The organism is Mesorhizobium sp. WSM4846, from assembly GCF_055811415.1.
This window is the reverse complement of record NZ_JBVVPZ010000030.1, coordinates 1-56,763: the sequence shown is the minus strand read 5'-3', so window position 1 is coordinate 56,763 and position 56,763 is coordinate 1. Positions and strand designations below refer to the sequence as shown.

Genomic DNA, 56,763 nt, shown 5'->3' with positions numbered 1-56,763 from the left:
CGACCGCTTTGACCTTGCCGCGGGTGCTGCAGAGCGCCGGATCGCTGGCGCAGAATTTGTAGAAGGCGGCCGGTGCAAAGGCGTAGCCCTGCGTGGCCATCTTCGTTGCTGTTCCAGTGGTTTGATTGCTGCAGCCGGCCAGCGAAATGGCCGCCGCGAGAAGCGCCGCTGAACGATTCACTTAGTGTCCCCTTTAGTAGGTCATCATAATGTTGAAGGGGGTTGGTAAATCAACCCTGAGAATCGCAATTGCGCAGGAACAAATTGTTTGCCATACTTAACAAAGTGTTACCGATGGTCGGCAACATTGACCCTTCGCGCAACCAAAGGGGACGGGAGCGCCTTTTTTCCCTCAAAAGGAGGAAGAAATGCACCTGTACCCTGAGGTATCGAGCACGATTCTAAGAATACTGCTCCTTTCATCCGCCGCCTTCACGGTGGCAACGATCACACCGGCAACCGCGCAGCAGAGTCCACGTCCGCGGCTTGCGGCTGCACAGTGCCAACCTCTCACTGAGGCCAATTTCGCGCTTTGCTGTATTGCAGCCAACCGCACCAGCATTCTTTCCGCCGAACAGATCGACATGTGCCCGCCGATTACCACGGCCCTTGTCGCCGCCGCCTTGAACGATGGCGGTGACGGCGATGGCGATGGTGATGGCGACGGTGATGGCGACGGCGACGGTGATGGCGACGGCGACGGTGATGGCGATGGCGACGGCGATGGCGATGGCGACGGCGATGGCGACGGCGATGGTGACGGCGACGGCGGCGGCGGCGGCGATGGCGGCGGCAGCGGCGGCAGCGGCGGCAGCGGCGGCAGCGGCGGCAGCGGCGGCAGCGGTGGCAGCGGCGGCAGCGGCGGCAGCGGCGGCAGCGGCGGTAGCGGCGGCAGCGGGGGTGGCGGCGGCGGCAGTGGCGGCAGCGGCGGTGGCGGCGGCAGCGGCGGCTAACGACCTACCAGATATTCGCTCGATAGCCGCGAAGGTGAGCGTCTAAAGACGCTCACCTTCCGTTTGGGATACTGAACTGGAGGGCCGGCGCGAGGCTGACTATCGGCCGCGAAGCTATCTTCACTCCTCCGCGCCGGGCTTCGTCGCAGACCGGCCCTTCAATTGCAGCGACAAACCAGGATCTTCACGGCTCTCTACGCTCATTTGGAGCCCGGCCCTACAGCCGAGGCCGTTGCCACCGCATAGACCCTGCCATTACAGTCGACGGTTGAAGAGCAGCCAAAAACTCGATCAATCTCGGCGAAACCATGTCCGCCCACCGGATTCGAACCTCCAAACGCCTCATGCCGAAGACGAACTTTCATCCCGCCGAACGGTCTCCCGAACTGCGGACGATCGTGTCGTTGCCGGAGGAGATGGCAAGGATCCGAGATTTGGCGGAAGCCTGGATAATCCGCAATATTGGAAAAAAGGGCCTGTTTACCTACAGTATCAATCCGTATACGGGCGAGAGATCTGAAAAAAACAATGAACTAAGACAGCTTATGTCATCGCGCACGTTGGCGGAAATGAGCGTAGGAAATCTCTCGCTTCGCCCTGTTCATCGCCGGAATTTGTCATTCATCATGAATACATGGTATCGGGAAGAGGGTGGTATCGGTTATATTGAATATGATGGCAAGTCAAAGCTCGGGGCAAATGCGATGCTGCTTCGCACATTCGCGGCAAGTCCTCATTTTGAACAGTTCCAGTCAAAGGCCAGTGCGGCCGCGGAGGGCATCCTTGCGCTCCAGAATGCAGACGGGTCCTTTCGCCCTTGGCTAAAGGAGCCGAATTATTCCTTCGACGCAAAATACCTCTTAACATTTTATTCAGGGGAAGCGCTGGTTGCTTTGCTCGAATATTATATCCGGACTGGATTAACCCGTTATTTCGACGAAGCGGCGCGCAGTGCAGAATTCTATTTAGAGGAATATGTCCGCAATATCGCAGATAATTATTACCCGGCATACGTGCCTTGGCACACCATCGCTTATCGGCATCTATATGAGTTGACGAAAGCCGATAAATTCGCCGAGGCGGTGTTTACTCTGAACGACAAATTGCTTGAACTTCAGGACCGGTCGTACAGGATTGGACGATTCTTCAATCCAGCAACCCCTCAGTACGGCCTTCCGCACGCGTCCTCGGACGGAGTTTATACCGAGGGGCTGGTTTATGCATTCGAGATGGCGCAGCGGACAGGGGATGAGGTGAGGGCAGGGCAATACCTTGACGCTATTATGCTCTCGTTGAAAAACATCGCATCCTTGCAGTATAGAGAAAAACTGGATGAATCTTCTCTTCCCTTATATGCGTACCGAGGAGCCATCAGGACCAATGCAGAGAAAAATAGGTGGGCTCGCATAGACAATGCCCAGCATACGATAGACGCTATCCAGGCCTTGGGGAATTTTCTCGGAAGCAAGCAGGCTTGTACATTCGAGCCGGGGCTTTGACTCCCGTCAAAGGATAGCCGGGAGCCCCGAACTGCTCCTGCGTTTCTTTGACGGGCAGTGCGGCCAGCATCCCAATCTGGATCTGTACCATTTCGACCTTCAACGCCACCCAAAATATTGCCCGTGGTTCTGCTTGACCGGCCCAAGCCATGATGCAAGCATGGGAAAGCGTTTTGAACACATCAGGCTCATAAATGCCGACGTTGGAATACCTGTTGACCCCATCGCCGGAAGAGCTCGCGCAAACCCATGTGCTGTTTTTGGCGCGTCATGCCCTCGACTCTAGCCCGGAGCGCAGGGCCAAGTACGGCTACCACGTCGTCTACCATGCCATCATGCTCGAAACGCTGCGCGGGCTGGGTTTCAGGGTCACGCCGGCGAGCGAGCACGAGGTGCTGTTCGGGCCTCTCGACTTCGATTTCCTCTATGCCATTCACTCGCATGCGATATTCGATGGTCACGAGCTCCTGGCGCCGGCAATCGCGGCCTATCGTGGCGTCCCCTGTCTCGGCGCATCGGCGTCAAGCCGGGCGGTCTCGGAAGACAAGGTATTGGCCAAGCAACTGGCTGCTTCGCTGGGGCTCGATGTCGCCAAGCACAGGATCATGCAGCCCGGTGAGGTCAGCAATGACAAGTTCAGCCTGCCCGGTTCGTGGATTGTCAAGCCGCGAGGGGGTATCGCTTCCGACGCAATTGTAAAGGTCGAGAATGAAGCGGATTGGCGGGATGCGCTGACAACCATCTCGGATCCGCGTCACGGCGGCCGTGAATTCATTGCAGAAGAGTTTGTCCCGGGCCTCAATCTGACGGTTCCAATTGTCGAGGGCTTCCCCCCGGGTTCATTGGCGGTCTTCGAGGAGAGCGGCCGCCCTGGCGACAATGTTCTGACCAATGAAGCAAAGCGAGGGCTCAACAGTTCCTACAAGTCCGCTCCTTACGACGGACCGGGAGCCGAGGAGGTTTCGGAGGCAACCGCGCGAATGGTGGCCGAGATGTCGCCATTCGACTATGCCCGCTTCGACTTCCGTTATGATCCCGACACGCGGCGGACCGTTTTCATCGAAGTGAACATCGCCTGCAACATGGCGCCGGCCTCGGCGGTCTATCGTTCGGCCGCCCTGCATGGGATCAAGTATGAAGAACTGGTGGGACATGTTTTGACGCACAGTCTCAGGCGTCAGAGAAAGCGGCAAAGATAACCGCAACGCTCGATAAGGCACTTCAGTGATGGTCAGCGCATGCAAATCGATATGGTCGACAAATTCGAAGCGTTGCAGCCGCTGAGAGAGAATTGGGACCGGATATATGACTCCGATCCGGAGGCGAACTTCTTCCTGTCGTGGCCATGGATGTCGAATTGGCTGCGACGCCCAAATTGGGTGATTTTGGCCGCGCGGTTTCCCGGGTCGAACGAGTATGTCGCCTTCTTCCCTTTGCAACTCGTCACCTGGCTCGATGAGCAGACGGGCTTTTATAGCAGCATAAGGATGGCCGGCTCGTATTTCGCCACCTATACGGGCTTCATCTGCGTTCCCGAATTCGAAGAGCAAGTCATTTCGTCGTTCGCCGATCGCCTGCAGGCGCTGAATTGGACAACGTTACACTGCGACGACATTTCGATATCGGCCAGGCGCCGTCAAATGCTGCTTGGAAGCTTTTCTGACAGCGATTTTGTGAAGGAAAAGATTGAACGACGTCGCCATACAACCCGAACAGGCGAAAATATAAATCATGACATCTATATGTATGTCGATTTGCCAGCCGATTGGGACGAATTCCTGGATGGCAACCTTGGCTCAAAAACCCGTCGTGATGTCCGCCATTTTCTTCGTCAGGTCGAAAATAGCGGAGAATACCGGATAAGTTTGGCAGACTTCGAGACAATCCAAAGCGACCTGGAGGTTTTCTATCAACTTTGGCTTGCGCAGTGGGAGGCCAAAAGCCGCGTCTATGCTCAGGGTGTTATTGCCAACTGCCGCCATATGTTACTTGAGTGCCACAAGGCGGGTGTGCTGTTCGCGCCGGTATTGTGGAAAGGCGATACTCCATTAGGAGTGCACATTGCGTTTATCGACAGGTCGAAGCGTTCACTCGTCTGTTTCCTCGTCAGCCGCAATCTCGCAATTCGGAAGCCTCCACCGGGCTTGGTGCTTCACGCCTACAGCATCCGTTGGGCAATTCAAAACGGCCTCAGGACTTACGATCTTGGCACTGGAGATTTTTCGTACAAGTACAGTTTCGGATCGAAGGAGCGGCTTGTAGAGGGTGTCCGGATCGACTCCACCAACAGCCGCGGAAACAGGCTGGATCGAAGAAGCCTTCCTTCAGTGATTTCGTCGGTGCGAAAGCTGCGTCAGGAGGGGAAGTTCCATCTGGCGGAGCGCGGTTGCAGGCAGGTGCTCGAGACTGAGCCGAGCAATCTGGAGGCGCGCCGGCTTCTGAACGAGCTTGTGGCGGCTAGGCGGATTGAGGAGCAATTTGCGCGTGCCTTGCAATGCCATCGGAGCAAGCAATTTTTGGATGCCCAGAGGATTTATCTGCAGGTGCTCGCAGCAAATCCCCGGCATTACGACGCTAATTGTCTGTTGGGCGTTCTATGTCTTCAGGCCGGTCGGTATCAGGCAGCGGACACCTACCTGGCTCGCGCCACCGAGATCAATCCGAAAGCCGCAGCTGCGTACAACAACAGGGGGCATGCCTTGCGCGGCCTGAAACGGTATGACGAGGCTCTCGCGTGCTACGAGAAAGCCATCGGGGTGAAACCCGATTTCGTGCAGGCAATGAACAATCGGGGGGTGACGCTGCGGGCGTTGGGGCGCATTGATGAAGCACTCGCCAGCTTTGACGAGGCGCTGACGCTCAAACCGGACTTTGCCAAGGCCTTGTCCAATCGCAACCAGTTGCGTGTGCCCCTGCCGAGCGACCGTTTGTCCATTGCCGATGATGTGGACACGTTAGAGTAAAGCGCACCGCGTTTTGCATCTGGTCAAGGACAGGAATGGCCGGGTAAACCGTCGACCTGCTAACCTTTCCACTCCATCGATAGCCCATGCGGATCGCAGACCGCGAGCGTTTTGACCCTGCGCTCGCCATTGAAGTATCTGCTGACCTTGAGAGGATTGAACGTCTCAGTGGGGTTGGGGTGTGCGACCTCGCCTTCCACGGTGACGCGCCAGACCGGCGCCGTCTTGCTCGCCTCCAACAGGATATCGTTTATGCGTCGGTGTTGATCGCCGGAAAGCTGATAGCCCATTATCGTGTGATACACGCACCGGGCTTGATAAGGCGGAATCTCCGCCAGCGCAGAGGCCAGGTTCAACACGGCGTCGCCGCCTCTGATCCGGGGCGGATGCGCGGCGGCGACCTTCAAGGCGCCATCCAGTTTTGTAAGCCGGTCAATGCGCTCGGGCCAGACAAGCGCCTTGAGCCACCGACGTTCATTTTCATCCCGAACATCGGTCGGATAAAGTTCGAGGCCGATCCTCGATGAAACGGGGGGCGGGAACATCCCCAATACAGGCACGCCAGGCCCTTCAAGGATGCAGGAAAGGACAAAATCCGCATCGGTCCACCGCTCCAGCTTCGGAGCGCCTTGCTCGTCCGTATACCGATATCCATAGCTGTCGAAGTTCAGGTTCAGGCCGGCGCTGGATCCGATCTCGACCAGGCCAAGGGGAGCGGCGGCTTCGCGCGCAACCAGATCGAATGCGGGCAGCAGCAGCGCGCTGCGGCCAGCCTCGTTGGTGTTGGTGGCGCGCTTCGCGATGATGTCGACGAGTTCGGCTTCGTGGGCACCGCAAAAAGCGGCGAAAAGTTCGAATGCGCGATCGTCGGCCGGCCGCGTTCCGCCCAGACTCGGATAATAATCCTTGAGAGGATGGTCGACGCCGCCGAGCAGGAGATACTGTACCGCGCCGAAGACAAGGTTCGCCGCCGGCTGACCCTTCCTGCGCCCCGCCGCCAGGCGCTGCAGCGCGACATTGTCCGCAATCCCAAGCGACAGCTTTTCATAGAGGGGAGAGCCGCCACGACGAGACTCGTTGGCAAAGAAGCGGTAATAGTGAGCGCTTGTTTCAAACACCACCATAGCACGTACCTAGCGGGCAATAGATGTCTTGGATGTGGATTCCACCTGTAGTTGCCTTAATGCTTTCGGCCCAGCGGGTCAAGGAACCGGGCGAACCATAGAGGTTTTCGAGCATACATTCCTGAGAGACTGGCGGATGAACGAAACCGTGGATGATACACCTTCGGGATATACTGTCATTGATGGCGCCTTTCGCGACGAATCGCGCAGCCGTTCGGTGCCCTACCGGCTTTATGCCCCCGCTCCCCTCTCTGGCGCTTCCCCGGTGATCCTTGTGTCGCATGGCATTGGCGGATCGCGCGAGGCGATGCCTTACCTCGGGCGGCGCCTGGCGCAAAGCGGCTACGTGGCGGTGCACCTGCAGCATATCGGGACGGACAGTTCGATCTGGCAACAGGCAAACTCCCTTGCGGAAGTCTACCGATTGCTTCGTGAAGCCATGTGGGACGCCAATGCTGCGCGCGCGCGATTTCAGGACGTGCCCTTTGCCCTGCGCGAGCTTGCGCGCATGAACGGCGAGGGGCGGCTCGCCGGCCGCCTGGATTTGACACGCATCGGCATGGCCGGACACTCTTATGGAGGCGTCTCGACGATGGTTGCAGCAGGGCAGAGAATGGGTCCGGGCGGGCAGTGGTCGTTCAAGGAGCCAGGAATTCGCGCTGGCTTGGTCATGAGCCCGAACATACCCATCCAGGGCGGCGACTTGGCCGCCCTTTACCGCGATATCAGTATCCCGCTGTTTCACATCACGGGGACAAAAGATGGCAATGCGGTGGCCGGCAACAAGGAATTCGATCCGATACAGCGGACCCTTCCTTACGAAGCGCTGACCATCCCTCATCAATATCTGCTCGTTCTCGACGGTGCTGGCCACAATGCGTTTTCCGGCCTGAAGCACGGACCACACGCCCACGGCCCCGAGGAAGAGACCCGCTACACGCGCGTTGTACAAGACGGAGCAGTGTCGTTTTTCGATGCCTACCTGAATGGGAAGACGGCGGCTCTGGCGGCGATTCGCCAAACGTTTCAATCCAGCCTTGAGCCGACCGACAGGTTTGAATGGAAATAGCGGGAAGTCCGCCAGTGTTCACTGACAGTTATTTGACCTGGATCCGACGTGGCAGGATGGGGGGAGCAGCCAGCTTGACTTTTATCTGGTACGCCCAAGGGGAATCGAACCCCTGTTACCGCCGTGAAAGGGCGGTGTCCTGACCGCTAGACGATGGGCGCGCTCAGATGTGAGCGCTTATAGTTGCGTTGCACCAAACCGGCAACCCGTCTGCCGCTACCTGCGACAACTTTTTTCGGTGACCGCAAAACCGCGCATTTTCGGCGATTTCCCTGGTTCGACGCGGCACCGTATGCCGTCCTGAGACGGCACACGGCGGGCGTTGCATGGACGAGAGGGAGAACCAGCCGTTACCGCCGCCGACGGCAGCGCCAGTTCCAATCGCGCTCGGGACCGACATCGATGTGGACGGATTCGGTATGGCAGTAGGTGCCGACGCCGCCGCGCCCTGGCATGCTGCGGATGTAGCTTGCCAGTTGCGCTTTCGAGACGCCTGGAACCTGGATGTCGGCGGCGGCGCAATACATGTGCAGCGAATTCTTGGCGCCGTTGGCGCGGCGGTTGCGGGCCGGATCACGATAGCCGGAGGTAACGATCATCTTCTTGCCGTAGTGGCCCTCGATCGTCTTCAGCACGCGGACCAGCGAAGGTTTCAGGCAGGCAACGTCGACATTCTCGGTCTGCTTCAAAAGACCGTTGGGCGCCAGCCGGGCAAGTCCGGGAGCGTATGCGACCTGATAGGAGCCGCCTTCATCCTCGTTCAGATCGACGTCGCTGTCGTCGTCGAGGCCGGATTTGCGCTTGATCTCGAAAAGTGCGGTCTTGCGCACGCCAGGCAGCGCGTCATCGGTGAAACGGCTGGTATCGCCGAGCGAAGCCAGTTGCACCGGCTTTTCAGCCGATTTGGCCGAGGCCAGGGTGATGGCCGGTTTTGCCTCCGCCTTAGGCTGAGCCGCCTTGGGCTGTGCGGCCCTGGGCTGCGCCGCCGGCGGCTGCTCGCCCGACCTGTTGCTGGCCTGGGGGGCAGGTGCTGCCGAGGCCGGCGTGGCGCTGAACAAAGAGGCGAAAAACCCCTTCTTCTTCGGCGCATAGGCCTGCGGCTCTGCGGCGGTCACATAGACCGGGTTGTTCATCGCCGGCGCGGCGGACTTCGGCGCGGCTGTGCCGGCATCGGCGGTTTCAGTCTTCTGCGCAGCAGCGTCGGCCTGTTCAACCGTCTGCGCCGCCTGTGGCTGCGGCGTCTGGCCCGCAGCCGTCTCTGCGCCCGCTTTAGCCGGGACGGGGAAGCCGGCATCCGATTTGGTGCCTCCCTGGAGGGCCTGCGCCCCTGGCTTGGCCGCTGGCACATGAGCGACCTGCTCGGGAAGGCTTGCGTCGCCCTTGGCGGTCATCGTCATTTGTGAAGTCGTCATCTGCGACGATGAATCAGTGGTGACCTGTTGGCTGCCGGAGGCTGTGTCCGTAGCCGAGGCATTGTAGCCGGGCATGCCGACGGACAGGGACGGGTCGCCGGCCGAGGTGCAGGACGCCAGGAGCACGGAGAAAAGCGCGGCCGCAATGGCGCGGCTTTCTCCCTTCGCGAGGCGCGATCCTGCTGATTTCAAAACCAAATTCCCCCTCGATGTCCGGTCGGTACTTCATTGGCGGCACCGAAACGTCTCGCCGCAATGAACCCTTGTTCCCGAACGGAAACGAGACCTGTGTCAAATCCGCAAGCCCCAGAGTATTTCGACGGCTAGAGAAGAATCGGGAGTGCTTAAGGGTTGACGAACCCATTTCGCCCTCTTTTACCGGCGCGTCAACTCACCACACATTACAGAAGGTTACACTCGCACCTTGACATAGGTGCCTGGCGCATCGCCCAGGGTTTTCATGTGCTTGCCGGGTTTGCGGGCCGGCACGCGGGTGTCGTCCCTGGCTTCGACCCAGCGTTGCCAGTGCGACCACCAGGAGCCGGGATGGTTGGTGGCCTTGGCGAGCCACTCGTTGAAGTCGCCGGTTGGCTTGCCGCCGGTCCAGAAGTGATATTTCTGCGCCGCCGGCGGATTGACGACGCCGGCGATGTGGCCGGAGCCGGCCAGGACGTAGTCGACCTCGCCGCCGAAATATTTCGATCCGAGGAACACCGAAAGCGCCGGCGCGATATGGTCTTCCTTGGAGGCGAGGTTGTAGACCGGGATGGTGACATCCTTCAGCGATACGACGCGGCCCGCCAGTTCCATCTCGCCTTGCGAAAGTCTGTTCTCGAGATAGCAATTGCGCAGGTAGAAGGAATGGTTGGCTGCGGCCATGCGGGTCGAATCGGCGTTCCAGTAGAGCAGGTCGAAGGGCAGGGGATCCTTGCCGCGCATGTAGTTGTTGACGACATAGGGCCAGATCAGGTCGCCCGAGCGCAGCATGTTGAAGGCGGTCGCCATCTTGGTGCCGTCGAGATAGCCTTTCTCGTTCATCGCCTTTTCGACGGCCGCGACCTGCTCCTCGTCGACGAACACTTTCAGGTCGCCGGCATGGGTGAAATCGACCTGCGTGGTGAAGAAGGTGGCCGATTTGATGCGGTGGTCGCCTTCCTGCGCCAAAAGCGCCAGGGCGGCCGCCAGAAGCGTGCCGCCGACGCAATAGCCGACGGCGTTGACGTCCTGTTCACCGGTGGCCTTTTCGATCGTGTCCAGGCCGTATTGCAGGCCCTCCCTGATATAGGCCTCCCAACTCTTGGTGCCGTGCCGCTCGTCCGGGTTGATCCAGGAGATGACGAAGACGGTGTGGCCCTGCTCGACGGCCCAGCGGATGAAGGATTTTTGCGGGTTGAGATCGAGAATGTAGAATTTGTTGATCCATGGTGGGCAGATCAGCAGCGGCCGCTTGAGCACGGTCTCGGTCGCCGGATCATATTGCAGGATCTCGGCGACGTCGCTGCGGCCCACCACCTTGCCGGGTGTCGTGGCCAGGTTCTTGCCGATCTCGAAGGACGAATAGTCGGCCTGCCTCAGTTTCAGGTCGCCCTTGCCGGCGGCGATGTCCTCGGCCAGCATCTTCATGCCGCGCACCAGGTTTTCGCCATTCGAAGCGATGGTCTCGCGAAACAGTTCCGGGTTGGTCAGGATGAAATTCGACGGCGAGATGGCGTTGGACACCTGCTTGACGTAGAAACCGGCCTTGTGGCGGGTGTGCTCGTCCAGGCCATCGGCGTGCTCGACCAGGTCGTTCGCCCAGCGCGAGGTGACGAGATAGGCCTGTTTGAGGAAATCGAAGAAAGCGTTGCGGCCCCATTCCGGGTCCTGGAAACGCTTGTCGCCGGGCTCGGGCTTGAACGCGCCTTCGGCGTCTTCGCCGCCGTCGCTGAGGCGCTGGATGGAGTTGGCCCAGACGGTCATGTAGCCGGAGAACAGCCGCGTTTGCGCCTCCAGCGCGCGCTGCGGATCGGAAAGCCAGTATTCGCTGAGCTTGGAGAAGGTTTTCACCATGTCGACGACCGGCTCGGCGACATGATCGCGCACGTCGCCTTTCTCGCGCGGCTCGGCCCATGCGGAAGCCGCCTTGCCGGCCTGCTCGATCATGCGCGCCATGTTCAAGGCGAAGCGCTCCGGATCCTTGACCAGATATTGCTCGACGGTCGAAGGCCGGTCAGCTTCCGCTTTGCCCGAATCGGGTGTTTTGGACATGGTTCGCGGGGTTCCTCCCGAAGCGTTTTCTTGACATAGTATCATGGCACATCCAACAGGGTCCAACGCGCTCTATCTTGGCTGCCCGGGAAACAATATGACGACTGATACTGGCAAAACTGTTTTTTCTGGCACTGGTCGTTTTTGCCGCACAGGCGCGGCGGTCGTCTTTTTGGCGATCGCCGGCTGTTCGAGCACCAACATCGAGGGCGCCACGCCTGTCGCGGCTACCGACGGGCCGAAGAACACCGGCGCCTATCCGAACCTGAATATCCCGCCGCAGGCGGCGGCGGAGCAATTCACCGAGGCGGAAAAGAACGCCAAGCTCGCCCAGTTGAAGGCGGAGGCACAGGCGCAGGCCTCAAAGGGCGGCGCGGTCAAGGTCGCGAACCCGGCGGCGCTGAACACATTGGCGAAGCAGCACGGCGCCGATGCGCTGAAGCAGATCGAAGCCAAATGCGATGCCGCCCTCGACCCTACCTGCAAATAGGATTATATCGCGCGACCGACAACCACCTTTGCCAAAACCACTTTGACCGTCTGGAATTGAACCCACCACTGGAAACGACATGGAAGAATTTCACAAGGTCCGCCGGCTTCCGCCCTACGTCTTCGAGCAGGTCAACCGGCTGAAGGCCAGTGCCCGATCGCGCGGCGCCGACATCATCGACCTTGGCATGGGCAATCCGGACCTGCCGACGCCCAAGGCTATCGTCGACAAATTGTGCGAGGTCGTGCGCGACCCGCGCACGCACCGCTATTCATCGTCGCGCGGCATTCCGGGCCTGCGCCGCGCCCAGGCCAATTACTATGCCCGCCGTTTCGGCGTGAAACTCGACCCGGACACGCAAGTGGTGGCGACGCTGGGCTCGAAGGAGGGCTTCGCCAATATGGCGCAGGCGATCACCGCGCCCGGCGACGTGATCCTGTGCCCAAACCCGACCTATCCGATCCACGCTTTCGGCTTCATCATGTCTGGCGGCGTCATCCGCTCGTTGCAGGTGGAACCGGACGACGGTTTCATTCCGGCGCTGGAGCGCGGCATCCGCCATTCGATCCCGAAGCCGCTGGCGTTGATCCTCAATTATCCGTCGAACCCGACGGCGCAGGTCGCCTCGCTCGATTTCTACAAGGAGGTGGTGGCCTTCGCCAAGAAGAACGACATCATCATCCTGTCTGACCTTGCCTATTCGGAAATCTATTTCGACGGCAATCCGCCGCCCTCGGTGCTGCAGGTGCCGGGCGCGATCGACGTGGCGGTCGAGTTCACCTCGATGTCGAAGACCTTTTCGATGCCCGGCTGGCGCATGGGTTTTGCCGTCGGCAACGAGCGGCTGATCTCGGCGCTGACGCGGGTGAAATCCTATCTCGACTACGGCGCCTTCACGCCGATCCAGGTGGCTGCCGCGCACGCGCTCAACGGCGACGGCGCCGATATCGCGGAAGTGCGCGACATCTACCACAAGCGTCGCGACGTCATGGTCGACGCCTTCAGCCGCGCCGGCTGGGTCGTCCCGGCGCCGGCGGCGTCGATGTTCGCCTGGGCGCCGATCCCGGAGCCGTTCAAGCATCTCGGCTCGCTCGAATTCTCCAAGCTTCTGATCGAGCACGCCGACGTGGCGGTGGCGCCGGGCGTCGGCTTCGGCGAGCATGGCGACGATCATGTACGCATCGCGCTGGTCGAGAACGAGCACCGGATCCGGCAGGCGGCGCGCAACATCAAGCGCTTCCTGGCGTCCAGCGCCAAACAGCCCAACAATGTGGTGCCGCTCGCCGCGCATCGTTGAGTTGCCTGATACCACATCGACCAAATTCTTGAAGGGCGTCGCCGGACATGGCTGAAGCGTTGCGTGTTGGAATCGCCGGTCTCGGCACTGTCGGCGCGTCGGTGGCGCGCGTTCTGCGCGACAAGGCGGCGGAACTGACTCGGCAATGCGGCCGCGAGGTCGTCGTGACGGCCGTTTCGGCCCGCGATCCCAAACGCGACCGCGGCGTCGATCTCGGCGCGGCCAAGTGGTTCGACGATCCGGTAAGAATGGCGCAGACCGCCGAGATCGATGTCTTCGTCGAACTGATCGGCGGCGACGAAGGGCCGCCGCATTCATCGGTGAAAGCGGCGCTTGAAGCCGGCCGCCACGTCGTCACCGCCAACAAGGCGCTGCTCGCCAAGCATGGCGTTGCGCTGGCCGAGATCGCCGAGAGGAAGGGCGTTCTGCTTAATTACGAGGCGGCGGTGGCGGGCGGCATTCCGGTCATCAAGACGATGCGCGAGGCGATGGCCGGCAATTCGGTGACCCGCGTCTTCGGCATCCTCAACGGCACCTGCAACTACATTCTGACCCGCATGGAAGCCGAGGGCCTGTCGTTCGACGACTGCCTGAAAGATGCGCAGCGGCTGGGCTATGCCGAGGCCGACCCGACCTTCGACATCGAGGGCCACGATACCGCGCACAAACTGTCGATCCTGACCAGCCTTGCCTTCGGCACGAGGATTGCCGCCAACGACATCTACATGGAAGGCATTTCCAACATCAGCCAGGCCGACATCCGCGCGGCCGGTGATCTCGGCTACCGGATAAAGCTGCTCGGCGTCGCCCAGCGCACGGAAAGCGGGATCGAACAGCGCGTGCACCCGACCATGGTGCCGACGGCCTCGGTCATCGCGCAGGTGCACGGCGTCACCAATGCGGTGGCCATCGAAACCGATATCCTTGGCGAGCTTTTGCTCTCCGGTCCCGGTGCCGGCGGCAACGCCACCGCATCGGCGGTGGTCGGCGACATTGCCGACATCGCCAAGAGCCGGCCCGGCTTCCAGCACGGTCCGGTCTTCGGCCTGCCGGCGAAGGAATTGCGGCCGTACAAGAAGGCGCAGATGCGCAGCCATGCGGGCGGCTATTTCATCCGGCTGACCGTGCATGACCGCATCGGCGTCTTTGCCGCCATCGCCAAGCGCATGGCCGACAACGACATTTCGCTGGAATCGATCGTGCAGCACGCCGCCGGGCCGGATACCGCCTTGCAGAAGACAGTGATCCTCGTCACCCACGAGACGACGGAAGCGGCGGTCCGCAGGGCTGTCGACGGCATCACCAGGGACGATCATCTGACCGACAAGCCGCAGGTCATCCGCATCGAGCGGGCGGAATAGGCGTATCTCTTTTCTCCTTCAATCGATTGATATCGTTGTGTTTTCAAAAAAGACCCGCTGAGGTCTTGCTGTTGTCATGGAGCTTTGACACAACCGGCGCGCCTCTGGCGGGAGGCAATGCGCCAACGAGGATTGTCCACCGATGAACGTTGCCCAGAACATCGTCGCCGGCCTTGACCGGATACTCACCATGGAACTGGTGCGTGTCACCGAACGCGCCGCCGTTGCGGCAGCCAGATTGCGCGGACGCGGCGACGAAAAGGCCGCCGACCAGGTCGCGGTCGATGCGATGCGCGAAGAGCTCAACCGCCTCGCCATCAACGGCACGGTGGTGATCGGCGAGGGCGAGCGCGACGAGGCGCCGATGCTCTATATCGGCGAACAGGTCGGTTCCGGCAAAGGCCCGGCGGTCGACATCGCTCTCGATCCGCTCGAAGGCACGACGATCTGCGCCAAGAACCTGCCCAATGCGCTGGCGGTCATCGCCATTGCGGAAAAGGGCAGCCTTCTGTTCGCGCCCGACGTCTATATGGACAAGATCGCCATTGGCCCGGGTTATGCGGATGGCGTTATCGACATCGATGCCGCGCCGGCCGAAAACATCGCCAGCCTGGCCAGGGCCAAGGGCGTGGCGGTGTCGGAGATCACCGCCTGCATCCTCGACCGGCCGCGCCATGGCGCGCTGATCGAGGCGGTGCGCGCCACGGGCGCTGCGATCCGGCTGATCGGCGATGGTGACGTCGCCGGCGTCATCCATACCACCGATCCGGACGAAACCGGCATCGACATCTATCTCGGCACCGGCGGCGCGCCGGAAGGTGTGCTGGCGGCGGCAGCGTTGCGTTGCACCGGCGGCCAGATGCAGGGAAGGCTGATCCTCGACACGCCGCAAAAGCTGGCGCGCGCGGCGAAGATGGGCATCCTCGATCCGAAGCGGGTGTACCGCGCGCAAGACATGGCGCGCGGCGACGTGCTGTTCGCGGCAACCGGCGTGACCGACGGCAACATGCTGGCCGGCGTCAAGTTCGGCCGCAATTTTATCACCACGCATACGATCGTGCTGCGCTCGTCGTCGCGCACCGTGCGCGAGATCAAGGCCAGGCACCAGGATCTGGAAAAGTTTTGATTCCCGACTCGGCTGGCCGTCGCATATTGTGAGAAATGACAATCCGCAGACGGCGCGTCGCATGACGGGCGAAAACCGTATCTTCCTCGATGTCAGGCAGTCGGCATCAGGTGTTTCCTGGGAGCACCGGTTGACCGAGCGGCAGGACATGACCGCGCTTGCCATAGCGCAAGGCTATGGCGTGCCGGACATCGTTGCGCGCGTGCTTGCCGGGCGCGGTGTTGCCGCCGAGCAGACCGAGCGGTTCCTTGATCCGACCATCCGCGACCTTTTGCCGGACCCGGCGTCGCTGACCGACATGGAAAAGGCCGCCGCCCGCATCGCCGGGGCAGTCGTTGCCAGGGAAAAGGTGGCGATCTTCGGCGACTACGATGTCGATGGCGGGGCCTCGTCGGCGCTGCTCAAGCGGTTCCTCACGCATTTCTCGGTGCCTGCGGAGATCTACATACCGGACCGTATCTTCGAAGGGTACGGCCCCAATCCGGAAGCGATGCGCGAACTCGTCTCGCGCGGCGCGACGCTGATCGTCACCGTCGACTGCGGCACCAACAGCGCCGTCTCCATCGACGCGGCGAACGCTGCCGGCGCCGATGTCGTGGTGCTCGACCATCATCAGCTCGGCGGTCCGTTGCCGGCAGCGGTTGCGGTCGTCAATCCCAATCGCGAGGACGACCTTTCGGGGCAGGGCCATCTTTGTGCCGCCGGCGTCGTCTTCCTGGCGCTGGTGCAGACGGCGGGAATCCTGCGCGGCCGGTTGCCCGATGCCGCACCGCCGGACCTGCTCGGCTTGCTCGACCTCGTTGCCCTGGCCACCGTTTGCGACGTGGTGCCGCTGACCGGCGTCAACCGCGCCTTCGTGGTCAAGGGACTGCAGATCGCACGTCAGCAGAGGAACGAAGGATTGGCGGCGTTGGCGCGGGTCTCGCGCATCGGCGAGCCGGTCAGCACCTTTCATCTGGCCTATCTGATCGGCCCGCGCATCAACGCCGGTGGGCGCATCGGCGACGCAGCACTCGGCAGCCGCCTGCTCGCCACCGACGATCCCGTCGAGGCCCGCACCATCGCCGAGACGCTGGACCGGCTCAATCAGGAGCGGCAGCAGATGGAACTGGAAATGCTGGCCGCGGCGCGCGTCGAGGCCGATGCCGAGCTTGCCGGCGGCAATGGCCCGGCCATCGTCGTCACCGCCAGCTCCAACTGGCATCCGGGCATCGTCGGCCTGCTGGCCTCGCGGCTCAAGGACCATGCGCGCCGGCCGGCTTTCGCCATCGCCTTCAACGCCAATGGTGTCGGCACCGGGTCCGGCCGTTCGGTGTCGGGCTTCGATCTTGGCCGGCTGGTGCGCGAGGCGGCCATTGCCGGGCTGATCGTCAAGGGCGGCGGCCATGGCATGGCGGCCGGCATCACGGTGGAGCGGGCGAAACTTGGCGCGCTCAGGGCCTTCTTCGAGGAACGAGCGGCGGCCGAGGTGTTCCGGCTGCAAGGCGAGGAAAGCCTGGCGATCGACGGCGCGCTGGCCGCCGAAGGCGCCACGCTTGGCCTGCTCGATGCGCTGGAGAAAGCCGGCCCGTTCGGCGCCGGGCATGTCGCACCGGTCTTCGCGCTGCCGCGCCATCGCCTTGCCGATGCGAGGCCGGTCGGCACCAATCACATCCGTGCCGAGTTGCAGTCGGAAAGTGGCGGCCGCATCCAGGCGATCGCGTTTCGCGCCGTCGACACGGCGCTCGGCGAATTCCTGTTCAAGAACAGGGGCAGGCCGGTGCATGTCGCCGGTTCGCTGTCGGGCAATCACTGGAACGGCAACCGCACGGTGCAGTTCCGCATCGTCGATGCCGCGCGCGCCTGAGGATAGCTTCCGTTTTCTGCGCGGACCTTCAGTCCGGGTCGCGCTTCAGGCCAGAACCGCCTGCAGGCGGGTCAACTCGTCGATCTGCGCCATCGTCACCTGATAGCCGATGCGGATCGCCTCGTCGGCGCGGTGGAATTCGGTCAGGCCGATATGGCTGAGTTTTGGCTGCAGCGACATATCAGGCGGGTCGCCGGCAAGTCGCGCCCGCGAAATGCGATCCTGGATGATGTTGAAGGCTTCGACCATAACGCCGGTGATGCCGAGCCGTGTCTGGTACTGGTGCCCTGTGTCGATCAGGCCGGGCCTTGGCGCGTCCTTCTGGACGACCAGTTCGCCGGCGCTGTGCTTGATGACGGCGGCGCGGCCGAACAGATCGTAGTGAAGGTTCACCGCGACCACGAGCGGCTGCTCGTAGGCGCGGCAGACCGAGACCGGGACCGGATTGACCAGCGCGCCGTCGACCAGCACGCGCCCGTTGCAACTGACCGGTTCGAATACGCCGGGCAGGGCGTAGGAGGCGCGCATGGCGGTGATCAGCGAGCCGCCCGACAGCCAGATTTCATGGCCGGTGCGGATCTCCGTGGTGACGCAGACGAAAGGTTTTGGCAGATCCTCGAAACGGACGCCGGCCATGTGCTCGCGTAGCCGTGCATCGAGCTTCATGCCGCCGAACAGGCCGCTGCCGCGCAGGTTGAGATCGAGAAGACCAAAAATGCGCCGCTTGGTCAGGCTTCTGGCGAATTCTTCCAGCTCGTCCAGCTTGCCGGCAAGATAGCAGCCGCCGACCAGCGCGCCGATCGAGGTGCCGGCGATCATCGACACTTCGATGCCGGCTTCGTCGAGCGCGCGCAGCACGCCGATATGGGCCCAGCCACGCGCGCAGCCGCCGCCCAGCGCCAGCGAAATGCCTGTTTTCCTGGCGGGGCTCTTTTCGGATGCACCGGCGGACGATGACAGGCCATTGGCCTCCCGAACGTCTGGTCTGTTATGCAATGACGCCCATTCGAGCATCACAATCTCCCTTGTCCCGCGGCTAAATTATCGGCAGGCCGTATCGAAATCATGAATATACGTGATTGCAGTTCGGCGAATGGTTCAAATAGATGGTTCATAAGGCTTTCGATACGTTTCTTGCGTATCGAACAGCGGCTTGCTGCCATCGTTGGCAAGCGTCCCCTTGCCGTCGATCAGTCCCACCGTCCGATAAAAGCAGGAACGCCGGCCGGTGTGGCAGGTTGCGTCGTGGCCCATCACTTTGACGCGCAACCATATTGCGTCCTGGTCACAATCCGTGAGCATCTCGACGATTTTCTGGATATTCCCGGACGTTTCGCCCTTCTTCCACAGAGCGCTGCGCGAGCGCGACCAGTAGTGGGCGATGCCGGTTTCCAGCGTCAGCGCCAGCGCCTCGGCGTTCATATGCGCGACCATCAGCAGCATGCCGTCTTCGGCATCGGTGACGACGACGGTGACCAGGCCGCCGGCATCGAAGCGCGGCGAAAAGACCGTGCTTTCTTCCAGTGCTTTCTTGTCTGATGGTGCTTTCGGAAATTCCACTGCCGACATAGCCGGTCCTTGTTCAGAGCCTCGCCCAGTCCGACAGGATCGGCATGGGCGAGGCTCTGTCTTGTTGTTTGGCCATGATCTGATCCGAGAATTGGTTCTCAATTCTCGCGATCATGGCTGGCGGCCGGCGCGGCTCGTTCAGCCCCTGCCGCCGCGCACCATGGTGACGAAACGGACCTGTTCCTCGGGCGTGTCCTTGAAGACGCCGGTGAAGGTCGAGGTCAGCGTCGTCGAGCCTTCCTTGCGGATGCCGCGCATGGCCATGCACATATGCTCGGCTTCGAGCATGACGGCGACGCCGAGCGGATTGAGCACGTCCTGGATGACGCCGGCGATCTGTGCGGTCATCGCTTCCTGGGTCTGCAGGCGCTGGGCGAAGATATCGACGACCCGGGCGATCTTCGACAGGCCGACAACCTTGCCATCCGGCAGATAGCCGACATGCGCCTTGCCGATGATCGGCACCATGTGGTGCTCGCAATGCGAATGGAACGTTATATCCTTGACGAGGACAAGGTCGTCATAGCCGGCGACTTCCTCGAAGGTGCGGCCGAGTTCCTCGGCCGGGCACTTGTCGTAGCCGCCGAACATTTCACGATAGGCCTTCACCACACGCTTTGGCGTATCGACAAGGCCCTCCCGGTCCGGATTGTCGCCGGTCCAGCGCAACAGCGTGCGCACCGCGGCCTCGGCTTCGGCTTCGGTCGGCCGGTCGGTGACCGGCTTTTCCATATAGGCGGACGAGGGCATGAATTTCTTGATGACGGCATCCATAAAGGCGTCTCCCGTAGTTCCCCTCTCGGGAGGAACGAGTTGAACGGACCACGACCTTTCGGGTGTTAGAAACGTGCCCTGTTTCCAGCCCGTAAGCGGCGTGAAGTGATTTGAGCAGGGACGCGGTCGTTGGTTGCCTTGTCCATACCCGAGTACCAGCATTATATATGATCGTTGCGAGCGAAAGGAAGACCGTCAGCGGCAATCGCTGTTCGCTTGGCGGCGACGGATTGGAAAAATATGATCGACGACGTCTACAATGCGAAAATTCTGGGGTTTGCCGGGAATATCGCGCGGATCGGCCGGCTCGACCATCCCGAAGCAACCGCGCGCGCGCATTCCAAGCTGTGCGGCTCGACGGTGACCGTCGATCTGAAGATGGATGACGGCATCGTCACCGATTTCGCCCATGACGTCAAAGCCTGCGCGCTTGGCCAGGCGTCGTCCTCGATCATGGCGCAGCATGTCATCGGGGCCAGCGCGGATGAATTGCGCAGCGTTCGCGAGACCATGCTGAAGATGCTGAAGGAAAACGGCGCGCCGCCGCAAGGCCGCTTCGCCGACCTCAGATATCTCGAGCCGGTGCGCGACTACAAGGCGCGCCATGCCTCGACCATGCTGACCTTCGATGCGGTGGTCGACGCGATCGGGCAGATCGAGAAGAAGCGCGCCGAACAGGCAGCGTAGCCGTCAAATGGCCACGGATCACACGCATCAGAGGCCGCGATACACACGCAACTGGCCAGGTCCCTGGCGCAAGACGCCCGGCCGAATTTTCGGCACCTCGCTCGTGCGTTTCTACCAGCTGACGCTGTCCGGCTTTGTCGGCAATTCCTGCCGGCATCTGCCGACCTGCTCCGAATACGCGCACGAAGCGATTGCCCGCCATGGGCTATGGGCCGGCGGCTGGATGGGTTTTTTCCGCGTGCTGCGCTGCGGGCCGGGCGGAACGCATGGCATCGACCGGGTGCCGGAGGTGCTGGCCGAGCGCTATGTCTGGTTCACGCCCTGGCGGTACTGGCGGATCGGAAAAAAGGATCCGGAAACCGATGCCGGTGGGGCGTAAGCTCTGCATATAGAGCAGGATCTTTACGATTTGCTAGGGTTAACCGCACGTTGCGTATTTAAGACAAAATCGAGACAAGACGCCTCGTTAAGCCGCTCCTGATAGCCATCAGGAGAGATTGCCAATGCGCCAGATAGACCGCCGTCCATTCGTTTTCGCAGTGGTTATCTACCTTCTGGCTTGGTTTTTGGGTTTTCCAATCCGCGCTCAATCGGCGCCGCTGGAGGAGGTCGAATGCACGCTGATCCTGGATGCTGCAAGCGGTGAGACGCTGTATCGGGACGGGGTCTGCGACCAGCGCTTCAGTCCCGCCTCGACTTTCAAGGTCCCATTGGCCCTGATCGGCTATGATTCGGGAATCCTGAGCGACGAGCACACGCCGGCCTGGGACTACAAGCCCGAGTTCAAGGCGGTGAAGCGGGACCGGAAAACCGTCGACCCGACGATCTGGGAAAAGGACTCGGTGTTGTGGTTTTCGCAGGAAATCACCCGCCGGCTCGGCAACGAGCGGTTTGCCGGCTACGTCTCGAAATTCGACTACGGCAATACCGATGTTGCCGGCATTGCCGGCAGGAATGATGGCCTGACCCGGTCCTGGGTGAATTCTTCGCTTGAGATATCGCCGGTCGAACAGGTGAGTTTCATGCGCCGGCTGCTTGCCGGCGAACTGCCGGTTTCGGCCAAAGCCCACGCGATGACCAGGGCGATCTTGCCGACCTTCCGGTCAGGTGACTGGACGGTGCAGGGCAAGACCGGGACCACCAGGCTTGGCGAAAGCGCCGACAAGCGCTCGCTCGGCTGGTTTGTCGGCTGGGCGAACAAGGATGCGCGCAGCATCGTCTTTGCCCTCCTGGTAATCGATACGAAACGTTCCGATACGCCGAAGGGTCCTCAGACGCGGACGATATTCCTGAAAGAGCTGCCGAATCTCGTCAGGTGACCCGTATCCGGCTTTACGACGCCGAAAACTGCCCATAAAAGACTGCCGCCGGACGCATCCGGCTTTTACTTTATGCATGTCGTCGGCCAAAAACCGCTGCACACTTTTGGGCGACATGCATTTCACCACCCGCGCTCGTTTGCGGGACTGGATAGGAGAATTTTATGCTGAATTCCGTTTCCCTGACATTTCCCGATGGCTCCGTCCGCGACTACGAAGGGGCGATGACCGGCGCCGGCCTGGCGGAATCGATCTCGAAGTCGTTGGCCAGGAAGGCGGTCGCCTACTCGATCGATGGCGTGGTGCGCGATCTTTCCGACCCGCTCGGCAAATCTGGCAAGGTTGAGATCATCACCCGCGAAGACCCGCGCGCACTGGATCTCATCCGCCACGACGCAGCGCACGTGCTGGCCGAAGCCGTGCAGGAATTGTGGCCGGGTACGCAGGTGACCATCGGCCCGGTGATCGAGAACGGATTCTACTATGATTTTGCCCGCAACGAGCCGTTCACGCCCGATGATTTCCCGGTGATCGAGAAGAAGATGCGCGAGATCATCGCGCGCAACAAGCCGTTCACCAAAGAGGTGTGGTCGCGCGAGAAGGCGAAAAAGATCTTTGCCGACAAGGGCGAGCGCTACAAGCTGGAACTGATCGACGCCATTCCCGAAGATCAGGACCTCAAGATCTATGCGCAAGGCGATTGGTTCGACCTCTGCCGCGGCCCGCATATGGTCTCGACCGGACAGATCGGCAGCGCCTTCAAGCTGATGAAGGTGGCCGGCGCCTATTGGCGCGGCGATTCGAACAACCCGATGCTGACCCGTATCTATGGCACGGCCTGGGCCGATCAGGCGCAGCTCGATGCCTATCAGACCATGCTGGAGGAAGCCGAAAAGCGCGACCACAGGAAGCTTGGCCGCGAGATGGACCTGTTCCATTTCCAGGAGGAGGGGCCGGGCGTCGTCTTTTGGCATGCCAAGGGCTGGAGACTGTTCCAGAACCTGGTCAACTACATGCGCCGCCGCCTCGACGAGCAGGGCTATCAGGAAGTCAATGCGCCGCAGGTGCTCGACAAGAGCCTGTGGGAGACGTCAGGTCACTGGGGCTGGTACCGGGACAATATGTTCAAGGTGACGGTTGCCGGCGACGACACCGACGACGACCGGATGTTCGCACTGAAGCCGATGAACTGCCCCGGCCACGTCCAGATCTTCAAGCACGGGCTGAAGTCCTACCGCGATCTGCCGGTAAAACTTGCGGAATTCGGCAATGTGCATCGCTATGAGCCGTCCGGCGCGCTGCATGGGCTGATGCGCGTGCGCGGCTTTACCCAGGACGATGCCCACATCTTCTGCACCGAGGAGCAGCTTGCCGACGAGTGCATCAAGATCAACGACCTGATCCTGTCGACCTATGCCGATTTCGGCTTCGACGAAATCACTGTCAAGCTGGCGACCCGCCCCGAAAAACGGGTCGGCACCGACGCGATGTGGGATCATGCCGAGGGCGTGCTGCAGGACGTGCTCGACAAGATCGCAGCGCGGTCGGGCAACCGGATCAAGACCGGCGTCAATCCGGGCGAGGGCACGTTCTACGGGCCAAAATTCGAATATGTGCTGAAGGACGCCATCGGCCGCGATTGGCAATGCGGGACCACGCAGGTCGATTTCAACCTGCCGGAACGGTTCGGCGCCTTCTACATCGGCTCGGATTCTGAAAAAAAGCAGCCGGTGATGGTGCATCGCGCCATCTGCGGCTCGATGGAGCGCTTCCTCGGCATCCTGATCGAGAACTATTCCGGCCATTTCCCGCTGTGGTTCGCGCCGCTGCAAGTGGTGGTGGCAACGATCACCTCCGATGCCGACGATTACGCGCAAAAGGTCGTCGCGCAGCTGAAGGCGGCCGGACTGCTGGCGGAAGCCGATCTTCGCAACGAGAAGATCAACTACAAGGTCCGCGAGCACTCACTGGCCAAGGTTCCGGTCATCCTCGTCTGCGGCAAGCGCGAGGCGGAGGAAGAGACGGTCAACATCCGCCGGCTCGGCTCGCGCGACCAGGAGTCGCTTGGCCTTGGCCAGGCAGTGGCAATGCTTGCCGAAGAGGCGGTGACGCCGGACCGCAAGCGCAGACGAGCGGCCTGAGTTCGGCCGGATTGTCGATGAAATGGCGGTGGAGCGATCCACCGCCATTCACATGCACGCCATTCACATGCCCGCCATTTCACACGCTTGTCACGCCGGCCTTGTAACGAGCAACATGCTCAAGCTGAAGATGCGCGAAAGACCGTTTCCGGAGCTTTCCTACGCCAGCCCGCATCAGCCGGCATTGACGCGCTGGTTCATCCACTCCATCGAAGGCCTGTCCGGCCGCGACCGCTTCGCGGCGCTCTATGATTTTTGGCGCCGCCATGTGGTGCCGAGCGGCGAGCGCGTGTTCAGCCGCATGCTGGAGCTGATCGATGTCAGGGTGCGGACCACCGGCCAATGGCCGCCGGAAAAATTGCGTGACACGCCGCTGGTGATCGTCGCCAACCACCCGTTCGGCATCGGCGACGGCATTGCGGTGCTGTCGCTGGCCGAGCAGCTTCAGCGCCCGTTCCGTGTCATGATCCACAAGGATCTGCTCAAGATCCGCGAGATGGAGCCCTATTCGCTGCCGATCGACTTTTCCGAGACCAAGGACGCGCTCAGGAACAACATGGCGGTGCGCCATGAGGCGGTGCGGCTGCTGAAAGACGGCGTCATCATCGTCGTCTTCCCCGCGGGCGGCGTCGCCACCGCGCCGAAAGGTTTTGGCCGGGCGCGCGACCTGCCGTGGAAGATGTTTCCGGCCCGTCTCGTTAGGGATGCCAAGGCGTCGGTTGTCCCAATGCACTTTTCCGGCCAGAACGGGCGGCTGTTCCACCTGGTCAGCGGACCCATGAACCTGGCCGAGCGTGACGGGCGCGTCGCGAAGTTCGTCGGCAGGGCTTCGCTGACGCTGCGTACTTCGCTGCTCATCCACGAATTCGGTCGGCTGTCCGGCAAATCGATCGACGTGCGCGTCGGCGACGTGCTGGGATGGGACGAACTGGAGCAGGTGGGCGACCGCAAGGCCTTGCTCGAGCGGCTTTACCGGGCTGTCTTCGATCTGGCTCCGGCCGATCCGCGCGGCCGCGGCCAGTTTCTGCCGCAACGCATGCGTAACGCGGCTTGATCGGCAATCATACGCTGCTGGACCGGTTCCCGCACAGGGTTCGGACGTCTAGTCCGCGCCTTCCTGAGGATCGATCGCCGAGGCCTCCGTGGCCAAAACCTGGATTTCCTGGTTCTGCCCGGCCACGACCGTAAAATCTTTCTGGTAGATGCGGTCGCGGTTCTTGGCGATGATTGTGTAGTCGCCCTCGGCAAGCACCATCGAAGCAAAGGCGCCGACGGTTTCCTGGATAGGATCGCCGGATTCGTTGAGCAACGACCAGGAGGTGTCGGCGATCGCCTCTCCGCCCGGCTCGCGCACCAGCTTCATGGTCATCTCCGCCGCACGATGCTCGACGGCCGCTTCGGTCAGCTTGCCGGCCTCGACGCGGATGTCGGAGCGGATGACCGCATTCACCGAGCCATAGGTCGAGACGACATGATAGACGCCCGCGTTCAGCCGCACGACGCTGTTCGGCTCGACGTCGGGTATGATCAGGGCGCGATCGTGATTGGCTTCGGCCTGGCCTTCATAGATCGAAAAGCGCAGTTTCTTCGGCGGTATGCGCACCCCGCCCGACAGCACGGCGTCGAGCTTGAGTCCACCGGCATCGAGCACGAGGCTTTCGCGCTTGGCGTCCTTGCCGACGGTGATGCGCTTTGTGGCGCCGGCCCGGCCGTAAGAGGCGTGGACCAGATAGCTGCCGGGCTCGAGCTGGAACACCGCGCTGCCGCCATGGGCGGAAGCGACCATCGGCAGCTTGCCGTCGCCGGTGGGGTCAGGCCTGAAGACGCGCCAGACGATGCCGCGCGTGATGTCGGCGCCCTTGTCGGTCAATTGCGCCGACAGCGTGATCGCCCCGCTGCTCCCCGCTGCCAGCGGTGCATCGCTTTTCGGAGGCGCATAGTTCGACATTCCGGGAAGTTTCAGATCACCGAGGCCGTCCGCATCCTGCGCGACGGCAAGCGAAACCGGCACCATCAACAGTGCGGCAGCGAGCCAGATCGGGAAAAGTCGCAATGTCCCCTCAAACATGGCTTGCCTTGAAGCCCAAGGCGGTGGCAATTTCAAGGCTTAAGAGTCCGATCAGATCCTGCTAGAGGGCTCTTTGTGCGGCGCGCCGCGCCAATGCCCGAGCCGCCCAATGTCCCGATGGTGCGCTTCAGCTCAAATTCCAAGGAGACTTGCGCCCATGGCGTCGCCGATCATCGACTTTCTGCTGACCCGAAATTCCGCGCCGATCCCGGAGTTGAAGGAACCGGCGCCCTGCGACGCTGACATCGCGACGATGATTGCCGCCGCCTCGCGGGTGCCGGACCACGGCCGGCTCGAGCCGTGGCGCTTCATCCTCTACCGGGGCGAGGCGCGCGTCGAGATCGGCAAGAAGCTGGCGGCACTTGCGGCGCAGCGCGAAGGGCCGTTGCCGGAAGGCCGCTACAACCAGGAACTGGCGCGGTTTTCGCGCGCGCCGCTGGTGATCGGCGTGGTGTCGAGCCCGAAGGAAAACCCAAAAATCCCGCAATGGGAGATGTTCCTGTCCGGCGGCATGGCGGCGATGAACCTGATGCTATCAGCCAATGCGCTGGGCTATGGCACCAACATGATCAGCAACTGGTATTCCGACGTGCCGGAGGGCAGGGCGATCCTGGGGCTGGCGCCGCATGAGCGGGTGGTCGGCTTCATCCATATCGGCACCTATCAAGGGCCGGCGCCGGAGCGGCCGCGGCCGGACCCGGCAAAGCTCTATGCCGATTATGCAGGGCCATGGGTGGGCTGAATGTTCTACGAGCCGGCAAAGGGACATGGGCTGCCGCATGACCCGTCCAAGGCGATCGTGGCGCCACGGCCGATCGGCTGGATCTCGACGGTGAACAGGGCCGGCGAGGTCAACCTCGCCCCCTATTCCTTCTTCAATGCGTTTTCGACGCGGCCCTTCATCGTCTGGTTTTCATCCGAAGGCGAGAAGGACAGCGCCACCTTCGCCGAAGAAACCGGCGAGTTCGTCGCCAATCTCGTCAGCCGCGATCTCGCTGAAAAAATGGTCCGCACCGCGGTCGATGCGCCGCGCGGCGTCACCGAATTCGACTATGCCGATCTCGCCATGGCGCCGTCGCGGCTGGTTGCGCCACCCCGCGTGGCGGCGGCGCCCGCGGCGCTTGAATGCCGGGTGACGGAGATCATGCGTCCAAAGGCGCTGGACGGGACACCGACCGGCGCCATCGTCGTCGCCGGCGAAGTCGTCGGTGTGCATATCGACGATGCATTCCTGAAAGACGGCATCTTCGATATCGTCAGGGCGGGCAATGTCGGCCGTCTCGGCTACATGGATTATGCCAGCGTCAGCGAGATATTCTCGATGCGCCGGCCTCATTGGGGAAAAGGTTAGGGCTGGGGAAAAGATCAGGCCGAAATCCCCGCCGCCCTGGCGCGTGCCAGAAGCCGCTCGGCCAGCTTGAGATGCGGCCGGTCGTACATCTTGCCGCCGATGCCGACGACGCCGGGATTTCCAGCCGCCTCGAATGCCTGGACGATTGCCAGGGAGTGTTTCACCGCCTCGGTCGACGGCGTGAAGGCGGCGTTGATGACCGGCACCTGCGCCGGATGGATCGCCATCTTGCCGGTGAAGCCGTCGCGCTCGGCCTCGGCGCATTCCGCCGCGAAGCCGGTCATGTCGCGAAAATCTGGGAAAACCGTGTCGATCGCCGCGACTTCCGCGGCACCGGCGGCGAGGATGGTCATGGTGCGGGCGAAGCGGAACACATCGGTGTAGCGGCCATTCTCGTCGCGGGCCGTGCGCGCACCGATTGCTGCCGAGAGATCTTCCGCACCCCAGGTCACGCCGACAAGTCGCGCACTTGCGTTGGCGTAGGTCGCAGCCGTCAGCACGCCGGCAGCTGTTTCGGTCATGATCGGCAGGATTTTTATCGCACCGTCCGGCAGCCCGCTTTCGGCCTCGTGCACCCTGAGCTTGGCCGAGAGCTGCTGGACATCCTGTCCGCTGTTGGACTTCGGCAGCATGATGCCGTCGGGTTTCACTGGCACGAGTGCCGCCAGATCCTCGTCGGTCAGGTCGGTCGAGAGATCGTTGATGCGGACATAGATCGCGGATCTGGTCTGATGCCTGTGTCCGGCGATGAAGCGAGCGGCGATATCGCGGCCCAAGGTTTTGTTTTGTGGCGCGACCGAATCCTCGAGATCGACGATGACCACGTCGGCGCCGGCGCCAATCGCCTTTTTCAGCTTCTTTTCCGAATCGCCGGGAACGAACAGCAGCGAGCGCACCGGTCAGGCCGCCATCTTCATCATCATCGCCTGCCTCGTGCATTTGGCGACGAGCACGTCGTTCTGATTGTAGGCACGGTGCTCGAATTCGACGATGCCGCGGTCCGGCTTCGACCTGGAGTCGCGCACCGACACCACCGTCGTCTCGACGCGGATGGTGTCGCCGTGGAAGACCGGATGCGGAAACACCGTCTCCTTCATGCCGAGATTGGCGACGGTGGTGCCGACGGTGATGTCGTTCACCGAAATACCGATCATCAGGCCCAGCGTGAACAGCGAATTGACCAGCGGCTTGCCCCATTCGCTCTTGGCGGCGAAGTCGAAATCGATGTGCAGCGGCTGCGGGTTCAGCGTCATTACCGAAAACAGCATGTTGTCGCTTTCAGTGACGGTTTTCCGCAGCGTGTGCCGGAAGACATGGCCGACGACGAACTCTTCCAGATAAAGCCCGGTCATGGTCGATCTCCTCCGCTGCCGCATCGCCCCGAAAAATCGGAATCGAGTTTTGGAAAGCACGATGCGTAGATTCAAAGTGTTAGCGTACTTTCCGAAACCGCGCACGTCGCCAGGCGCTGCATACTGCGCTGGGAAGCAAAGTTAACAAACAGGGGGCCAGTTAACAAAGATGGGCCAGTTAACAAACATGGTGAACCGTTCGTAAACCATTTCTGCCTACGGTCTTCACTGGGGCGGGAACGGACTCGGGCTAGGGCATAGCGGACGGCATGGTTGTTTCGCATTTCCTGAAATGGATTCATACGGCAAGGGTCTCTGAGCGCGCCGCGGCAGCAAGCGCATTGGCTCACGCCTACATCAATGCCGAGCTGCCTTTCGAGGATCGCTGCGCGGCGGAGGCGGCGCTGACGCTGCTGCTCGACGATGCCTCGTCGAAAGTGCGGCTGGCGATTGCAGAGGCGCTGTCGATGAGCCATCACGCGCCGCTGCAGATCATCAGCGCGCTGGCGTCTGATCAGCCGGAAGTCGCCAGCCTGGTGCTGGCACGTTCGCCGCTGCTTACCGATGCCGATCTGATCGACCGGGTTGCCGGTGGCCAGAAGGCGATCCAGAAACTGATCGCCGATCGTCCGCGCGTCTCCATGGCGGTCGCCGCCGCGATCGCCGAGATCGGCGAGCCGGAAGCCTGCGCCACGCTTCTCGCCAACAGCGGCGCCGACATCGCTTCGCTCAGCTTCCGCCGTATCGCCGAACGCCATGGCCATCTGCCTTCGGTGCGCGAAGCGCTGATATCGGATGCGCGCCTGCCCGCCGACTGCCGGCATATGCTGCTGATAAAACTTGGTGAAACGCTAAAAGGTTCGCCGCTGGTGCTGGCGCTGATGGGCCGTGCCAGAACCGAGCGCGTCATGCGCGACGCCTGCGTCAAGGCTTCCATGACGCTGATCGAAGGCACCCGCCAGGACGAACATGCGGCGCTCATCGAGCATCTGCGCCTGCGCGGCGACCTGACCGCAAGCTTCCTCATTCGCACCATCGCGCACGGCAAGGTCGATTTCTTCGGCTCGGCGCTGGTCGCGCTCAGTCAGCAATCCGAACAACGGGTGAGGGCGCTGCTGGCCGGCGGGCACGACGTGGCGCTGCAGGCGCTGTTCCGCAGCGCCGGCCTGGCCGCGGCCACGCACGCCATCACCCTGCGCGCGCTGAAGATCTGGCGCGAGGTCGCCAATGGCAAGCGCCTCGCCGGCGTCCAGGAAGTCAGCTGGCTGATGCTGAAGGAATTGGCCGGGCAGTCCGCCGAAGGCGATCTCGCCGGATTGGTCAAATCGATCCACCTCGATGCGCTGCGCGAAAACGCGCGCGGCCATGCGCTGGCGATTGCGGCGGCTTAGGCCTTATCCTTCACGGAAATCCGGGAACTCCGCATTCGACGCGAGCGGGTTAGCTCAGATATCCAGCACTTCCGTCTCGGCGAATTCCGCGCGTTCCTGGATGAAGCGGAAGCGGGCTTCCGGCTTGGTGCCCATCAGCGCGTCGACCGCATCCTTGGTCGCCGCCTCGGCGTCGATCACATCGACCCTGAGCAGCGTGCGCTTTCTCGGGTCCATGGTGGTTTCCTTGAGCTGGGCGGCCATCATTTCGCCCAACCCCTTGAAGCGGCCGATTTCGACCTTGCCGCGCCCGGTGAACTCGGTGCGCAGAAGTTCTTCCTTATGCGCATCGTCGCGGGCATAAGCGACCTTGCCGCCCTGGCGGATCGAGTAGAGCGGCGGCACCGCCAGGTAGAGATGGCCGTCGCGGACCAGGCTCGGCATCTCCTGATAGAAGAAGGTGATCAGCAGCGAAGCGATGTGGGCGCCGTCGACGTCGGCGTCGGTCATGATGATAACCCGGTCGTAGCGCAGATCCTGATCGCGGTATTTTGACCGCGTGCCACAGCCAAGCGCCTGGATCAGGTCGGAAATCTGCTGGTTGGCAGCCAGCTTGTCGTTGCCGGCGCTGGCGACGTTGAGAATCTTGCCGCGTAGCGGCAGCACTGCCTGGCTGGCGCGGTCGCGCGCCTGTTTCGCCGAGCCGCCGGCCGAATCGCCCTCGACGATGAAGAGTTCGGCGCCGGCCGCGGCATTCTGCGTGCAGTCGGCGAGCTTGCCGGGCAGCCGCAGCTTGCGCACCGCGCTCTTGCGCGAGACTTCCTTTTCCTGGCGGCGGCGAACCCGCTCGTCAGCACGCGCGATCACCCATTCGAGCAGCTTCGAAGCTTCCTGCGGGTTGTCGGCCAGCCAGTGATCGAAGGGGTCGCGGATCGCGGCCTCGACGATCCTGATCGCTTCGATCGTCGCCAGCCTGTCCTTGGTCTGGCCGACGAATTCCGGCTCGCGGATGAACACCGACAGCATGCCCGCCGCCGAGATCATGACGTCTTCCGAGGTGACGATCGAAGCACGCTTGTTGCCGACCAGCTCGGCATAAGCGCGCAGGCCGCGGGTCAAGACGTTGCGGAAGCCGGCCTCGTGGGTGCCGCCTTCGCCGGTCGGAATGGTGTTGCAGTAGGAATTGAGGAACCCGTCGCCGCCGAACCAGGTCACCGCCCATTCGAGCGAGCCGTGGCCGCCTTGCCTGTCGCTTTTGCCGGCAAAGATTTCGCGGGTGACCTGGAATTCGTCGCCGAGCGAGGCTTTCAGATAGTCCTTGAGGCCACCGGGAAAATGGAACTCGGCCTTGGCCGGCGTCGTGTCCTTCTCCTTGATCAGCGACGGGTCGCAGGTCCAGCGGATCTCGACGCCGCCGAACAGATAGGCCTTCGAGCGCGTCATCCGATAGAGCCGCGCCGGCTCGAAAGCAGCACCCTTGCCGAAGATCTGCTCGTCGGGATGAAAGCGTATCCTGGTGCCGCGCCGGTTATGCACCTCGCCGAGCTGTTCCAGGCCGGTCACCGGAACGCCGCGCGAAAAGCGCTGGCGATAGAGCTGGCGGCCGCGCGCGACCTCGACCTCGAGATGGTCCGACAGCGCGTTGACGACGGAGACGCCGACGCCGTGCAGGCCGCCCGAGGTTTCGTAGACCTTGCTGTCGAACTTGCCGCCGGAATGCAGCGTCGTCATGATGACTTCGAGCGCCGGCTTCTTGAATTTCGGATGCGGATCGACCGGAATGCCGCGGCCATTGTCGGTCACCGCCAGATATCCGTCGGCCGAAAGCTCGACATCGATGAAAGTCGCGTGGCCGGCGACCGCCTCGTCCATCGAATTGTCGATGACCTCGGCGAACAAATGGTGCATCGCCTTGTCGTCGGTGCCGCCGATATACATGCCGGGCCGCCGCCGCACCGGCTCCAGCCCTTCCAGAACCTCGATGTCGGCGGCACTGTAGCTCTCGCTGCCGTCGCGGGATGCCGGGCGCTTCGCCGCCTGCACCAGCGGGTCGGCCGGGCGTGCGGTGGCGCGAACCGGTTGCGGCTGCTTGTCCAGATTGCCGAAAAGATCGTTGCTGTCGTTCATGCTGGTCCTGGATTGCGATGCTGCGAATCACCACCCGATACTGCCACGCTTTTTGCGGGCAGGCGACGGAGGTTCCCGTTACGTTCGAGGATAGAGCCTCTTACTGCAAAACCATTCGACAACCAAGCGGCGGAAATGGGCCGAGGGCATCGACGCTTTGTAAACCTTGTCCGGAGGTTACGCCGGAAGGTTGGCCGAAAAAGGGTATTCGCGGATTGCTGCTGACCTAGAATGCGGCAGAACCCGAGAAGAGGCTGTCGCTTACGCATGTTGGATTACAGTTCGCTCCTGCTTGCGGCAGCGCTGTCGGGCACGTGCCTCAGCATCACCCTGTTTGCGATCTGGTGCACCGCGCCTCAGGCACGCTTTGTGCTGACGGTGGCGTGCGGCATTCTCGTGCTCGTCGCACATGTGGTCTTGTTCTGGCACTATGCCAAGCATCCCAGCCCCTGGCTTTGCCAGATTGTACTTGCGCTTCTCAGCCTGGGCCTTCTGACCCTCTGCCTGTCGGCCATGCAGTATCTCGGCGTCCACGACTACAGGCGCGCCATCTTGCCGACCCTGGCTGCGATGGCGGTTTGCGCAGGCGCGACGTCGCTGGGCTTTGACGGCGTCGGCTTCATCGTCACCTACGCGACGGTAACGGCGCTGCTCTCGCTTATCGGGGTGATGTTCTGGATCAAAGGTGGTCATGATCGCCGGATATTGCTGGTCGTTTCGTTCCTGAGCGGCGTCTGTGCGCTGTCCTTCGGACTTTGCGGCGCGGTCCTGCTGGTCAAGGGCCAATGGGTGCTCGGGGTTGCGCCCGACAACTGGGCCGAACGGTTGAATTCCGCCGTGGCGGTCGCCTGCATGACGGGGCTCGGCGCATTGACGCTCTCCCTGCATCATTTGCAGGCGCAGATCGAACTGAAGGCCGAGACCATGACCGACCCATTGACCGGGCTGATGAACCGGCGGGCGTTAACGGCATTCTACGGTGAGCGGGTTTTCGGCCCATTCATGTCTGTCGCCATGTTCGACCTCGACCATTTCAAGAAGACGAACGATGTATTCGGTCATCCGGTCGGCGATCAGGTTCTGCGCCGCTTCGCCGCTGTCATCAGAAAATACTCCAGGACCGGCGTCGACGCCTTCCGGCTGGGTGGCGAGGAATTCGTGCTGGTCATGTCGCGGATGACTGAAGAGAAGGCTTACGACATTGCGAGCAAGATCAGCGTCGCCTTCGGCACGGAAGTCGTCGCCACCCAGCTTGGTCCGTTGCGCAGCACAGTCAGTGGCGGCATCGGCTTTGGCGGGATGGATGGCACCAGTCTCGACAATGTGCTGGCCGAAGCCGACGCCGCACTGTATGCGGCAAAGCGCGCCGGGCGAAATCGCGTCGTCGCCCAGAACAAGGCGAGCAAGGCCGACGCGCCGGCCTTGCGTTCTGCCTGATTGAGGCTTCTATCTTCTTGTTAGACCATGATCTTGTCCGAAAACCGGATTCCACTTTTCGGGATCATGGTCTACTCCGCCGCCCCCAGATACTCCGACAGCGGCGGGCAGGAGCAGACGAGGTTGCGGTCGCCGGCGACATTGTCGATGCGCGACACCGGCGGCCAGTATTTGGCCGATGTGTCGGCATCGCCGGCCGGGTAGGCCGCCTCCAGGCGCGAATAGGGATGGGTCCATTGGCCGGCCAGCGCCTCGGCGGCGGTATGCGGCGCATTGACCAGCGGATTGTCGGCTAGGGGCCATTCGCCTTTCGCCACCTTGGCTGCCTCGCCTGATATCGCGATCATCGCCTCGCAGAAGCGATCGAGCTCGCGCTTGGGCTCGGACTCGGTCGGCTCGACCATCAGCGTGCCGGCGACCGGAAACGACATGGTCGGCGCATGGAAACCATAATCGATCAGCCGCTTGGCGACGTCGTCGACGCTGATGCCGGCACTGTCCTTGAGCACGCGGGTGTCGAGGATGCATTCATGCGCGACGCGCTCGTGCCTGCCCTTGTAGAGCACCGGGAAATGTGCTCCGAGCCGCGTCGCCACATAATTGGCGGAAATGATCGCCGTCTCTGTCGCCTGCTTCAGGCCCGAAGCGCCCATCATGCGGATATACATCCAGGTGATCGGCAGGATCGAAGCGCTGCCGAACGGTGCAGCCGACACGGCATGGCCCGAGCCTTCGGCGACGTGGCCGGGCAGATAGGGTTGCAGATGCGCCTTGACGCCGATCGGGCCGACGCCGGGACCGCCGCCGCCATGCGGGATGCAGAACGTCTTGTGCAGGTTCATGTGGCAGACGTCGGCGCCGATGTCGCCGGGGCGGGCGAGACCGACCAGCGCGTTGAGGTTGGCGCCGTCGAAATAGACCTGGCCGCCATGCTCATGGACGAGGGCGCAGAGGTCGCGCGCGCCTTCCTCGAAAACGCCGTGCGTCGAAGGATAGGTGAACATCAGCGCCGCCAGGTCTTGCGCATGCGCGGCCGCCTTGGCCTTCAAATCGTCCATGTCGATGTTGCCATCCTCGGTGCAGCGCACGACGACGACGTTCATACCGGCCATCGCCGCACTCGCTGGATTGGTGCCATGCGCCGATGACGGGATCAGGCAGACCGTGCGGTGAGCTTCGCCACGTGAGCGGTGATAGCCGCGAATGGCGAGCAGCCCGGCATACTCGCCCTGGCTGCCGGCATTGGGCTGCAGGGTCACCGCGTCGAAGCCGGTGATCTCCGCCAGCCAGGCTTCCAGCTCGTCGATCATGGCGCGGTAACCGGCCGAATGGCTTGCCGGGGCGAAGGGGTGCAAATTGGCGATATCAGGCCAGCTTACCGGCATCATCTCGGCGGCGGCGTTGAGCTTCATCGTGCAGGAGCCGAGCGGGATCATGGCGCGGTCGAGCGCCAGGTCCTTGTCGGCCAGCCGGCGCAGGAAGCGCATCATGTCGGTTTCCGAGTGGTTTTCGCGGAAGACAGGCTGCGTGAGAAACGCCTTGCCGCGCGGCCTTCCGGGCATGGTGCTGCCGACGGCTGCGCCCGCTTTGGCGCCGAACAGCGCCGCGATCGCCTCCAGATCGGCCTCGGTCGAGGTCTCGTCGAAGCTGATGCCGATGTGGTCGGCGTCGATGACGCGCAGCAATCGGCCGGTCTTTTCGGCAGCGGCGCCAATCGCCCCGGCTCTGCCTTTGACTTCCACCGTCACCGTGTCGAAGCGGCTTGCGCCAAGCACCGAGGTTCCTGCTGCCTTGAGACCGTCAGCCAGCCGGTTGGCCAATGCATGGATTCGGCCGGCAATCGCCTGCAGCCCGGCAGGGCCGTGCCAGATCGCATAGGCCGTCGCCATGTTGGCGAGCAGCGCCTGCGCGGTGCAGATGTTGGAGGTCGCCTTGTCGCGGCGGATATGCTGTTCACGCGTCTGCAAGGCGAGGCGATAGCCGGGCCGGCCCCTGCTGTCGGTGGACTGGCCGACCAGGCGGCCGGGCATCAGCCGCGTCAGCCTGTCGGAAACGGCGCAATAAGCGGCATGCGGCCCGCCAAAGCCCATCGGCACGCCGAAACGCTGCATCGGGCCGACGGCGATGTCGGCGCCAAGCGCAGCCGGCGCGTCGGTCAGCGTCAGGGCGAGCGGATCGGCAATGAAGACGACCAGCGCGCCGATGGCGCGGGCCTTCTCGATTGCCGCCCTGTGGTCGCCATAGATGCCAAACGTATCGGGCCAAGAGACCAGCAGAGCGGCTGTGTTGTCGTCGATCGTGTCACCGTCGACCTCGATGCCGAGCGGTTCGGCGCGGGTGCGCACGACGTCAAGCGTCTGCGGATGCGGCGTGCCGGCCAGCGCCACCTTGGTCCGCTTGTCGCGGTGGTGGCGTAACGCGATGCCGACTGCTTCGGCCACCGCCGTCGCCTCGTCGAGCAACGAGGCCGACGCCACCGGCAGCCCGGTCAGTTCGGTGACCAAGGTCTGGAAATTGAACAGCATTTCGAGCCGGCCCTGGCTGATCTCGGCCTGGTAGGGCGTGTAAGCCGTATACCAGGCCGGGTTCTCGAACAGGTTGCGCTGGATGACCGGCGGCACGTGGACGCCGTGATAGCCGGCGCCGATGAAGCTCTTCAAAACTGTATTTTTCGCCATTGTCGCTGACAGCTCGGCCAGCGCCTCGGCTTCGCTCGCCGGGGCCGGCAAGGCCAGCGGCCGGTCGAGCCGGATCGATTTCGGCACAGCCTGGCTGATCAGCGTCTCGACCGACGGAACGCCGATCGTCGCCAGCATGGCTCTGACATCATTGAGGCCGGGGCCGATATGGCGGGCCGAGAAGGGGTAGGGTGCTGCAGTCATCTTCCTGGTCCTGCTCTCTCAACCAATATGGGCTTTGTAGGCGGCCTCATCCAGGAGACCTTCGAGTTGGCTTTCATCAGCCAGCTTCATCTTCCACAGCCAGCCGTCGCTGGCCGCCGCCGAATTGACCAGGGACGGATCAGACGAAAGCGCGGTGTTGGCCTCGGTGATCTCGCCGTCGACCGGCGCATAGACGTCCGATGCCGCCTTGACCGATTCGACCACGACGGCCGTATCGCCCTTGGCCAGCTTTTTCCCAGGCTCCGGCAATTCGACGAAGACGAGATCGCCGAGTTGTTCCTGCGCGTAGTCGGTGATGCCGATGGTGGCGATACCGCCTTCGACGCGGAGCCATTCGTGATCTTCAGTGAAATAGGTCTTTGCCATGAAGTTCATCCTTTGCGGTAGCGATGCGGCGTGAAGGGCAGGGGATTGATAGCGACCGGGATTTTGGTCCCGCGAACGTCGGCGAAGAGTTTTGCGCCAGGTTTGGCCAGCGACGCATGGACGTAGCCCATGGCGACCGGATGGGCGGCCGAGGGGCCGAAGCCGCCGGAGGTGACGTGCCCGGCGGGATTGCCGTCGGCATCGAAAAGGGCAGCACCGGGACGCACCGGCTGGCGGCCTTCCGGCTTCAGGCCGACGCGTTTCTGCGTCGGGCCGCGCTCCAGGATTGAACGCAATGCGTCGGCGCCGATGAAAGCGCCAGAGGCGCGAACCTCCTTCGGGATCGCCCACATCAGCCCGGCGCTGGCCGGGTCGATCTCAGGCGTGATGTCGAGTCCGTGCAGGCACAGCCCTGCTTCGAGCCGCAGGCTGTCGCGGGCGGCCAGCCCAACCCACATCACTCGCTCGTCCTCGAGCAGTTTGGCGACGAGATTTCGCGCATCCGCTTCCGGCAGGCCGACCTCGAAGCCGTCCTCGCCGGTATAGCCCGAGCGGCTCATGAACCAGTTTTCGCGCGGCTCGAAGCCGTGCATGAACAGCAGCGATCCGGTTTCGATGCCGGCGCGCGACAGGGCGGCCCAGGCTTCGGGACCCTGGATCGCCAGAAAGACGCGGTCGAGTGCTTCAATCTTGGCGTCAAAGTCCCCCTTGGCATCAAAGTCGGCAAGCTCACGAAGGTGTTTTTCGTCGGCTTCAGCATTGCCGGCATTGGCGACGACCATGAAGCGTTGCCGGCCGAGCCTGGTGACGATCAGATCGTCGATGATGCCGGCCGCTTCATTGAGAAAGAACGTGTATTTGGACTGGGAAATCTCAAGCGCGCCGGCGTCGAACGGGCAGGCCCGATTGAGCAGTGCTTCAGCGCCCAAGCCACTGATCTCGAACAGCTTCATGTGTGAGATGTCGAACAGGCCGGCATGTTCGCGGGTATGAAGGTGCTCCTTCATCACGCCGGCCGGATAGGTAAGCGGCATCGACCAGCCAGCGAACGCGCCAAAGCGCGCACCGGCGGCCACGTGCAGGTCTTCGAGGGGAAGGTGTTTGGTGTCGTCGCCCGTCATGTCGTCTCCAGAGTCGCACGCAATCGGCCGCGAATGGCGACCAGTCCGTGCCCCTCTGTCTGAAGCCTGAGAGACTCGCGCCCCGTAACTCTGTCGGCAGCGCTTACACCTTCGGCGCGGGGCGAAAAAAGCCCCGACTTTCCAGAGTGTCTTTCCCGTCTACGGTTCTTTTTGCCTGAGAGATTTCGGGCGATTTCCCCTTCGGCGGCAGCTCTCGCTGCTCTCTCCCGCAAACAGGTAGGACTCAATTTGAGCCCTCGACCCGTCATCCATAGCCTGTCGGCGGCACCTTGTCACCTGCCAGCGACAGCTTACCGACAAGTCTTCGCTAACCACGCGGTTTGCCGGTTTCTCAAGGAACTGCCGATATGTTGGGTCCAAGTGACGTATGGATGGGAAACGAAATGGGCGAATTGAAGAGCGTTCCGGCGGCCGAGCTGGCCTCGAAAAATCGGGTCACAGCGGAAGACGTGGTCATGCTGCGCCGCGAGGTGTTCGGCGACGGGGTGGTGACGCGGAGCGAGGCCGAGGCGCTGTTTGCGCTTGACGCGATAGAAGGGGACAAATGCGCGGAATGGCCGGATTTTTTCATCGAAGCCATCACCGACCTCATCGTTCATCAGGAAAAGCCGGCGGGCTATATCTCGCAGGACAATGCCGACTGGCTGGTCCAAGCGATTTCGCGTGACGGCATGGTCGACAGCCTGACCGAACTCGAACTGCTCGTGCATGTGCTGGAAAAGGCGAAATCCTCGCCGAACGGGCTTTGCGCCTATGCGCTGGAGCAGGTCGCCCATGCCATCATCGACGGCAAAGGGCCGCTGATGCACGGCGGTAAGCTGGTTCCCGGGCTGATCGCCAAGGCTGAAGTCGAGCTTCTGCGCCGCATCCTCTATGCCTATGGCGGCGACGGCAACATTGCCATCACCCGCGCCGAGGCAGAGGTGCTGTTCAAGATCAACGAGCGGACCGCGGCAGCCAACAACGATCCATCGTGGAATGATCTGTTCGTCAAGGCGCTCGCCAATTACGTCATGTGCTCGGCCGGCTACGAAGCTCCGATGCGCGACGTGGCGCTGCGGCAAGATGCTTTCCTGGAGCAGGCCGATCCAGAGATCGGCGTTTTCTTCGGCCGCATGGTTTCGGGTGGCCTCGCCGGCATCATGAAAGCCTACTGCGCGCCGGGCGATATCGAATCCGAATGGGAATCGAAGAACAAGGCAGCCGAAGCACTGGCACGCCGCGCCGAAACGATCGACGCGTGCGAGGCGAAATGGCTGGCCGAGCGCATCGGCAGCGACCGGCCGCTGCATGAGAACGAGCGCGCGCTGCTGACACTGATCAAGCACGCCTCGCCGAAAGTCCATCCGGTGCTCAAGCCGCTGATCGACCAGCTCGCTTGAGCAAAGCACCAAACACTGATCGGAAATGGCGAAGCTATGGCGTCAAATGCCGCCGTACCAGTCGTAGCCATTGTCCTCCCAATAGCCGCCCCTGCCGCCGCCGATAGCGGCGAAACTGTCGACCAGTTCGATCCGGCGGAGATACTTTGGCATCTTGTAGCCGATCTGGCGCTCGACGCGGACGCGCAGCGGCGCGCCGTTCTCGACCGGCAGCGGCTTGCCGTTCAGGCCAAAGGCAAGGATCGTTTGCGGGTGACGGGCATCGATCAGGTCGATCGAGCCGTAGTATTTGATGTCGCCGGACAGGCTGCGGTCGATCGTGTCGAGGCAATGGAACACGACGTAGCGCGCCTGCGGCTTGACCACCGCCTGATCAAGCACCAGCGACATCGGCGTGCCGGTCCATTTGGCGATGCAACTCCAGCCTTCGACGCAGTCATGGCGGGTGATCTGGGTGCGGCTTGGCATGTTCATCAATTGCTCACGGGTCAGCGACAGCGGCTTTTCGACGAGGCCGGAAACCTCGAGGCGCCAGTCGGCGAAATTGTTGGCGAGCAGGCCCCTGTAGACATCGTCGCCCGGCGCGGTGACGCCGTTCGGCCGCTGCGGCTGGCGAATGTCGGCTTCGGTGAATTCCGGCGCCAGCGAATCCCCGGCGAGCAGGCGCTGCGCGCGCCAGGTCAGGCCGTTGGCGCCTTCAAGGAAATTGCGCAGGCCGTTGCCGACGCGAAGCTGGCTGTCGAAGGCATCGCAACCCGACAGCATGATGCCGGAGACGCCGAGGCTGGCCGAGGTCAGGAATTTTCTGCGGCTGATCACAAACTTCGCCATCTCACGCACTCCTCTGCGGCGTCCTGCCGCCATGCGCCGGCGGATCGGTTCGGTACCAGCCGGTGATGATGGAACGCAGCTCGTTGATCGGCCCGGCGGCGAAGATCATCAGCATATGGATGATGAAGAAGGCGACGAGCAGCAGCATCACGACGAAATGGATGGTCCGCGCCGTCTGCCGGCCGCCGAGCAGATCGTTAAGGAACGGCAGCGCCGCATTCATGCTCGGCGACATGGCAAGGCCGGTGATGATCATCAGCGGCAGCAGCACGAACATCACGCCGCCATAGGACATCTTCTGCAGCGTGTTGTATTCGCGCGTGTGGTGAAACTTGAATTTGGCATGATCGACGATGTCTCGCGGCAAGCGCCTGAGATCGCCGATACGAGGGACAAGATCGCGGCGCAGATGACCGTTGATCAGGCTGGCGACCAGCCACACGACCAGGGTCGTGGTCAGTATCCAGGCGAAGAAGAAATGGACGATTCGGGCGGTGCCGAGGTCGTAATAGGAGGGGATCGTCGCCCACGACGGGAAGGCGCGGGACGTCTCCCGACCCGCCGGCCCCGACCAGCCGAGCACACCGGTTGTGTCGAAGCGCTTGCCGAAGATTTCGGTGTAGCCCCGCGGGCCGTTTGCGGTGTTCTCGGCGCCGATGGCGAAGATGGTATTGTTGTACGCAAATCCAGACTCCTTGCCGATGTAGAGCTGGGGGCGGGCGTTGAAGATCTGCAGGCCGGAAAGCAGCATGAAGAACAGCGAAATGGCCCAGAGCCAGTGCGTCAGCCGCGTCCAGCGCGACTGCCGATAGATCAGCGTCGCATCCTTCGGCGCGGCGGCATCTGGCCCGACGGTGGATTGGCTCCTGGCAACCGATTGCATTTTTTGCATTCTCCCGGCCGTTCAGTCGGCCTTTGCGATCGTTCTCCTCCCAATACGCTGCCAGCCAAAGCGATGTTTCATCCGATCACGGAATTATTACGGCCCGCCCGATACTATCAGCTCCCGAAACTGACGGCGAGGTTGACCGCGGCGGCGACGATCACTGTATTGAAAAAGAACGACACGATCGAATGCAAAAGCACGATGCGACGCATTTGCGTGGTCGAGACCGCGGTATCGGAGGTCTGCGAGGTCATGCCGACGGTGGTCGAGAAATAGAGGAAATCCCAGCCGTCCGGCTGTTCCTTGCCGGGAAACACGAGGCCGCCGACGGGCTTTTTCTGCTTCGATTTGATGCCGGTGTCGGTCTCTTCATCGTTGACCCAGTAAACATGCGCATAATGCAGCGCTGTCATGGCGTGGATGGTGAACCGGCCGAGCGGGATCGACAGCAGCGCAAAGGTGAGTTCGGCAGGGTGCGCGCTGCGCTCGCGATTGATCATTTGGAACAGCGAGATAACGGCGACGGCGACGACAATCAGCGTCACCGCAAAGATGACCAGCACCGGCTGGTCGGTGGCGCGGGCATTCTTGCTCAGATAACGGCCGGTGAGCAGCGGTATCTGGGCGACGACAATGACGGTGTAGGCGGCGAAAAACGCATTGGCGCCGATCGAAAAGGCGAGCGGAGCACGCAACAGCAGCGCGATCGCCAGTGCCACCACACCGATGCAGGCCGACACCGCGAACTGCATGTGGCGGTGCAGTGGCTTCCTCAGGGGCAGCTCGGTCGTCATGGCCCGGCCTCTGATGCGGTCCGTCTTCTACACCGCCGCTCGTTCTCTAAGACTCTGACATTATAGCACTTTTGATTGTGCGCATGATATTCCGGTTTGCTGCAATGGCCTTCCGGTCCGAGGCGAAAGCGCTAGCCCGGTGCGGCGGATTTCAGCACACGCCGCAGGATGAGGTCGAGCTCGCCGAGAAACCGCGAGCGGTCCTGCGGCGCGAAACTGGCGTTATAGCCCTTGCTTTCGCCGGTCTCGCGCAGATGCTGCTTGAGGTCGCGCATCGCCACCGCCATGCCGATCGTTTCCGGTGTGAACGGGCGCCCGGTCGGCCCAAGCACATAGGCGCCGAGCGCCACCGTGCGGGCGGCAAGCGGGATGTCTGATGTCACGACGATGTCGTTGGGCTTGGCATTGTCGACGATCCAGTCGTCCGCCGCGTCGGCGCCCTTGGACACGACGACGTTGCGGATCATCGGATCGCGCGACGGGCGCAGCCCGCCATTGGAGACAAAGGTGACGACGACGCCATGGCGCTCGGCGACCTTCTCGACCTCGGCCTTCACCGGACAGGCATCGGCATCGACGTAAATGGCGGGTGCGGGCATGGTTCGTTCCAAGCGTATGAAGCCGGGCGATTGTGCCTGGCTTGCGGTTCGAGCGGTCAAAGGTCGGCGCTGCCCCTCATTGCCCTGCCAGGCATTTCTCCCCGTATAGTGATGGGGAGAAAGACGCCTTCGCAAAGGATTTCGCCAATCTTCAGCGTGGCAGAAAGCGCGCCGAGGTTGCGATCAGCCCCTTCTCCCCGTCACTATACGGGGAGAAGATGCCGGCAGGCAGATGAGGGGCAGCGCAAACCTGAAGCGATTGCCTAGCTCCCTCCCGGCCACGTCGCAAATTCTCAATAAACCACCACGCTCCTGATGCTCTTGCCCTCATGCATCAGGTCAAAACCCTTGTTGATGTCCTCCAGCTTCAGCGTGTGGGTGATCATCGGGTCGATCTCGATCTTGCCGTCCATGTACCAGTCGACGATCTTCGGCACGTCGGTGCGGCCGCGCGCGCCGCCGAACGCGGTGCCCATCCAGGTGCGTCCGGTGACCAGCTGGAACGGCCGCGTCGAGATCTCCTGGCCGGCGCCGGCAACGCCGATGACCACCGACTTGCCCCAGCCGCGGTGCGATGCCTCAAGCGCCTGGCGCATCACCTTGGTGCTGCCGGTGCAGTCGAACGTATAGTCGGCGCCACCGATCTGGTCGGCACCGCGCTTGGTCATGTTGACGAGATAGGACACGATATCGCCGTCGATCTCCTTCGGATTGACGAAATGCGTCATGCCGAATTTCTCGCCCCATTCCTTCTTGTCGTTGTTCAGGTCGACGCCGATGATCATGTCGGCGCCGGCAAGGCGCAGCCCCTGGATGACGTTGAGGCCGATGCCGCCGAGGCCGAAGACGGCGGCCGTGGCGCCGATCTCGACTTTTGCAGTGTGGATCACCGCGCCGATGCCTGTGGTGACACCGCAGCCGATATAGCAGATCTTGTCGAAGGGCGCGTCGGGATTGACCTTGGCCACCGCGATCTCGGGCAGCACGGTGAAGTTGGAGAAGGTCGAGCAGCCCATATAGTGGAAGATCTTGTCCTTGCCGATCGAGAAGCGCGACGAGCCGTCCGGCATCAGCCCTTGCCCCTGCGTGGCGCGGATCGCGGTGCACAGATTGGTCTTTCTGGACAGGCAGGACGGGCATTGCCGGCATTCCGGCGTGTAGAGCGGGATGACGTGGTCACCCTTCTTGACCGAGGTGACGCCCTTGCCGACATCGACGACGATTCCGGCGCCCTCATGGCCGAGGATCGCCGGAAAAATGCCTTCGGGATCGGCGCCCGACAGCGTGAATTCGTCGGTGTGGCAGATGCCGGTCGCCTTGATCTCGACCAGCACCTCGCCGGCTCGCGGGCCGTCGAGGTCGACCTCCAGGATTTCCAGCGGCTTTCCGGCGGCGACAGCGACAGCGGCACGGGTTTTCATCGGGGCTCTCCTCTCAAGCCAAATCGGCAATCGAGGCGAGCTTTAGCGTATCTGCAGGTTCTGGACTATGGGACGAATTGACAGTTCGGTGCCCGGTTTTGGTCGGCACCAGCCGACTCGGCACCCCGGATATGCGCCTACGTGCCTTGACCGGCCGGGCCAAGCCCATAAAAAGAAAGGCAGCCGAGGGAATAAAACCCGCATGTTCACAAAAATCCTGATCGCCAACCGTGGCGAGATCGCCTGCCGCGTCATCAAGACGGCTCGCAAGATGGGCATCGCCACCGTCGCGGTCTATTCGGACGCCGATCGTGACGCCGTGCATGTCGAGATGGCCGACGAGGCTGTACATATCGGGCCTTCGCCAGCCTCACAAAGCTATCTGGTGCCGGAGAAGATCATCGCCGCCTGCAAGGCGACGGGTGCTGAAGCCGTGCACCCCGGCTACGGGTTTTTGTCCGAACGCGCCTCCTTCTGTGAAGCGCTGGAGAACGAAGGCATCGTCTTCATCGGCCCGAAACCCGGAGCGATCAGGGCGATGGGCGACAAGATCGAATCGAAGAAATTCGCCAATGCGGCCAAGGTCAGCACGGTGCCCGGCTGGCTTGGCGTCATCGAGAATGCCGGTCATGCCGAGAAAATAGCCGGCGAGATCGGCTATCCCGTAATGATCAAGGCCTCGGCCGGCGGCGGCGGCAAGGGCATGCGCATCGCCTGGAGCAAGGCCGAGGTGCGCGACGGGTTCGACCGGGCGCGGTCGGAGGCCAAAAGCTCGTTCGGTGACGACCGCGTCTTCATCGAAAAGTTCGTGGTCGATCCGCGCCACATCGAAATCCAGGTGCTGGCCGACGCGCATGGCAATGCGCTCTATCTCGGCGAGCGCGAATGCTCGATCCAGCGCCGCAACCAGAAGGTCGTCGAAGAGGCGCCTTCACCTTTCCTCGACGCCAAGACCCGGAAAGCCATGGGCGAGCAGGCGGTGGCGCTGGCCAGCGCGGTCGACTACCAGAGCGCCGGTACGGTCGAGTTCATCGTCGATAGTGAAAAGAACTTCTATTTCCTTGAAATGAATACGCGATTGCAGGTCGAGCACCCGGTGACCGAGCTCGTCACCGGCATCGATCTCGTCGAGCAGATGGTCCGCATAGCGGCCGGCGAAAAGCTCGCTATCAAGCAAAGCGACGTCAGGCTGAACGGCTGGGCGGTGGAAAGCCGGCTCTACGCCGAGGACCCGTATCGCAATTTCCTGCCGTCGATCGGCCGGCTGACGAGATACCGGCCGCCGGAGGAGGGACGGTTCGGCGATATCGTCATCCGCAACGATACCGGGGTTACCGAGGGTTCGGAAATCTCGATGTTCTATGACCCGATGGTTGCCAAGCTGTGCACCTGGGCGCCGACGCGGCTCGCGGCAATAGACGCCATGTCGGAAGCGCTCGACAGTTTTGTCGTCGACGGCATCGAGCACAACATGCCGTTCCTGGCAGCACTGATGCAGCATCCGCGCTGGCGGGAAGGGCGGATATCGACCGCCTTCATATCAGAGGAATATCCCGACGGCTTCGCGCCGATCGTGCCCGATAGCGAGGAAAAGGCAGTGCTCGCAGCCGTCGCCACCGCGGTCGAACTGCTGCGCCGCGACCGGCTCGACCGGCTCGGCGGGCGGCTGGCGCCGCATTCGGGTGTGCTGAAACGGGACTGGGTGGTCAAGATCGGCAAGGATTACCTTTCGGCTTCGGTTATCGAAGGCATGATCTCCATTCCGATGGAGCTCGGTCTGTCGATCGACGGCGGCAAGGCGCTGACGGTCACGTCCGACTGGCGTCCGGGCGATCTTATCTGGCGCGGCACGGTCGGCGAGCGAAGAATCGCCGCGCAGGTCAGGCCGGTGCTGAACGGGCTTCGCGTCGCCTGGAAAGGCATGTCGGTGAGCGCACGCGCCATGCTGCCGCGCACCGCCGAACTCGAAAGGCTGATGCCGGAAAAAGTGGCGCCGGATACGTCGAAGATGCTGCTCTGCCCGATGCCCGGCCTTGTCGTGTCGATCGCCGTTGCCGAAGGGCAGGAGGTCAAGGCCGGCGAGACGCTGGCGGTCGTCGAGGCGATGAAGATGGAAAACGTGCTGCGCGCCGAGCGCGATCTCACCGTATCGAAACTCAAGGCAAAACCGGGCGACAGTCTCGCCGTCGACGCGGTGATCATGGAATTTGCCTGAGGATGCCGTCACTTGGCACCACCGACAGTTATAAGGCAATTGCATTGGTTGGCGCTGTTCCTCATTGCCCTGCCGGGCATTTCTCCCCGTATAGTGACGGGGAGAAAGGGGCCTTCGCACAGGATTTCGCCAATCTCCAGCGTTGCAGAAAGCGAGCCGAGGTTGCGGCCAGCCCCTTCGCCCCGTCACTATACGGGGAGAAGGTGCCGGCAGGCGGATGAGGGGCAGCGCCAGCATCGACAATTGGCCTGTCGCTGGACTCGCATCGTCCAGTGCCGGACAATACATCTTCATCGACTGAGTCCTCTCAAACGGCGATAAAAAATGGCGAATGAGACACTTCCCCGCGATCCGTTGCGGCGCGAGGCCTTTGTGAAGGCGTCGCGGCCGGAAGCGCCGGCGCGGCCGTTCATTCATCTGCGCGTGCATTCGGCCTATTCGCTGCTCGAAGGCGCCTTGCAGCTGGGTACGGTCGTCGGCCATGCGGTGAGGGATGACGCCCCGGCGATTGCCGTCACCGACACCAACAATCTGTTCGGCGCGCTCGAATTTGCTCAAAAGGCGGTGAAGGAGGGTATCCAGCCGATCATCGGCTGCCAGACCGCTCTGGCTTTTTCCGGTGAAGCCAGCGACAGCCAGCGCGACCGCAGGCGGCAGGGCCCAGAAATGCGGCCGGTGGTTTTGATCGCGGCGACCGAGGCCGGCTACAGCAATCTGGTCAGGCTGGTCAGCCGGGTCTATCTGGAAACACCGCCCGGCGAGGCCGTGCATCTGACGACCGAGATGCTGCAAGGCCATTGCGACGGCCTGATCTGTCTCAGCGGCGGGCCGCGCGGCCCGATCGGCAACGCGCTGAAAGAGGACCGCCGCGACCTCGCCGAGATGCGGCTTCTGGCGCTCAAGGCGCTGTTCGGCGACCGGCTCTATGTCGAGCTGGAACGGGTTTCCGGCTATGACCGGGCCATCGAGAAGTCGTCAGTCGACCTCGCCTATATCAATGACTTGCCGCTGGTTGCCACCAACGAGGCGTTTTTCTCCTCGCGCGACGACTATGAGGCGCATGATGCGCTGATCGCCATCGCCGAAGGGTCGGTCGTCGCCGTCGACAATCGCCGGCGGCTGTCGCCCGACAATTTTCTGAGAGGCCAGGCTGACATGGCGAGGCTGTTCGCCGATCTGCCGGAAGCGATCGACAACACCGTCGAGATCGCGCTGCGCTGCTCCTACTATCCCAAGACCCGCAACCCGATCCTGCCGCGCTTTGCCGGCGGCGATGTCGCCGACGCCGATGCGGCGGTGAAGGCGGAGGCGCAGGAGCTTGCCAGACAGGCGCATGAAGGACTGGAGGCGCGGCTCGCCGCGCACGGCCTGGCCCCTGGCTACGCGGTCGAGCAATACCGCGAAAGGCTGGAATTCGAGCTCGGCATCATCGAGAAAATGAAGTTCCCCGGCTATTTCCTGATCGTCGCCGACTTCATCAAATGGGCGAAGGCGCAAGGCATCCCGGTCGGGCCGGGGCGCGGTTCGGGCGCCGGCTCGCTGGTCGCCTATTCGACGACCATCACCGACATCGATCCGCTGCGCTTCTCGCTGCTGTTCGAGCGCTTCCTCAATCCCGACCGCGTGTCGATGCCCGACTTCGACATCGATTTCTGCCAGGACCGGCGCGAGGAGGTCATCCGCTACGTCCAGCAGAAATACGGTCGCGACCAGGTCGGCCAGATCATCACCTTCGGCACGCTGCAGGCCCGCGCGGTGCTGCGCGATGTCGGCCGCGTGCTGCAGATGCCCTATGGCCAGGTCGACAAGCTCAGCAAAATGGTGCCGTCGAACCCGGCCAATCCGGTCAAGCTCGCCGACGCCATCGCCAACGAGCCGCGCTTTGCCGAGGAGGCGGAGCGCGAGCCGATCGTGCAGACGCTGCTCGACATGGCGCAGAAGCTGGAAGGGCTCTACCGCCACGCCTCGACGCACGCCGCCGGCATCGTCATCGGCGACCGGCCGCTGTGGGAGCTGGTGCCGATGTACCGCGACCCGCGCTCCGACATGCCGGTCACCCAGTTCAACATGAAGTATGTCGAGCAGGCCGGCCTGGTGAAGTTCGACTTCCTCGGCCTGAAGACGCTGACGGTGCTGGAGACCGCGGTCAAGCTGATCCGCCGCCGCGGCATCGAGATCGATCTTGCCCATATTCCGCTCGACGACCCCGACACCTATGCCATGCTGTCACGCGGCGAAGTGGTCGGCGTGTTCCAGGTGGAAAGTGCCGGCATGCGCAAGGCGCTGATCGGCATGCGGCCCGACTGCATCGAGGACATCATTGCGTTGGTCGCGCTTTACCGGCCGGGCCCGATGGAGAACATCCCGACCTACAACGCCAGAAAGCATGGCGAGGAGGAGATGGCTTCGATCCATCCGAAGATCGACCATCTGGTGAAGGAGACGCAAGGCGTCATCGTCTACCAGGAGCAGGTGATGCAGATCGCGCAGGAGCTTGCCGGCTATTCGCTGGGCGAAGCCGACCTGCTGCGCCGCGCCATGGGCAAGAAGATCCGCGCCGAGATGGACAAGCAGCGCGAGCGCTTCGTCTCGGGGGCGATCGAGCGCGGCGTCGGCAAGCCGCAAGCCGACTTCATTTTCGACCTGCTGGCAAAGTTCGCCGACTATGGTTTCAACAAGTCGCATGCCGCCGCCTATGCCGTCGTCTCCTACCAGACGGCCTATCTGAAGGCGCACTACCCGGTCGAATTCCTGGCCGCGTCGATGACGCTCGACATGGGCAACACCGATAAACTCGCCGATTTCCGCCAGGATGCGCTGCGCCTCGGCATCAATGTCGTCGCGCCGTCGGTGATATCAAGCTTCCGCGCCTTCGAGGTCGCCGAGAACCGGATCTTCTATTCGCTGGCCGCGCTCAAGGGCGTCGGCGACGCGGCGGTCGAGCATATCGTCGCCATGCGCGGCGAAAAACCGTTCAAGAACCTCGCCGATTTCTGCGAAAGGGTCGACCCGAAGATCGTCGGCAAGCGCGTCTTCGAAAGCCTGATCATGGCCGGTGCGCTCGACTGCTTCGGCCACGAGCGCGCCGCGATGATGGCCGGCGTCGAGCGGATGATGGGGCTGGCGTCGCTGGCGCAGCAGAATGCAATGTCGGGCCAGCACGACATTTTCGGCGCCTCGCTCGGCGCACAGTCGCAGGCGCTCAACCTGCCGGAGACCGACCCGTGGCTTGCCGCCGACCGCCTGCACCGTGAATTCCAGGTGGTCGGCTTCTATCTCTCGGCGCACCCGCTGGACGAATACAAGGCGGCGCTGCAGAAGATGCGGGTGCAGACCTGGGCCGAGTTCTCGGCCGCCGTCAAACGCGGCGCTGCCGCCGGGCGGCTTGCCGGCACCGTCACTACCAAGCAGGAGCGCAAGACGCGCACCGGCAACAAGATGGGCGTCGTGCAGTTCTCCGACACGTCAGGCCAGTATGAAGCAGTGCTGTTTTCCGAAGGTCTGGCGCAATATCGCGACCTGCTCGAGCCCGGCCGTTCGGTGGTGATTACAGTTTCGGCCGAGGACAGGCCCGAAGGCGTCAATCTGCGCATCCAGACGGTGCAGTCGCTGGAGGACGAGGCAAGCCGCATCCAAAAAGCCTTGCGCATCTTTGTCAGGGATGACCGGCCGGCGTCGGCGATTCAATCGCAGCTTACCCAGCGCGGCGATAGCCAGGTGAGCATTATCGTCATCAAGGATGAGGCGCAGGGCGAGGTCGAGATCGAACTGCCCAGCCGTTACCGCGTCTCGCCACAGATCGCCTCGGCCATGCGGGCGGTGCCGGGCGTGGTGGAGGTGGAGTTGGTGTGAGCTAACGACCGTATTCCGCCAGCCCGGTCGCATTGCCCGGTGACGATGCCGCTGGTATTGTGGGCTCGGCGGCCTGGGTCTTTTGGCGGCCGGGGGAGTGCGTCATGGATGAGCGGGATGCCGCTGCCGAACTCCAGAAAATGGTCAATGGCTTCCAGGTATCTCAGGCGATATGCGTCGCCGCCACGCTGGGCATTGCAGACCATCTCAAGGACGGAAAACGCAGCAGCGGCGAACTGGCCGTGCTGACCAATACCCATCCGCAGGCGCTCTACCGGCTGCTGCGCGCCCTTGCATCGGTCGGCGTGTTCCATGAAGCGGAAGACCGATCCTTCTCGCTGACCCCGGTTGGCCGTGCGTTGCGATCCGACGTTCAGCATTCGGTCGCGCCGTGGGCGATTCTGGCCGGACGGCCGTATTTCCGTCAGGCATGGAGCGATCTGCTGCACAGTGTCAGCACCGGCGAAAACGCCTTTCGCCACGCTCATTGCAAGGGCGTTTGGGAATACCGGGCGGAGAATCGGGAAGAATCCGTCATTTTCGACCGGGCGATGACGGCGATGTCGCGTGGCGTCGCCGCCGCGGTGCTCGCGGCCTATGACTTCCAGCGGTTCTCTGTCGTTATGGATGTCGGGGGCGGGCAGGGCGCGCTGCTTGCCGAAATCCTCCGCCGCAATCCCGGCCTGCGCGGCATTCTATTCGATCAGCCGCAGGTCGTGGCGAAGGCCGGCCCGGTCTTTGACGCCGCGGCTGTGGCCGATCGCTGCGACATCGTCGCCGGCGATTTCTTCGTCTCGGTGCCCGAGGGCGCCGATGCGATTGTGCTTAAATGGATCCTGCATGACTGGGACGACGAAACAAACATCCGGATCCTGAAAACCTGCCGCCGGGCGATTCACTCAGAAGGCAAACTGCTGGTGCTCGAGAGCATTCTGGCGCCGCCCAATGAAGGCGCCGTCGCCAAATTCGGCGATCTGAACATGCTGGTCATGCCGGGCGGGCAGGAGCGCACGGCGGAAGAATTCAGGTTGCTGCTTGCGGCGTCGGATTTTCGGGTCGCGAATATCGTTGAACCCGGACCTCGCATCAGCATCATCGAGGCCGAACCGGTCTGATTGCTTTCCGGGTCTGAAACGCTCGGATGTTCTCAAGCCACAGCGGCTTCCCTCTGCTCTGCCCACTGGACGGCTGTCGCAGCGAGCGTTATCGCAGTCGTCATGAAGGCGCCGAAAAGGGACGGAGTGCAGGATTTTTCAGCCTTGACGCGGCTGCGCGACACGCTGCGCAAACTCTATCACGGGCGCACGCCTGCGGCTTTCCGGTTTCAGCTGGCGGCTATCATCATCGACCTTGCCATCATCGCCTTCTTCATCGCCACACCGGTGATCCAGGAATCGTCCTCGTTCCTCTGGCTCGATTATTCAGTGGCAGCGCTTGTCGCCGTCGACATGATTGCCCGGCTGCTGGCGTCAAACGACATGCTGCGCCTGATGAAACAGCCGACGTCGTGGGTCGACGCATTCATCCTGCTGACGCTGCTGATGCCTACAACGCTGGCCAATCTGGGTTTTCTGCGCATATTGCGGCTGTGGTCGCTGTCGCGCAGCGGCGCGCTGTGGCGGTTTTTCGAGATGCGCGGCCTCAAAAAATGGCGCGAGGCAAGCCACGCAGTCATCAATCTCCTGACATTCCTGTTTGTCGTCACCGGTTTCGTCTACACCTTTTTCTTCCGCACCGGGGCCGGTCTCGAAGGCTATGTCGATGCGCTGTATTTCACCGTCGCCACGGTGACCACGACCGGCTTCGGCGACATCGTCCTGCCGGGGATAGCCGGCAAGCTCACCGCCATCGTTACCATGATCATCGGCATATCGCTGTTCGTCAGGCTGGCGCAGGCGCTCTTCCGTCCCAACAAGGTCTTCTTCCCGTGCCCGCAATGCGGCCTCCAGCGGCATGAAGCCGACGCCGTCCACTGCAAGGCCTGCGGGCATCTCCTCAACATACCCGACGAAGGCGACTGAAATGCGAGGCTAAGCGCGGTTTTGAGGAACCAAAACCGCGCGGTAGCTCTTTGCTTTGACGCATTTTGTCGGACGCCAAACGAAGACGTTTGGCTGCAAAATGCTAAGACGCTGCCACTTCCGCTGGTTTGGTCGCCTTTTTCTGCAGATTAAGCAGATTGCCCAGCAGGATCAGCAAGGCGCCGCAGGCGGTGAAGGCGTCGATCTGCTCCTGATACAGCAGCCAGCCGATCAGCGCCGACAGCGGCACGCGCAAAAAGTCCATCGGCGAGATGACGGTGGCGTCGGCATAGGCGAGTGCACGCGCCATGCAGAAATGCGACGACATGCCGGTGAAGGCGATCAGCAGGATCCACGGCCACAGTTCGAGCGGCGGGTTGCGCCATTCGTAGAGCGCCGGGACAAGGCCGAGCACGGACTGGATGACCAGCATCCAGAAGATGATGGACACGACGCTGTCCGTCCGCGTCAGCGATTTGACCAGGACCACGGATATGCCGAAGCAGACCGCGGCACCCAGCACGACAACATGTCCCGGATCGACCGAGCCGACGCCCGGACGGACGATGATCAGCACACCGATCAGCCCGAGCACGATCGCTGCAAGTCTGGGCCGGCTTAGTCTTTCACCAAGAAAGCCGACCGCCAGAATGGCCGTCCAGATCGGCGTCGTGAATTCGATGGAGATCAGCACGGCCAGCGGGATCAATGTCAAGGCGTAGAGCCATGCCGCCTGGCCGACAAAATGGACGACGTTGCGGGCGATATGGGCGGCGGGGCGTTTGCTGCGCATCGCCGCAAAACCGCCTGACATCATCACCAGCGGCAGGAGGATGAACAGGCCGATCACCGATCGCAGCTCCAGCACCTGGAATACATTGAGCTCGGCCGTCGTGGCGCGGCCGGCGACCGACATCGTCAGAAACGATGCGATCGACAGCGCCATCCAGAACGCAGCCTTGGGGATCGAGGGCGAGGGTGCCATGCGCGCTATGTCGCAAGTCGGGACTTTCACCGCAACCGCTAGTCGACGCATTCGGCTGGGCCAGAGCGGCGCGTTGCAAAACGGTCATGTTGAGGGCGGAACCCGCCGTCACGGCGAGCGTTGGTCCAACAGCCAGTTCAAGGGGAGAGATCCAATGAAATCATGTGCACGATTTGCACTCGCCGGCTGCCTGGCGGCTGCCGCCGGCGCGGCTCATGCCGATGAGGCCGATTTTCTTCGCTCGTTCGAGGGGAATTTTGCCGGCAAGGGTACCGTCAAGGTAACCACCGAGGCGCCGACGGTGAACGTCTCCTGCCGCTTCAATTCCGACGCGACATCGAGTTCACTGTCGCTGGACGGCACCTGCCGCGGTCTCGTCGTGGTGACGCGCGCCATCAGTGCCGACCTGAAGTCCAGCGGGACGAAGTACACCGGCACCTATGTCGGATCCCGCACCGGGCCGGCGCAGCTCAGCGGCAGGCGCTCGGGCAATGCGATCAATCTCGGCATCCGCTGGGCCAAGGAGGTCAACGGCGATCGCACGGCGCAAATGACCGTCGAGAAGAACGGCGAGGACGGCATGCGGCTGACCGTTATCGACGTCGATCCCAAAACCGGCGAGCGCGTGACGACCAGCCGGATCGATCTGCGACGCATCTGAAGGGGCCTGCTTTACCTTTCTTGTTTGCGCGTGATCTTTCGGAAAACCGCTTTTCGCTTGCGCGGACCTTCTTCGGGGTCACGCTTAAACTAAAACTAGTCCTCGATCGGCTCGGGCGGGTGGGCATTGCGGCCCTTGCCGAAGGTGTAGCCGGTCTCCACCGCCCTGCGGCCGAACTTGTCGCGCAACCTGTCGATGGCGCTTTCGGCCATGGCACGCTTGCGCGACTGGATATCGACGAGGTCGGGCGGATCGGCCTTTTCGTCATTCGAGAGGTCGCTGACGCCGATGCCGAGCAGCCGGTATCGGGTGCCGTCCGCCTCCTTGCGCAGCAGCTCGAGCCCGGTCGAGAAAATGCGGTCGGCCAGCCGTGTCGGGTCGCCGAGCTGCCGGTTGCGCGTGCGGGTCTTGAAATCCTGCGTCTTCAGCTTCAGCACGACGGTGCGCCCGGCAATGCCGGACTTCTTCAGCCGCCCCGAGACTTTTTCCGACAGCGCCCTCAGCACCGAAACCAGTTGCTCGGGGGAGGCGATGTCGGTGTCGAAAGTGGTCTCCGCCGAGACGCTTTTCGCATCCTGGTCGGGGTGGACGCGGCGGTCGTCCTCGCCGCGTGAAAGATGGTACAGCCGGTCGCCCATCACGCCGTAGCGGCGCATCAGGTCGCCGCGCTCCATGCGCTGCAACTGACCGATGGTGCGGACGCCGTCGCGTTCAAGCGTGGCGGCGAAGGCTTTTCCCACCCCCCAGATCAGCGTCACCGGCTGCTCGGCCAGAAAGCCGGTCGCCTCGGCCTCGCCGATCACCGAAAAGCCGCGCGGCTTGCGAAAGTCCGACGCCACCTTGGCTAGGAACTTGCAGTAGGAAAGGCCTGATGAAACGGTGATGCCGATCTCTTTCTCCACACCCAACGCGAAGCGCGCCAGCACCACCGCCGGCGGCAAGCCATGCAGGCGCTCGGTGCCGGCAAGGTCCAGAAACGCTTCGTCGATGGAGATCGGCTCTACCAGCGGCGTCAGCGCCTGCATCATGGCGCGCACCTCGCGGCCGACGCGACCATATTTTTCCATGTCCGGCGGGATGACGACCGCTTCCGGACAGGCTTCGAGCGCCTTGAACATCGGCATCGCCGAGCGCACCCCGTGGATGCGGGCGATGTAGCAAGCGGTGGAGACGACGCCGCGCTTGCCGCCGCCGATGATCAACGGCCGGTCCTTCAGCGCCGGGTTGTCGCGCTTTTCGACCGCCGCATAAAACGCGTCGCAATCGATATGGGCGAGATGCAGCCGATAGAGCTCCGGATGGCGGGCCAGCCGTGGACTGCCACAGCGATCACAGCGCCGTGCCTCACCGCGCTGAAAGGTCAGGCAGTCGCGGCAAAAACCGTGATCGGGATTGTTGACAGGAACCGCCATCGCTGCGAACATAAAGAGAACAAAAGCAATGGTACGTCAGGGCGGACGCCACGACAAGACGGTGGGCCGGGAGAGAGTTCGTGAATACGACCATAGCGCCGCTGGTGCCCGAGCTTTGGGCGGATTTTGAAGATCTTTTCGGTAAGCAGGGCGCCTGCTACGGCTGCTGGTGCACACATTTCCGGCTGTCGCCGGCAGCGCGCCGCGCCAGTAACCGGGAACGCAACAAGGACCACATCAAGGCGCGGATCGAGGCCGGGCCGCCACCGGGCCTGCTGGCGTTCGAGGATGGCAAGGCGGTCGGCTGGATGCAGATCGGCCCGCGCGCCGACGTGCCCGAATGGAACAACAAGGGCAGGGGGTCGGCGCCGGTCGATCCCGCCGACGCCACCGATCCGGGCGTCTGGGCGATTTCCTGCTTCTTCATCCGCGCCAAGGCGCGCGGCCGGGGCGTGACGCACCGGCTGGTCGAAGGCGGCATCGAATTTGCTCGCCAGAATGGCGCTCGGCTGGTCGAGGCATGTCCGATCGACCTGTCGAAAGATTCGCGTTCGATCGGGCTGTTCGTCGGCTCGTCGCGGGTCTTCGAGAAAGCCGGTTTCGAGAGGCTGGTCGAGCGCAAGGCAGGCCGGCCGCTTATGCGATTGGTGCTTTAGACAATGCTGCTGTGCGCGCCGCGGCGGCCGAACTATCGTAGTCGGCCTGCATATCAGACACCCACCCGGGAATAAATCCGGCTGCGGCCCGTTCCTCCTCGGATTTTTCCAAGGAGGCCATCGATGTTTCATTTTTCCCAGACTTCTCAGAAGACCTCTCGCTCGATCCGGTTTTCCTGTCGGCCGGAAGATCATGGCGTCATCGCGCCGCCAGTGGCGGCCAAGACGGTCCTGCCGGATTGGTTCCGCAAACTGCCGCCGGTCGATGCGCAGCAAGCCTCGGCCACCAACAATGGCCTGACCGTCAAGCGCTGCATGCCATTTCTCGACGCGATGACAACCGGCTGGATCCTGCCGCTCGCGGCGACCGTCCGCCTTGAGGTCAAGGATGGCGGCAGCGCCGTCGATGCCGGCTGGGAGTTCGACAGGGTGATGGTCAGCAATCATGGCGCGCATCAGGTCGCCGGCAATCCGAAGGAACCGGCACCGCCATGCAAGTTTCACAATTACTGGTCGATCCGTACACCGCCGGGCTGGAGTTGTCTGTTCCTGCCGCCGCTCAATCGGCCGGCTCAGCCTTTCGAATGCGTCGCCGGCATCGTCGATACCGACACCTATGCAGCCCACATCCATTTTCCGTTCTTTGCGACGGCGCCGGATGGCCTCTATGTCATCGAAAAGGGAACGCCGCTGGTCCAGGTCATACCGTTTCGCCGCGAAGATTCGGCGCTCAAGGCCGAAATCCAGTCGGAGACCGGAGCCGAGGCGACCGAGCGCGAAACGGTCTACCGCAACACGATTGCCAGCGAAGGCTGGTATCGCAAATGGGCCCGCGCGGCCCGCTAGGCTTTCCCGGAGAAGAATACGAAAACGGGCCCGCTGGGCCCCGTTTCCTTGTGGATTGCCAAGCGCGGCTGATTTTCAAGTCGAAGCGAACCGCCACTCAGAATAAAAGCGCTCTGTAGCGATCCTTCGCGCCCCCCTCTGTCCTGCCGGACATCTCCCCGACAAGGAGGGAGATTGGCCTTCATCACTGATTTCGCCAATCACAAACC

Annotated in this window: 48 protein-coding genes, 1 tRNA gene and 1 riboswitch (1 of these 50 only partly in view); of the genes, 27 read left to right on the top strand and 22 right to left on the bottom strand. The window is 62.5% G+C overall.

The genetic code is table 11. The features are described from left to right. Positions 1 to 148: the 5' end (the start) of a transglutaminase-like cysteine peptidase gene (locus AC0L15_RS22735; RefSeq protein WP_473497166.1), read on the bottom strand. It extends 380 nt beyond the left edge of the window; 148 of the gene's 528 nt are visible here — the first part of the coding sequence; its start codon is at positions 146 to 148; its stop codon lies beyond the left edge, outside the window. Between the two features lie 497 nt (positions 149 to 645). Here AC0L15_RS22735 and AC0L15_RS22730 point away from each other — a divergent pair, with 497 nt between their 5' ends. The 4 genes from AC0L15_RS22730 (at position 646) to AC0L15_RS22715 (ending at position 5,415) form a co-directional block, all read left to right on the top strand. Next, positions 646 to 999, top strand: coding sequence for a hypothetical protein (locus AC0L15_RS22730; protein WP_473497147.1), 354 nt, complete (start codon positions 646 to 648; stop codon positions 997 to 999). Positions 1,000 to 1,261: 262 nt separating this feature from the next. Then, positions 1,262 to 2,452, top strand: a complete 1,191-nt coding sequence (locus AC0L15_RS22725) for a glycoside hydrolase family 88 protein (RefSeq protein WP_473497145.1) — start codon at positions 1,262 to 1,264, stop codon at positions 2,450 to 2,452. A 215-nt stretch (positions 2,453 to 2,667) separates the two neighbouring features. Next, positions 2,668 to 3,651 (top strand): D-alanine--D-alanine ligase family protein, encoded by a 984-nt coding sequence (locus AC0L15_RS22720; RefSeq protein WP_287247942.1) that lies wholly within the window; start codon positions 2,668 to 2,670, stop codon positions 3,649 to 3,651. A 39-nt stretch (positions 3,652 to 3,690) separates the two neighbouring features. Further along, positions 3,691 to 5,415, top strand: a complete 1,725-nt coding sequence (locus AC0L15_RS22715; RefSeq protein WP_287247940.1) for a GNAT family N-acetyltransferase — start codon at positions 3,691 to 3,693, stop codon at positions 5,413 to 5,415. Positions 5,416 to 5,474: 59 nt separating this feature from the next. Here AC0L15_RS22715 and AC0L15_RS22710 read toward each other — a convergent pair whose 3' ends face one another. After that, positions 5,475 to 6,539 carry a DUF2332 domain-containing protein gene (locus AC0L15_RS22710; RefSeq protein ID WP_287247938.1) on the bottom strand — a complete coding sequence of 355 codons (1,065 nt, stop codon included), beginning with the start codon at positions 6,537 to 6,539 and terminating at the stop codon, positions 5,475 to 5,477. Between the two features lie 136 nt (positions 6,540 to 6,675). Here AC0L15_RS22710 and AC0L15_RS22705 point away from each other — a divergent pair, with 136 nt between their 5' ends. Continuing rightward, the gene (locus AC0L15_RS22705; RefSeq protein ID WP_287247936.1) at positions 6,676 to 7,608 is read left to right on the top strand and encodes an alpha/beta hydrolase family protein; all 933 of its coding nucleotides are present in this window, start codon (positions 6,676 to 6,678) and stop codon (positions 7,606 to 7,608) included. 86 nt (positions 7,609 to 7,694) lie between these two features. On the opposite strand, the gene AC0L15_RS22700 is transcribed toward AC0L15_RS22705, so the two are convergent. From AC0L15_RS22700 to phaC, 3 genes are all read right to left on the bottom strand, one after another. Beyond that, a tRNA-Glu gene (locus AC0L15_RS22700) sits at positions 7,695 to 7,769 on the bottom strand. 189 nt (positions 7,770 to 7,958) lie between these two features. Beyond that, positions 7,959 to 9,218 (bottom strand): YcbK family protein, encoded by a 1,260-nt coding sequence (locus AC0L15_RS22695; protein ID WP_473497142.1) that lies wholly within the window; start codon positions 9,216 to 9,218, stop codon positions 7,959 to 7,961. Positions 9,219 to 9,431: 213 nt separating this feature from the next. Further along, complete coding sequence (gene phaC / locus AC0L15_RS22690; RefSeq protein ID WP_287062891.1) at positions 9,432 to 11,267, bottom strand: class I poly(R)-hydroxyalkanoic acid synthase; 1,836 nt, start codon at positions 11,265 to 11,267, stop codon at positions 9,432 to 9,434. Positions 11,268 to 11,439: 172 nt separating this feature from the next. Between phaC and AC0L15_RS22685 the strand changes: the two genes are divergently transcribed. From AC0L15_RS22685 to recJ, 5 genes are all read left to right on the top strand, one after another. After that, positions 11,440 to 11,757 carry a hypothetical protein gene (locus AC0L15_RS22685; protein ID WP_473497140.1) on the top strand — a complete coding sequence of 106 codons (318 nt, stop codon included), beginning with the start codon at positions 11,440 to 11,442 and terminating at the stop codon, positions 11,755 to 11,757. 79 nt (positions 11,758 to 11,836) lie between these two features. Next, the gene (locus tag AC0L15_RS22680) at positions 11,837 to 13,054 is read left to right on the top strand and encodes an LL-diaminopimelate aminotransferase (protein ID WP_077383891.1); all 1,218 of its coding nucleotides are present in this window, start codon (positions 11,837 to 11,839) and stop codon (positions 13,052 to 13,054) included. A gap of 47 nt (positions 13,055 to 13,101) precedes the next feature. Next, positions 13,102 to 14,415, top strand: coding sequence for a homoserine dehydrogenase (locus AC0L15_RS22675; RefSeq protein WP_473497138.1), 1,314 nt, complete (start codon positions 13,102 to 13,104; stop codon positions 14,413 to 14,415). Between the two features lie 142 nt (positions 14,416 to 14,557). Next, positions 14,558 to 15,541, top strand: coding sequence for a class II fructose-bisphosphatase (gene glpX / locus AC0L15_RS22670; protein WP_473497136.1), 984 nt, complete (start codon positions 14,558 to 14,560; stop codon positions 15,539 to 15,541). A gap of 61 nt (positions 15,542 to 15,602) precedes the next feature. Then, the gene (gene recJ / locus AC0L15_RS22665; protein ID WP_473497134.1) at positions 15,603 to 17,387 is read left to right on the top strand and encodes a single-stranded-DNA-specific exonuclease RecJ; all 1,785 of its coding nucleotides are present in this window, start codon (positions 15,603 to 15,605) and stop codon (positions 17,385 to 17,387) included. A 45-nt stretch (positions 17,388 to 17,432) separates the two neighbouring features. Here the strand turns inward: recJ and AC0L15_RS22660 are convergent, their stop codons facing one another. From AC0L15_RS22660 to folE, 3 genes are all read right to left on the bottom strand, one after another. After that, on the bottom strand, positions 17,433 to 18,401 hold the full coding sequence (locus AC0L15_RS22660; protein WP_473497132.1) for a patatin family protein: 969 nt from the start codon (positions 18,399 to 18,401) through the stop codon (positions 17,433 to 17,435). Positions 18,402 to 18,485: 84 nt separating this feature from the next. Further along, entirely contained in the window at positions 18,486 to 18,956 is a 471-nt protein-coding gene (gene hisI / locus AC0L15_RS22655) for a phosphoribosyl-AMP cyclohydrolase (protein ID WP_473497130.1), read from the bottom strand. Between the two features lie 138 nt (positions 18,957 to 19,094). Then, the gene (gene folE, locus AC0L15_RS22650) at positions 19,095 to 19,730 is read right to left on the bottom strand and encodes a GTP cyclohydrolase I FolE (RefSeq protein WP_473497128.1); all 636 of its coding nucleotides are present in this window, start codon (positions 19,728 to 19,730) and stop codon (positions 19,095 to 19,097) included. A 240-nt stretch (positions 19,731 to 19,970) separates the two neighbouring features. On the opposite strand from folE, the gene AC0L15_RS22645 reads away from it, so the two are divergent. From AC0L15_RS22645 to AC0L15_RS22625, 5 genes are all read left to right on the top strand, one after another. Further along, positions 19,971 to 20,417: an iron-sulfur cluster assembly scaffold protein gene (locus AC0L15_RS22645; protein WP_473497126.1), complete on the top strand. Its 447-nt coding sequence runs from the start codon at positions 19,971 to 19,973 to the stop codon at positions 20,415 to 20,417. 7 nt (positions 20,418 to 20,424) lie between these two features. After that, positions 20,425 to 20,796 carry a membrane protein insertion efficiency factor YidD gene (gene yidD / locus AC0L15_RS22640; RefSeq protein ID WP_287122820.1) on the top strand — a complete coding sequence of 124 codons (372 nt, stop codon included), beginning with the start codon at positions 20,425 to 20,427 and terminating at the stop codon, positions 20,794 to 20,796. A 124-nt stretch (positions 20,797 to 20,920) separates the two neighbouring features. Further along, positions 20,921 to 21,736 (top strand): class D beta-lactamase, encoded by an 816-nt coding sequence (gene blaOXA / locus AC0L15_RS22635; RefSeq protein ID WP_287247923.1) that lies wholly within the window; start codon positions 20,921 to 20,923, stop codon positions 21,734 to 21,736. Between the two features lie 164 nt (positions 21,737 to 21,900). Continuing rightward, complete coding sequence (thrS, locus tag AC0L15_RS22630) at positions 21,901 to 23,877, top strand: threonine--tRNA ligase (protein ID WP_473497124.1); 1,977 nt, start codon at positions 21,901 to 21,903, stop codon at positions 23,875 to 23,877. Positions 23,878 to 23,992: 115 nt separating this feature from the next. Next, on the top strand, positions 23,993 to 24,931 hold the full coding sequence (locus AC0L15_RS22625; protein ID WP_473497122.1) for a lysophospholipid acyltransferase family protein: 939 nt from the start codon (positions 23,993 to 23,995) through the stop codon (positions 24,929 to 24,931). A 48-nt stretch (positions 24,932 to 24,979) separates the two neighbouring features. Here AC0L15_RS22625 and AC0L15_RS22620 read toward each other — a convergent pair whose 3' ends face one another. After that, positions 24,980 to 25,945 (bottom strand): hypothetical protein, encoded by a 966-nt coding sequence (locus AC0L15_RS22620; RefSeq protein ID WP_027156267.1) that lies wholly within the window; start codon positions 25,943 to 25,945, stop codon positions 24,980 to 24,982. A gap of 157 nt (positions 25,946 to 26,102) precedes the next feature. On the opposite strand from AC0L15_RS22620, the gene AC0L15_RS22615 reads away from it, so the two are divergent. Then, positions 26,103 to 26,687, top strand: coding sequence for a nitroreductase family protein (locus tag AC0L15_RS22615; RefSeq protein WP_236392268.1), 585 nt, complete (start codon positions 26,103 to 26,105; stop codon positions 26,685 to 26,687). After that, complete coding sequence (locus AC0L15_RS22610) at positions 26,688 to 27,296, top strand: flavin reductase family protein (RefSeq protein WP_287213186.1); 609 nt, start codon at positions 26,688 to 26,690, stop codon at positions 27,294 to 27,296. Positions 27,297 to 27,310: 14 nt separating this feature from the next. Here AC0L15_RS22610 and AC0L15_RS22605 read toward each other — a convergent pair whose 3' ends face one another. Beyond that, on the bottom strand, positions 27,311 to 28,192 hold the full coding sequence (locus AC0L15_RS22605) for an HpcH/HpaI aldolase/citrate lyase family protein (protein ID WP_287247919.1): 882 nt from the start codon (positions 28,190 to 28,192) through the stop codon (positions 27,311 to 27,313). A gap of 3 nt (positions 28,193 to 28,195) precedes the next feature. Continuing rightward, positions 28,196 to 28,672: a MaoC family dehydratase gene (locus tag AC0L15_RS22600; protein ID WP_353813084.1), complete on the bottom strand. Its 477-nt coding sequence runs from the start codon at positions 28,670 to 28,672 to the stop codon at positions 28,196 to 28,198. A 245-nt stretch (positions 28,673 to 28,917) separates the two neighbouring features. Here AC0L15_RS22600 and AC0L15_RS22595 point away from each other — a divergent pair, with 245 nt between their 5' ends. After that, positions 28,918 to 30,039, top strand: coding sequence for a DUF2336 domain-containing protein (locus tag AC0L15_RS22595; protein ID WP_473497119.1), 1,122 nt, complete (start codon positions 28,918 to 28,920; stop codon positions 30,037 to 30,039). 54 nt (positions 30,040 to 30,093) lie between these two features. Here AC0L15_RS22595 and parE read toward each other — a convergent pair whose 3' ends face one another. Beyond that, positions 30,094 to 32,145, bottom strand: a complete 2,052-nt coding sequence (gene parE / locus AC0L15_RS22590; protein WP_236374409.1) for a DNA topoisomerase IV subunit B — start codon at positions 32,143 to 32,145, stop codon at positions 30,094 to 30,096. 267 nt (positions 32,146 to 32,412) lie between these two features. Between parE and AC0L15_RS22585 the strand changes: the two genes are divergently transcribed. Next, complete coding sequence (locus AC0L15_RS22585; RefSeq protein WP_287062852.1) at positions 32,413 to 33,582, top strand: GGDEF domain-containing protein; 1,170 nt, start codon at positions 32,413 to 32,415, stop codon at positions 33,580 to 33,582. A 71-nt stretch (positions 33,583 to 33,653) separates the two neighbouring features. On the opposite strand, the gene gcvP is transcribed toward AC0L15_RS22585, so the two are convergent. The 3 genes from gcvP to gcvT are packed head-to-tail and all read right to left on the bottom strand — an operon-like array spanning position 33,654 to position 37,972. Next, the gene (gene gcvP / locus AC0L15_RS22580; protein WP_473497116.1) at positions 33,654 to 36,464 is read right to left on the bottom strand and encodes an aminomethyl-transferring glycine dehydrogenase; all 2,811 of its coding nucleotides are present in this window, start codon (positions 36,462 to 36,464) and stop codon (positions 33,654 to 33,656) included. A gap of 18 nt (positions 36,465 to 36,482) precedes the next feature. Continuing rightward, entirely contained in the window at positions 36,483 to 36,851 is a 369-nt protein-coding gene (gene gcvH / locus AC0L15_RS22575) for a glycine cleavage system protein GcvH (protein ID WP_027156276.1), read from the bottom strand. Between the two features lie 5 nt (positions 36,852 to 36,856). Then, complete coding sequence (gene gcvT, locus AC0L15_RS22570; RefSeq protein WP_287247910.1) at positions 36,857 to 37,972, bottom strand: glycine cleavage system aminomethyltransferase GcvT; 1,116 nt, start codon at positions 37,970 to 37,972, stop codon at positions 36,857 to 36,859. Positions 37,973 to 38,124: 152 nt separating this feature from the next. Continuing rightward, a riboswitch (glycine riboswitch) is annotated at positions 38,125 to 38,212 on the bottom strand. 164 nt (positions 38,213 to 38,376) lie between these two features. Between gcvT and AC0L15_RS22565 the strand changes: the two genes are divergently transcribed. Next, entirely contained in the window at positions 38,377 to 39,375 is a 999-nt protein-coding gene (locus AC0L15_RS22565) for a hypothetical protein (RefSeq protein WP_473497114.1), read from the top strand. Between the two features lie 42 nt (positions 39,376 to 39,417). Here the strand turns inward: AC0L15_RS22565 and AC0L15_RS22560 are convergent, their stop codons facing one another. From AC0L15_RS22560 to AC0L15_RS22540, 5 genes are all read right to left on the bottom strand, one after another. Next, positions 39,418 to 40,206: a molybdopterin-binding protein gene (locus AC0L15_RS22560; RefSeq protein WP_473497112.1), complete on the bottom strand. Its 789-nt coding sequence runs from the start codon at positions 40,204 to 40,206 to the stop codon at positions 39,418 to 39,420. 1 nt (position 40,207) lies between these two features. Continuing rightward, positions 40,208 to 41,089, bottom strand: a complete 882-nt coding sequence (locus tag AC0L15_RS22555; protein ID WP_473497110.1) for a cytochrome b/b6 domain-containing protein — start codon at positions 41,087 to 41,089, stop codon at positions 40,208 to 40,210. 116 nt (positions 41,090 to 41,205) lie between these two features. Further along, entirely contained in the window at positions 41,206 to 41,886 is a 681-nt protein-coding gene (locus AC0L15_RS22550) for a DUF1345 domain-containing protein (RefSeq protein WP_287247904.1), read from the bottom strand. A gap of 131 nt (positions 41,887 to 42,017) precedes the next feature. Continuing rightward, complete coding sequence (locus AC0L15_RS22545; RefSeq protein WP_287247902.1) at positions 42,018 to 42,485, bottom strand: YaiI/YqxD family protein; 468 nt, start codon at positions 42,483 to 42,485, stop codon at positions 42,018 to 42,020. Between the two features lie 293 nt (positions 42,486 to 42,778). Then, positions 42,779 to 43,906, bottom strand: coding sequence for an S-(hydroxymethyl)glutathione dehydrogenase/class III alcohol dehydrogenase (locus AC0L15_RS22540; protein WP_287062830.1), 1,128 nt, complete (start codon positions 43,904 to 43,906; stop codon positions 42,779 to 42,781). A 202-nt stretch (positions 43,907 to 44,108) separates the two neighbouring features. Here AC0L15_RS22540 and AC0L15_RS22535 point away from each other — a divergent pair, with 202 nt between their 5' ends. The 4 genes from AC0L15_RS22535 to AC0L15_RS22520 all read left to right on the top strand — a co-directional run bounded on the left by AC0L15_RS22535 (position 44,109) and on the right by AC0L15_RS22520 (position 51,994). Beyond that, on the top strand, positions 44,109 to 46,121 hold the full coding sequence (locus AC0L15_RS22535; RefSeq protein WP_287247900.1) for an acetyl-CoA carboxylase biotin carboxylase subunit: 2,013 nt from the start codon (positions 44,109 to 44,111) through the stop codon (positions 46,119 to 46,121). Positions 46,122 to 46,445: 324 nt separating this feature from the next. Continuing rightward, complete coding sequence (gene dnaE, locus AC0L15_RS22530) at positions 46,446 to 49,973, top strand: DNA polymerase III subunit alpha (RefSeq protein WP_473497107.1); 3,528 nt, start codon at positions 46,446 to 46,448, stop codon at positions 49,971 to 49,973. A gap of 104 nt (positions 49,974 to 50,077) precedes the next feature. Beyond that, positions 50,078 to 51,088, top strand: coding sequence for a methyltransferase (locus AC0L15_RS22525; protein WP_287247897.1), 1,011 nt, complete (start codon positions 50,078 to 50,080; stop codon positions 51,086 to 51,088). Positions 51,089 to 51,190: 102 nt separating this feature from the next. Continuing rightward, complete coding sequence (locus tag AC0L15_RS22520; protein WP_287247896.1) at positions 51,191 to 51,994, top strand: potassium channel family protein; 804 nt, start codon at positions 51,191 to 51,193, stop codon at positions 51,992 to 51,994. Between the two features lie 103 nt (positions 51,995 to 52,097). On the opposite strand, the gene AC0L15_RS22515 is transcribed toward AC0L15_RS22520, so the two are convergent. Further along, complete coding sequence (locus AC0L15_RS22515; protein ID WP_287247894.1) at positions 52,098 to 52,979, bottom strand: DMT family transporter; 882 nt, start codon at positions 52,977 to 52,979, stop codon at positions 52,098 to 52,100. Between the two features lie 154 nt (positions 52,980 to 53,133). Between AC0L15_RS22515 and AC0L15_RS22510 the strand changes: the two genes are divergently transcribed. Next, a complete protein-coding gene (locus AC0L15_RS22510; RefSeq protein ID WP_236392308.1) occupies positions 53,134 to 53,640 on the top strand; it encodes a hypothetical protein in 507 nt (168 codons plus the stop codon). A 95-nt stretch (positions 53,641 to 53,735) separates the two neighbouring features. Here the strand turns inward: AC0L15_RS22510 and AC0L15_RS22505 are convergent, their stop codons facing one another. After that, complete coding sequence (locus AC0L15_RS22505; RefSeq protein ID WP_287247892.1) at positions 53,736 to 55,064, bottom strand: DNA polymerase IV; 1,329 nt, start codon at positions 55,062 to 55,064, stop codon at positions 53,736 to 53,738. Between the two features lie 68 nt (positions 55,065 to 55,132). Here AC0L15_RS22505 and AC0L15_RS22500 point away from each other — a divergent pair, with 68 nt between their 5' ends. Next, positions 55,133 to 55,708, top strand: a complete 576-nt coding sequence (locus tag AC0L15_RS22500) for a GNAT family N-acetyltransferase (protein ID WP_287247891.1) — start codon at positions 55,133 to 55,135, stop codon at positions 55,706 to 55,708. A gap of 123 nt (positions 55,709 to 55,831) precedes the next feature. After that, complete coding sequence (locus AC0L15_RS22495) at positions 55,832 to 56,554, top strand: DUF6065 family protein (protein ID WP_287247889.1); 723 nt, start codon at positions 55,832 to 55,834, stop codon at positions 56,552 to 56,554. Positions 56,555 to 56,763: the final 209 nt, after the last annotated feature.

What these genes read in the sequence shown, in the direction of transcription:
- AC0L15_RS22730 (WP_473497147.1), top strand. Translation starts at nt 646, where the DNA reads ATGGCGATGGTGATGGCGACGGTGATGGCGACGGCGACGGTGATGGCG.
- AC0L15_RS22725 (WP_473497145.1), top strand. Translation starts at nt 1,262, where the DNA reads ATGTCCGCCCACCGGATTCGAACCTCCAAACGCCTCATGCCGAAGACG.
- AC0L15_RS22715 (WP_287247940.1), top strand. Translation starts at nt 3,691, where the DNA reads ATGCAAATCGATATGGTCGACAAATTCGAAGCGTTGCAGCCGCTGAGA.
- AC0L15_RS22710 (WP_287247938.1), bottom strand. Translation starts at nt 6,539, where the DNA reads ATGGTGGTGTTTGAAACAAGCGCTCACTATTACCGCTTCTTTGCCAAC.
- AC0L15_RS22705 (WP_287247936.1), top strand. Translation starts at nt 6,676, where the DNA reads ATGAACGAAACCGTGGATGATACACCTTCGGGATATACTGTCATTGAT.
- phaC (WP_287062891.1), bottom strand. Translation starts at nt 11,267, where the DNA reads ATGTCCAAAACACCCGATTCGGGCAAAGCGGAAGCTGACCGGCCTTCG.
- AC0L15_RS22680 (WP_077383891.1), top strand. Translation starts at nt 11,837, where the DNA reads ATGGAAGAATTTCACAAGGTCCGCCGGCTTCCGCCCTACGTCTTCGAG.
- AC0L15_RS22675 (WP_473497138.1), top strand. Translation starts at nt 13,102, where the DNA reads ATGGCTGAAGCGTTGCGTGTTGGAATCGCCGGTCTCGGCACTGTCGGC.
- glpX (WP_473497136.1), top strand. Translation starts at nt 14,558, where the DNA reads ATGAACGTTGCCCAGAACATCGTCGCCGGCCTTGACCGGATACTCACC.
- recJ (WP_473497134.1), top strand. Translation starts at nt 15,603, where the DNA reads ATGACGGGCGAAAACCGTATCTTCCTCGATGTCAGGCAGTCGGCATCA.
- AC0L15_RS22660 (WP_473497132.1), bottom strand. Translation starts at nt 18,401, where the DNA reads ATGCTCGAATGGGCGTCATTGCATAACAGACCAGACGTTCGGGAGGCC.
- hisI (WP_473497130.1), bottom strand. Translation starts at nt 18,956, where the DNA reads ATGTCGGCAGTGGAATTTCCGAAAGCACCATCAGACAAGAAAGCACTG.
- folE (WP_473497128.1), bottom strand. Translation starts at nt 19,730, where the DNA reads ATGGATGCCGTCATCAAGAAATTCATGCCCTCGTCCGCCTATATGGAA.
- AC0L15_RS22645 (WP_473497126.1), top strand. Translation starts at nt 19,971, where the DNA reads ATGATCGACGACGTCTACAATGCGAAAATTCTGGGGTTTGCCGGGAAT.
- yidD (WP_287122820.1), top strand. Translation starts at nt 20,425, where the DNA reads ATGGCCACGGATCACACGCATCAGAGGCCGCGATACACACGCAACTGG.
- blaOXA (WP_287247923.1), top strand. Translation starts at nt 20,921, where the DNA reads ATGCGCCAGATAGACCGCCGTCCATTCGTTTTCGCAGTGGTTATCTAC.
- thrS (WP_473497124.1), top strand. Translation starts at nt 21,901, where the DNA reads ATGCTGAATTCCGTTTCCCTGACATTTCCCGATGGCTCCGTCCGCGAC.
- AC0L15_RS22625 (WP_473497122.1), top strand. Translation starts at nt 23,993, where the DNA reads ATGCTCAAGCTGAAGATGCGCGAAAGACCGTTTCCGGAGCTTTCCTAC.
- AC0L15_RS22620 (WP_027156267.1), bottom strand. Translation starts at nt 25,945, where the DNA reads ATGTTTGAGGGGACATTGCGACTTTTCCCGATCTGGCTCGCTGCCGCA.
- AC0L15_RS22615 (WP_236392268.1), top strand. Translation starts at nt 26,103, where the DNA reads ATGGCGTCGCCGATCATCGACTTTCTGCTGACCCGAAATTCCGCGCCG.
- AC0L15_RS22610 (WP_287213186.1), top strand. Translation starts at nt 26,688, where the DNA reads ATGTTCTACGAGCCGGCAAAGGGACATGGGCTGCCGCATGACCCGTCC.
- AC0L15_RS22600 (WP_353813084.1), bottom strand. Translation starts at nt 28,672, where the DNA reads ATGCGGCAGCGGAGGAGATCGACCATGACCGGGCTTTATCTGGAAGAG.
- AC0L15_RS22595 (WP_473497119.1), top strand. Translation starts at nt 28,918, where the DNA reads ATGGTTGTTTCGCATTTCCTGAAATGGATTCATACGGCAAGGGTCTCT.
- parE (WP_236374409.1), bottom strand. Translation starts at nt 32,145, where the DNA reads ATGAACGACAGCAACGATCTTTTCGGCAATCTGGACAAGCAGCCGCAA.
- AC0L15_RS22585 (WP_287062852.1), top strand. Translation starts at nt 32,413, where the DNA reads ATGTTGGATTACAGTTCGCTCCTGCTTGCGGCAGCGCTGTCGGGCACG.
- gcvP (WP_473497116.1), bottom strand. Translation starts at nt 36,464, where the DNA reads ATGACTGCAGCACCCTACCCCTTCTCGGCCCGCCATATCGGCCCCGGC.
- gcvH (WP_027156276.1), bottom strand. Translation starts at nt 36,851, where the DNA reads ATGGCAAAGACCTATTTCACTGAAGATCACGAATGGCTCCGCGTCGAA.
- gcvT (WP_287247910.1), bottom strand. Translation starts at nt 37,972, where the DNA reads ATGACGGGCGACGACACCAAACACCTTCCCCTCGAAGACCTGCACGTG.
- AC0L15_RS22565 (WP_473497114.1), top strand. Translation starts at nt 38,377, where the DNA reads ATGGGCGAATTGAAGAGCGTTCCGGCGGCCGAGCTGGCCTCGAAAAAT.
- AC0L15_RS22560 (WP_473497112.1), bottom strand. Translation starts at nt 40,206, where the DNA reads ATGGCGAAGTTTGTGATCAGCCGCAGAAAATTCCTGACCTCGGCCAGC.
- AC0L15_RS22555 (WP_473497110.1), bottom strand. Translation starts at nt 41,089, where the DNA reads ATGCAATCGGTTGCCAGGAGCCAATCCACCGTCGGGCCAGATGCCGCC.
- AC0L15_RS22550 (WP_287247904.1), bottom strand. Translation starts at nt 41,886, where the DNA reads ATGACGACCGAGCTGCCCCTGAGGAAGCCACTGCACCGCCACATGCAG.
- AC0L15_RS22545 (WP_287247902.1), bottom strand. Translation starts at nt 42,485, where the DNA reads ATGCCCGCACCCGCCATTTACGTCGATGCCGATGCCTGTCCGGTGAAG.
- AC0L15_RS22540 (WP_287062830.1), bottom strand. Translation starts at nt 43,906, where the DNA reads ATGAAAACCCGTGCCGCTGTCGCTGTCGCCGCCGGAAAGCCGCTGGAA.
- AC0L15_RS22535 (WP_287247900.1), top strand. Translation starts at nt 44,109, where the DNA reads ATGTTCACAAAAATCCTGATCGCCAACCGTGGCGAGATCGCCTGCCGC.
- dnaE (WP_473497107.1), top strand. Translation starts at nt 46,446, where the DNA reads ATGGCGAATGAGACACTTCCCCGCGATCCGTTGCGGCGCGAGGCCTTT.
- AC0L15_RS22525 (WP_287247897.1), top strand. Translation starts at nt 50,078, where the DNA reads ATGGATGAGCGGGATGCCGCTGCCGAACTCCAGAAAATGGTCAATGGC.
- AC0L15_RS22520 (WP_287247896.1), top strand. Translation starts at nt 51,191, where the DNA reads ATGAAGGCGCCGAAAAGGGACGGAGTGCAGGATTTTTCAGCCTTGACG.
- AC0L15_RS22515 (WP_287247894.1), bottom strand. Translation starts at nt 52,979, where the DNA reads ATGGCACCCTCGCCCTCGATCCCCAAGGCTGCGTTCTGGATGGCGCTG.
- AC0L15_RS22510 (WP_236392308.1), top strand. Translation starts at nt 53,134, where the DNA reads ATGAAATCATGTGCACGATTTGCACTCGCCGGCTGCCTGGCGGCTGCC.
- AC0L15_RS22505 (WP_287247892.1), bottom strand. Translation starts at nt 55,064, where the DNA reads ATGTTCGCAGCGATGGCGGTTCCTGTCAACAATCCCGATCACGGTTTT.
- AC0L15_RS22495 (WP_287247889.1), top strand. Translation starts at nt 55,832, where the DNA reads ATGTTTCATTTTTCCCAGACTTCTCAGAAGACCTCTCGCTCGATCCGG.